Source organism: Tessaracoccus bendigoensis DSM 12906, from assembly GCF_900141915.1.
Classification (GTDB): Bacteria; Actinomycetota; Actinomycetes; order Propionibacteriales; family Propionibacteriaceae; genus Arachnia; species Arachnia bendigoensis.
Genome location: NZ_FQZG01000022.1, coordinates 1 through 55819, shown reverse-complemented (window position 1 = coordinate 55819; position 55819 = coordinate 1). Strand labels below are relative to the sequence as shown.

52 protein-coding genes, 1 tRNA gene and 2 pseudogenes are annotated in these 55819 nt (G+C 65.5%); 32 read left to right on the top strand and 23 right to left on the bottom strand.

Features of this window, described 5'->3' with window-relative positions; all coding sequences use genetic code 11:
- A partial coding sequence (locus BUC15_RS07545) for a hypothetical protein (RefSeq protein ID WP_139280147.1) occupies positions 1–2368 on the bottom strand: 2368 nt, incomplete at its 3' end.
- On the bottom strand, positions 2365–3780 hold the full coding sequence (locus BUC15_RS07540; protein ID WP_073186917.1) for an alpha/beta hydrolase: 1416 nt from the start codon (positions 3778–3780) through the stop codon (positions 2365–2367). The genes BUC15_RS07545 and BUC15_RS07540, both read right to left, overlap by 4 nt.
- 207 nt (positions 3781–3987) lie before the next feature.
- On the opposite strand from BUC15_RS07540, the gene BUC15_RS07535 reads away from it, so the two are divergent.
- The 3 genes from BUC15_RS07535 to BUC15_RS07525 all read left to right on the top strand — a co-directional run bounded on the left by BUC15_RS07535 (position 3988) and on the right by BUC15_RS07525 (position 6798).
- Positions 3988–5388: an AAA family ATPase gene (locus BUC15_RS07535; protein ID WP_084189436.1), complete on the top strand. Its 1401-nt coding sequence runs from the start codon at positions 3988–3990 to the stop codon at positions 5386–5388.
- Positions 5381–5992 carry an RloB family protein gene (locus BUC15_RS07530; protein WP_073186916.1) on the top strand — a complete coding sequence of 204 codons (612 nt, stop codon included), beginning with the start codon at positions 5381–5383 and terminating at the stop codon, positions 5990–5992. The genes BUC15_RS07535 and BUC15_RS07530 overlap by 8 nt, the downstream gene beginning before the upstream one ends.
- A gap of 374 nt (positions 5993–6366) precedes the next feature.
- A complete protein-coding gene (locus BUC15_RS07525; protein ID WP_073186915.1) occupies positions 6367–6798 on the top strand; it encodes a DUF6431 domain-containing protein in 432 nt (143 codons plus the stop codon).
- Between the two features lie 362 nt (positions 6799–7160).
- Here the strand turns inward: BUC15_RS07525 and BUC15_RS07520 are convergent, their stop codons facing one another.
- The gene (locus BUC15_RS07520; RefSeq protein WP_073186914.1) at positions 7161–7352 is read right to left on the bottom strand and encodes a hypothetical protein; all 192 of its coding nucleotides are present in this window, start codon (positions 7350–7352) and stop codon (positions 7161–7163) included.
- 98 nt (positions 7353–7450) lie between these two features.
- Positions 7451–7858 carry a hypothetical protein gene (locus BUC15_RS19875; RefSeq protein ID WP_073186913.1) on the bottom strand — a complete coding sequence of 136 codons (408 nt, stop codon included), beginning with the start codon at positions 7856–7858 and terminating at the stop codon, positions 7451–7453.
- Between the two features lie 636 nt (positions 7859–8494).
- Between BUC15_RS19875 and BUC15_RS07505 the strand changes: the two genes are divergently transcribed.
- From BUC15_RS07505 to BUC15_RS20375, 5 genes are all read left to right on the top strand, one after another.
- The gene (locus tag BUC15_RS07505) at positions 8495–8680 is read left to right on the top strand and encodes a hypothetical protein (protein WP_073186911.1); all 186 of its coding nucleotides are present in this window, start codon (positions 8495–8497) and stop codon (positions 8678–8680) included.
- Positions 8677–8808, top strand: coding sequence for a hypothetical protein (locus BUC15_RS20975; protein WP_281249261.1), 132 nt, complete (start codon positions 8677–8679; stop codon positions 8806–8808). The genes BUC15_RS07505 and BUC15_RS20975 overlap by 4 nt, the downstream gene beginning before the upstream one ends.
- Before the next feature lie 268 nt (positions 8809–9076).
- On the top strand, positions 9077–10087 hold the full coding sequence (locus tag BUC15_RS07500) for a Fic family protein (RefSeq protein WP_073186910.1): 1011 nt from the start codon (positions 9077–9079) through the stop codon (positions 10085–10087).
- A gap of 128 nt (positions 10088–10215) precedes the next feature.
- The gene (locus BUC15_RS20380; protein WP_217652153.1) at positions 10216–11394 is read left to right on the top strand and encodes a hypothetical protein; all 1179 of its coding nucleotides are present in this window, start codon (positions 10216–10218) and stop codon (positions 11392–11394) included.
- On the top strand, positions 11319–11975 hold the full coding sequence (locus BUC15_RS20375) for a hypothetical protein (protein WP_217652152.1): 657 nt from the start codon (positions 11319–11321) through the stop codon (positions 11973–11975). The genes BUC15_RS20380 and BUC15_RS20375 overlap by 76 nt, the downstream gene beginning before the upstream one ends.
- Positions 11976–11980: 5 nt before the next feature.
- On the opposite strand, the gene BUC15_RS20370 is transcribed toward BUC15_RS20375, so the two are convergent.
- Positions 11981–12412 (bottom strand): hypothetical protein, encoded by a 432-nt coding sequence (locus BUC15_RS20370; protein WP_217652151.1) that lies wholly within the window; start codon positions 12410–12412, stop codon positions 11981–11983.
- 104 nt (positions 12413–12516) lie between these two features.
- Between BUC15_RS20370 and BUC15_RS20365 the strand changes: the two genes are divergently transcribed.
- The 6 genes from BUC15_RS20365 to BUC15_RS07470 all read left to right on the top strand — a co-directional run bounded on the left by BUC15_RS20365 (position 12517) and on the right by BUC15_RS07470 (position 19976).
- Complete coding sequence (locus BUC15_RS20365; protein WP_217652150.1) at positions 12517–13872, top strand: helicase-related protein; 1356 nt, start codon at positions 12517–12519, stop codon at positions 13870–13872.
- 1 nt (position 13873) lies between these two features.
- Positions 13874–15889, top strand: coding sequence for a DUF1998 domain-containing protein (gene drmB, locus BUC15_RS07490; protein ID WP_073186909.1), 2016 nt, complete (start codon positions 13874–13876; stop codon positions 15887–15889).
- Positions 15886–16623 (top strand): DISARM system phospholipase D-like protein DrmC, encoded by a 738-nt coding sequence (gene drmC / locus BUC15_RS07485; RefSeq protein WP_073186908.1) that lies wholly within the window; start codon positions 15886–15888, stop codon positions 16621–16623. The genes drmB and drmC overlap by 4 nt, the downstream gene beginning before the upstream one ends.
- A 476-nt stretch (positions 16624–17099) precedes the next feature.
- A complete protein-coding gene (locus tag BUC15_RS19410; protein WP_073186907.1) occupies positions 17100–17561 on the top strand; it encodes a PX domain-containing protein in 462 nt (153 codons plus the stop codon).
- 643 nt (positions 17562–18204) lie between these two features.
- Positions 18205–19203 carry a type IV toxin-antitoxin system AbiEi family antitoxin gene (locus BUC15_RS07475; protein WP_073186906.1) on the top strand — a complete coding sequence of 333 codons (999 nt, stop codon included), beginning with the start codon at positions 18205–18207 and terminating at the stop codon, positions 19201–19203.
- Positions 19200–19976, top strand: coding sequence for a hypothetical protein (locus BUC15_RS07470; RefSeq protein WP_073186905.1), 777 nt, complete (start codon positions 19200–19202; stop codon positions 19974–19976). The genes BUC15_RS07475 and BUC15_RS07470 overlap by 4 nt, the downstream gene beginning before the upstream one ends.
- Before the next feature lie 41 nt (positions 19977–20017).
- Here the strand turns inward: BUC15_RS07470 and BUC15_RS07465 are convergent, their stop codons facing one another.
- The 3 genes and pseudogenes from BUC15_RS07465 to BUC15_RS07455 all read right to left on the bottom strand — a co-directional run bounded on the left by BUC15_RS07465 (position 20018) and on the right by BUC15_RS07455 (position 21734).
- Positions 20018–20212 (bottom strand): hypothetical protein, encoded by a 195-nt coding sequence (locus BUC15_RS07465; RefSeq protein ID WP_073186904.1) that lies wholly within the window; start codon positions 20210–20212, stop codon positions 20018–20020.
- Positions 20213–20471: 259 nt separating this feature from the next.
- A pseudogene (locus tag BUC15_RS07460) lies at positions 20472–20966 on the bottom strand (transposase); the annotation flags it as partial.
- Between the two features lie 453 nt (positions 20967–21419).
- Positions 21420–21734, bottom strand: a complete 315-nt coding sequence (locus BUC15_RS07455; protein WP_139280145.1) for a hypothetical protein — start codon at positions 21732–21734, stop codon at positions 21420–21422.
- A gap of 449 nt (positions 21735–22183) precedes the next feature.
- Here BUC15_RS07455 and BUC15_RS07450 point away from each other — a divergent pair, with 449 nt between their 5' ends.
- Together BUC15_RS07450 and BUC15_RS19865 are read left to right on the top strand one after the other, a co-directional pair.
- Positions 22184–23155: an Abi family protein gene (locus BUC15_RS07450; RefSeq protein WP_073186901.1), complete on the top strand. Its 972-nt coding sequence runs from the start codon at positions 22184–22186 to the stop codon at positions 23153–23155.
- 118 nt (positions 23156–23273) lie between these two features.
- A complete protein-coding gene (locus tag BUC15_RS19865; protein ID WP_175558267.1) occupies positions 23274–23429 on the top strand; it encodes a hypothetical protein in 156 nt (51 codons plus the stop codon).
- Between the two features lie 8 nt (positions 23430–23437).
- Here the strand turns inward: BUC15_RS19865 and BUC15_RS07445 are convergent, their stop codons facing one another.
- From BUC15_RS07445 to BUC15_RS07405, 9 genes and pseudogenes are all read right to left on the bottom strand, one after another.
- A complete protein-coding gene (locus BUC15_RS07445; protein ID WP_073186900.1) occupies positions 23438–23626 on the bottom strand; it encodes a hypothetical protein in 189 nt (62 codons plus the stop codon).
- Positions 23627–23715: 89 nt separating this feature from the next.
- Positions 23716–24753 (bottom strand): ImmA/IrrE family metallo-endopeptidase, encoded by a 1038-nt coding sequence (locus BUC15_RS07440; protein WP_073186899.1) that lies wholly within the window; start codon positions 24751–24753, stop codon positions 23716–23718.
- On the bottom strand, positions 24750–25517 hold the full coding sequence (locus tag BUC15_RS07435) for a hypothetical protein (RefSeq protein ID WP_139280144.1): 768 nt from the start codon (positions 25515–25517) through the stop codon (positions 24750–24752). The genes BUC15_RS07440 and BUC15_RS07435 overlap by 4 nt, the downstream gene beginning before the upstream one ends.
- Before the next feature lie 110 nt (positions 25518–25627).
- Positions 25628–26014 carry a hypothetical protein gene (locus BUC15_RS07430; RefSeq protein WP_073186897.1) on the bottom strand — a complete coding sequence of 129 codons (387 nt, stop codon included), beginning with the start codon at positions 26012–26014 and terminating at the stop codon, positions 25628–25630.
- 46 nt (positions 26015–26060) lie between these two features.
- Positions 26061–29075 carry a type I restriction endonuclease subunit R gene (locus BUC15_RS07425; protein ID WP_073186896.1) on the bottom strand — a complete coding sequence of 1005 codons (3015 nt, stop codon included), beginning with the start codon at positions 29073–29075 and terminating at the stop codon, positions 26061–26063.
- Complete coding sequence (locus BUC15_RS19405; RefSeq protein ID WP_073186895.1) at positions 29075–30262, bottom strand: restriction endonuclease subunit S; 1188 nt, start codon at positions 30260–30262, stop codon at positions 29075–29077. The genes BUC15_RS07425 and BUC15_RS19405 overlap by 1 nt, the downstream gene beginning before the upstream one ends.
- Positions 30255–31747 (bottom strand): annotated as a pseudogene (locus BUC15_RS07415) (type I restriction-modification system subunit M). The gene BUC15_RS19405 and the pseudogene BUC15_RS07415 overlap by 8 nt, the downstream one beginning before the upstream one ends.
- 108 nt (positions 31748–31855) lie before the next feature.
- Positions 31856–32218 (bottom strand): hypothetical protein, encoded by a 363-nt coding sequence (locus BUC15_RS07410; RefSeq protein ID WP_139280141.1) that lies wholly within the window; start codon positions 32216–32218, stop codon positions 31856–31858.
- Positions 32219–32366: 148 nt separating this feature from the next.
- Positions 32367–32690, bottom strand: a complete 324-nt coding sequence (locus BUC15_RS07405; RefSeq protein WP_073186893.1) for a hypothetical protein — start codon at positions 32688–32690, stop codon at positions 32367–32369.
- Between the two features lie 107 nt (positions 32691–32797).
- Between BUC15_RS07405 and BUC15_RS07400 the strand changes: the two genes are divergently transcribed.
- The 3 genes from BUC15_RS07400 to BUC15_RS07390 are packed head-to-tail and all read left to right on the top strand — an operon-like array spanning position 32798 to position 35500.
- Positions 32798–33757 carry a hypothetical protein gene (locus BUC15_RS07400; RefSeq protein ID WP_073186892.1) on the top strand — a complete coding sequence of 320 codons (960 nt, stop codon included), beginning with the start codon at positions 32798–32800 and terminating at the stop codon, positions 33755–33757.
- The gene (locus BUC15_RS07395) at positions 33754–34683 is read left to right on the top strand and encodes a hypothetical protein (protein WP_073186891.1); all 930 of its coding nucleotides are present in this window, start codon (positions 33754–33756) and stop codon (positions 34681–34683) included. Before BUC15_RS07400 ends, BUC15_RS07395 begins: the two co-directional genes overlap by 4 nt.
- Positions 34610–35500 (top strand): hypothetical protein, encoded by an 891-nt coding sequence (locus BUC15_RS07390; RefSeq protein WP_139280140.1) that lies wholly within the window; start codon positions 34610–34612, stop codon positions 35498–35500. Before BUC15_RS07395 ends, BUC15_RS07390 begins: the two co-directional genes overlap by 74 nt.
- Positions 35501–35712: 212 nt before the next feature.
- Here BUC15_RS07390 and BUC15_RS07385 read toward each other — a convergent pair.
- Positions 35713–35785: transfer RNA gene (locus tag BUC15_RS07385), tRNA-Ala, on the bottom strand.
- Between the two features lie 85 nt (positions 35786–35870).
- Between BUC15_RS07385 and BUC15_RS07380 the strand changes: the two genes are divergently transcribed.
- Positions 35871–36452 (top strand): LURP-one-related/scramblase family protein, encoded by a 582-nt coding sequence (locus BUC15_RS07380; protein WP_073186889.1) that lies wholly within the window; start codon positions 35871–35873, stop codon positions 36450–36452.
- Between the two features lie 85 nt (positions 36453–36537).
- Positions 36538–38442, top strand: coding sequence for a hypothetical protein (locus tag BUC15_RS07375; RefSeq protein ID WP_073186888.1), 1905 nt, complete (start codon positions 36538–36540; stop codon positions 38440–38442).
- Positions 38443–38476: 34 nt separating this feature from the next.
- Here the strand turns inward: BUC15_RS07375 and BUC15_RS07370 are convergent, their stop codons facing one another.
- Positions 38477–40195, bottom strand: coding sequence for a glycerol-3-phosphate dehydrogenase/oxidase (locus BUC15_RS07370; RefSeq protein ID WP_073186887.1), 1719 nt, complete (start codon positions 40193–40195; stop codon positions 38477–38479).
- 189 nt (positions 40196–40384) lie between these two features.
- Here BUC15_RS07370 and BUC15_RS07365 point away from each other — a divergent pair, with 189 nt between their 5' ends.
- Both BUC15_RS07365 and BUC15_RS07360 read left to right on the top strand, forming a co-directional pair.
- Complete coding sequence (locus tag BUC15_RS07365; protein WP_245787918.1) at positions 40385–41359, top strand: sugar-binding transcriptional regulator; 975 nt, start codon at positions 40385–40387, stop codon at positions 41357–41359.
- A gap of 45 nt (positions 41360–41404) precedes the next feature.
- Positions 41405–42349 carry an enoyl-CoA hydratase/isomerase family protein gene (locus tag BUC15_RS07360; protein ID WP_073186886.1) on the top strand — a complete coding sequence of 315 codons (945 nt, stop codon included), beginning with the start codon at positions 41405–41407 and terminating at the stop codon, positions 42347–42349.
- Positions 42350–42387: 38 nt separating this feature from the next.
- On the opposite strand, the gene BUC15_RS07355 is transcribed toward BUC15_RS07360, so the two are convergent.
- Together BUC15_RS07355 and hutG are read right to left on the bottom strand one after the other, a co-directional pair.
- A complete protein-coding gene (locus BUC15_RS07355) occupies positions 42388–43032 on the bottom strand; it encodes a hypothetical protein (protein ID WP_073186885.1) in 645 nt (214 codons plus the stop codon).
- 17 nt (positions 43033–43049) lie between these two features.
- Positions 43050–44069, bottom strand: coding sequence for a formimidoylglutamase (gene hutG / locus BUC15_RS07350; protein WP_073186884.1), 1020 nt, complete (start codon positions 44067–44069; stop codon positions 43050–43052).
- Between the two features lie 221 nt (positions 44070–44290).
- Here hutG and BUC15_RS07345 point away from each other — a divergent pair, with 221 nt between their 5' ends.
- Genes BUC15_RS07345 through hutI form a run of 3 tightly spaced genes read left to right on the top strand, consistent with a single transcriptional unit; the run spans position 44291 to position 48565 of the window.
- Positions 44291–45982, top strand: coding sequence for a urocanate hydratase (locus BUC15_RS07345; RefSeq protein ID WP_073186883.1), 1692 nt, complete (start codon positions 44291–44293; stop codon positions 45980–45982).
- A gap of 8 nt (positions 45983–45990) precedes the next feature.
- The gene (locus BUC15_RS07340; protein ID WP_084189433.1) at positions 45991–47352 is read left to right on the top strand and encodes a YjiH family protein; all 1362 of its coding nucleotides are present in this window, start codon (positions 45991–45993) and stop codon (positions 47350–47352) included.
- A gap of 25 nt (positions 47353–47377) precedes the next feature.
- On the top strand, positions 47378–48565 hold the full coding sequence (gene hutI, locus BUC15_RS07335) for an imidazolonepropionase (protein WP_073186882.1): 1188 nt from the start codon (positions 47378–47380) through the stop codon (positions 48563–48565).
- 103 nt (positions 48566–48668) lie between these two features.
- On the opposite strand, the gene BUC15_RS07330 is transcribed toward hutI, so the two are convergent.
- Both BUC15_RS07330 and BUC15_RS07325 read right to left on the bottom strand, forming a co-directional pair.
- Positions 48669–49190 carry a UDP-N-acetylmuramate dehydrogenase gene (locus BUC15_RS07330; protein WP_073186881.1) on the bottom strand — a complete coding sequence of 174 codons (522 nt, stop codon included), beginning with the start codon at positions 49188–49190 and terminating at the stop codon, positions 48669–48671.
- Positions 49191–49297: 107 nt separating this feature from the next.
- On the bottom strand, positions 49298–50122 hold the full coding sequence (locus BUC15_RS07325) for an HAD hydrolase family protein (protein WP_217652147.1): 825 nt from the start codon (positions 50120–50122) through the stop codon (positions 49298–49300).
- Between the two features lie 334 nt (positions 50123–50456).
- Between BUC15_RS07325 and trxB the strand changes: the two genes are divergently transcribed.
- Genes trxB through BUC15_RS07295 form a run of 6 tightly spaced genes read left to right on the top strand, consistent with a single transcriptional unit; the run spans position 50457 to position 55493 of the window.
- Complete coding sequence (trxB, locus tag BUC15_RS07320) at positions 50457–51413, top strand: thioredoxin-disulfide reductase (RefSeq protein WP_073186879.1); 957 nt, start codon at positions 50457–50459, stop codon at positions 51411–51413.
- A 30-nt stretch (positions 51414–51443) separates the two neighbouring features.
- Positions 51444–51761, top strand: coding sequence for a thioredoxin (trxA, locus tag BUC15_RS07315; protein WP_073186878.1), 318 nt, complete (start codon positions 51444–51446; stop codon positions 51759–51761).
- A complete protein-coding gene (locus BUC15_RS07310) occupies positions 51761–52450 on the top strand; it encodes a hypothetical protein (RefSeq protein ID WP_073186877.1) in 690 nt (229 codons plus the stop codon). Before trxA ends, BUC15_RS07310 begins: the two co-directional genes overlap by 1 nt.
- A gap of 54 nt (positions 52451–52504) precedes the next feature.
- Positions 52505–53809 carry an aminotransferase-like domain-containing protein gene (locus BUC15_RS07305; RefSeq protein ID WP_073186876.1) on the top strand — a complete coding sequence of 435 codons (1305 nt, stop codon included), beginning with the start codon at positions 52505–52507 and terminating at the stop codon, positions 53807–53809.
- Positions 53810–53827: 18 nt separating this feature from the next.
- The gene (locus tag BUC15_RS07300; RefSeq protein WP_217652154.1) at positions 53828–54763 is read left to right on the top strand and encodes a D-alanine--D-alanine ligase family protein; all 936 of its coding nucleotides are present in this window, start codon (positions 53828–53830) and stop codon (positions 54761–54763) included.
- Between the two features lies 1 nt (position 54764).
- Positions 54765–55493 (top strand): SURF1 family protein, encoded by a 729-nt coding sequence (locus BUC15_RS07295; protein WP_073186874.1) that lies wholly within the window; start codon positions 54765–54767, stop codon positions 55491–55493.
- Positions 55494–55819 lie beyond the last annotated feature (326 nt).

Below are 55819 nucleotides of genomic sequence, written 5' to 3'. Positions count from 1 at the left end.
CGACAGCCTCCCTGATCGCCTCCAACGCACCAACCCGGTCCCCCACCTCCGAAAGCCGGGCAGCCAAGTTGTTCAACCAGCCCGCCAATGCGGCCCAGTCCGCCTCTCCGGGACGTTCCGGCATCACCGGTTTCGTGGCCTGGGTAGCGACCAGCGCAAGACCTCTCAGCGCTCCATGCCCGGATTGGATACCCGTCAACTCATCCAATGGCAGGGGGGTGTCGGGACGCCTCGCCAGCACCTCCAGCGCGCTTGCGAACACGCCGCCTTGGCGCAGGGCGTGCGAGAGCGATATCGGCCACATCTCAGGCCGCACTGACAGGCACTCCTCGGCCAGGTTGGCTGCCATCTGTCTGTCAAACTGCGCCGCCCGGGAAACCACCTCGGTGGCGCGTTCCCACTGCCGCAGCACACCCTGGAGGTTCCGCTCGAAGGCCTGCTGACGCAACCTCGTCGCGGACTCCCCAGGAGATTCGGGAAGGCGCGGAAGGATCCGGTCCACCAAGGTCGGCTCCCTGCGACATTCGCGGAGCAGCAGATGCTCCCCGATCGGGTCTGGCCGCACAGCGAGTCCGCCGGACGGCTCATCCAGCAGCCGCCCGAGCACCTCGCCAAGGAGCCCCCACGCGGGCTCGCCCTTCTCCGGCTCGCCCAGCCGCCCCAGCACATCCCTGACCTCGTCCGGCGCGGGCGCAACCAGCGTCAGCGTCGCACCCACTACTGCCAGGCGATTTCGAGACACCTGCCACTGATTCCTCAAGTGTCCTTCGATCGCGTCCTCCCAGTAGCGGAACTCGCGGTTCAGGATCTCGTCGTAAAGATCGGCACGCGTCTTCGGTGCCCCCTGATCATGCTCGACATGCGTCGTGGCGGCCAGCCACGCCTGAGCAACCACATCCAGCGTCGTCCAGTTCGTCTGCGTCGCCAGGGCGGAAAATCCCTCACCTGAAGATCGCCCGGCGGGTGCGAACTTCTGGAAGGTTCGCAAATACACAAGTCCCGGATTACCGTGGCGCCGAGCCAACGCGAGTGCCAAATCGCGACGCACTCCCAAGTTGTCGCGTTGCAAGGCGCTATCCAGATCCTGCAACCACTGTCCCTCGGCGCGGGCCGTGAAGACCACCCTCGTCGAATATTCGCGCATTGCCAGTCGTTCCAAGAGCCGCAGCAACTGCTCCGGTGAGCACTCGTCGGCGTAGTCCACCACCGCCAGCACCGGGGACACCACACCGGACAACCAGTCCAGGCCAGCCAACCAATCCGCCTCGTCCACCGACGGCTCCTCGGTCACCCCCCGCTCAGCCTCCGGCGACTTGTCCCCGACCTCCTTTCGTTCCCTCTTCATGGAGACGAACCCGGCATACCAACCCTGCCCGGCTAGCCGACGGCACAGTTCCGCAGCCAAATGGGTCTTCCCACTGCCTCCAACCCCTGTGATGACCCCCAACCCGACCTTTGGCACCACCGCAACGGACGGGGAATCACCCTCAGCCGCCGCGATGGGATCAGACCAGTCGATCAGGGTGTGCAACTCCTCACGCGGCAGGAACGGCACCCGGCCCGAACGGGCCTTGATCTGCGTCAGCGGACTCAACTCATTCACGGGTTCGGTGTATGGGGAGGACAACACCGAGAATGCTGGCTTCGGCCACTCGGGCAGCTCCATACCGTGTCGTGCGCGACGCGCCTCCCCCGCGTCTGCGCCAAGGCTCCACCACCAGGCGCCGTCGGGCTGCGACGTCGCTGTCAGGACGTCATAGCCCCGGCGAACCGACTCGTCCCACGGCTTCGGCGGCGTCTCGCCATGCCGAGCCAGCGCCTCCACGTCCACCGCGACGAAGGCGCCCGAACCGTCCACGCCCGACCTCAGGGCCTCAAGCACTGAAATCCCGGAATCCAGCGCCGGGGGCGACGTGAACAGCTCTTCTCCGAACGGCCCCTCCTCGCCACCGGCGAGCGACCAGCGCCCGCCCAGCCAGAGGACCACGACCGCATGCGCCGGAGCCGCCGACTTGGAATCCACGACGACCACCATCGGCCACAGGCCCGCATCCAGGCAGGCTCCCGCAAACACCAGCGCCAGGTCGATGCAGGTGCCCTGCCTAGTTCGCGCCAGCACCTGATCCGGTGGCCGCAGCGCCTGCCCGCCCCGCGGACTGATCGTCGGCTCGTGTACGTACCTGATCCCGGCTGCAGCCAACACCTCATAGACGCCCTGCGCCTTTTCCTGAGCCGTGCCACCATCACCCGGGCCGGGCAGTCGCTGCGCCAACCCGGCCGGCAACAGCCTGCGGACGACGTCCGGCAGCACGTAGTCAGCAAGCTGCTCCGGTGCGCTCGCACGATCCCACGGCACCCACCCGGTCATGCCTCCACCACCCCGATCAGGCTCGATGTCTCTACCCGGTCCACGCCTGGAACATGGTCCAGTGACACGGTGAACCGATAACTACCCGGCGGCAGCCCCGGGAGGCCCGCCTCCCAGCCACCGTCCGCCGTCTGTGCGACCTCAAGCCTCATGGCGTCCGCGGGACGGTCCCCTCCATCACCTGGTTCAGCCTTGAGGATCACCTGCGGCACCACCCCGTCATCCACCTCGGCCCCGTTCAGCCGGAGGCCGAGCGCAGTCGAGGTCTCCACGCGCACTACGTCGTAGTCCAGACCGATCCAGGCCTCGTCCTCATCGGAACCACCACGCACGTTGCCCTTGCCGTCCTGTTCGAACTGCGCCACGTAAGCGACCGCCCGGTCCGAGTCCGCCATTGCCAGATGATGCTCCGGCGACCAAGTCCGCTCATTGACCGATTCCCGCTCGACCGGGGTTGCGGAGAGGCTGGGCACAGTCCCATCGCCACCCTTCCAACCCTTGGTATCGAACCAATCGGGGTCGTCCTTGCTCACCCGCAGACGTCCATCCCTGTCCACGAACGCGCTCGACAAGGTCCCGTGGCCTGTCGCATAGAAAGCCATGAACGCCGACTGCGGACTCTCCTCCGTGGCGGCCACGCACGCCGTCTCCAACTCCAGGTGCGTCCGGTAGGCAACGCCTGCCCGGTCCCGGAACCAATCTCCCGCACCCTCCCACTCGTGCGGATACAGGATCCCGGCCTCGCTCTTGATCACTCGATAGCGGGGCAGCAGCTCGTACACCGACGGCCAGCCCTGCAGGACCTGTGACGCATCCGTCAACAGATGGCGCGACGCGGCGCCAACCGGCCCCAGCCCGAGGCTGACGCCGTTGACCAACCAATCGAGCGCCTTCGGCGCCCCCCGGTGCGGCGTGCCGACGGTCACCAACCCGTCGCACACCCGGTGCCCGCCCAGCACGCCCCACCACCAGCGGGCCACCAAGCCACCCATCGAATGCCCGACCACGATCACCCTGCGGTTCCCCCGCACACTGTTGATGACTGCCCTGAGCCGCCCGGCGGAGTCGGCCATCGGCTGCCTGAAGTCGTATCCGAACTCCACCAACGACGCCGCCGGGTTCAACACCCCCTGCGGTCCGACTGCGCTCACATCGTCGTTGCTCAACTGAAGGCGGCGCTTCAGCTTCGCGATCAGCCGACCGTAGCTCGCCACCCCCGTCCACGGCAGGGCACCCGAAACCCGGAGCAGCCCGGCGGGCACCAAGGGGTTGTCGATCGCAAGCTCCTCTGCTCGGAATGGCGCCATAGCCAGCGCCCCGAGATCGTGCCCCCAGACCCTGCGTTCCTTACCGTCGACCAGATTGCTGCCCCCGATACCCGGCACCACAACCACCAGATGCTTCAACGACATGGAACCCTCCCCCTTGAGATGCGTCTACCCGCACACTACTGAACAGGATTGGGTGGCTGGGACGATAGGCGACAGCTGGCCATCCTCCGCAGGAGCACAGGGCGGGTGGGCCGCGCTCAACTTCGACGCGTGTCCCGATGCATCGCTCGCTGCTCAGGCCCGCAAGACTGGTCAAGGGTGTGCCGAAGAAGGCATGGGACGGACTTGATGAACCACATCGCCGCCGGAGGTGGCGCCGATTTTGCAAGGATTTTCCCTAGCGCGTTGTCGTTGCGCTACGGTGACCATGTGTTGCTGTACTTCAGAGTGCGGAACTTCCGCTCCTTCGCCAACGAAGCCGAGTTGACGCTGACCTCGCCCAGTCTGCGGACGAACGTGCCCCGCTCGGGGCAGACCTGGGCCGACGTCACGGAGCGAGTCGCAGCGATCTACGGGTCCAACGCCTCCGGCAAGTCCACCCTCCTGGATGCCCTGCACGCGCTCGGGACGGCCATCCGCAGCCCCGGAGTCGGCTCCATCTACCAACCCTCCAGTTCCCGCAAAGAAGAAGACCCGGCCACAGGTTTCGAGATCGGCTTCGTATCCGGGGGTAACCGCTACCACTACGAGGTAGAGGCGGCCGGGTGGGGGATCACACACGAGGCGCTGTACACCTACCCGAAGGCCGCCCGGCGGAAGCTGTTCGTTAGGTCGCAAGACGGAAGCGACGACACACCAACCATCGACAAGGGGGACAGCCTCACGGGGCCGACGGCAGAGGTGGGCAGGATCACCCGCGCCAACACCCTGTTCCTGGCCGTGGCGAATCAATACGGCCACAGCCATCTCGCACCGATCGCCCGCGCATTGATGGACGGGCTTGGGATGGACTACATCACCTTCCGCGACCGCCAAGACGAACAAGTGCTGCGGCGCGTCCTGATGGAGATCATCGCCTCAGATACCCAGGTCGACCTCGTCAAGGCTCTGCTCCAGGCGGCCGACTTGGGGATCGACCACGTCGAGATCCGCAAGGCCAAAATCCCTGAGCACGTTCACAACCGGCTGGTGCGTCTCCTGTCCGCACTGGAGGAGGGGACCGATCCGGGCCAAGTCGACCTGCCAAACCTGACCGACGTGATCGTGTTCTTTCACAAGGGGGAAGAGGGCGACCTCTTCGAGTTGCCGTTGAGTGGCGAAAGCTCCGGGACCCTCACCTGGCTCACCACCGCGTGGCACGTGCTCTCATCCTTGAAACGCGGCAGCCTCCTCCTCGTGGACGAACTCGACGCCAGCCTGCACCCCAAGCTCTCCAGATATCTGGTTCAGCTCTTCATGACACCTCACCTGAATCCATACGGAGCACAACTGGTGTTTTCAACTCACAGCACAGGGCTGCTGGGAAACGCTCCCACCAAGCTGCTTTCGCCACAGAACGTATGGTTCACGGAGAAGGATCCACTGGGCCACTCAGAACTGTTCTCGCTCGCAGACTTCGACAATCGTCCCGGCAACAACAGCGAACGGCGCTACTTGGCGGGACAATTCGGCGCGACACCGGACATCGACGAGCGCCTTATATTGCAACACATCGCCACGCCAGAAGAGGAACCTTCCGTCGATGGTTGAGCGGAGGTCCAGTAGAGGCCACTCCAGGCCGAGCCGAAAGACCAAACGGACCGTTCTCATTGTCACGAACGGCGAACGAACGGAAATGTCCTACCTCTCAGAAGTGAAGTCCCGAGCCCGAAAGGACGAGACCACTATCACCGTGAAGTTCCTGAACGGCTCCCCGGACAGCATCCTGAGAAAGTTGAGCAGCCCCCACGGCGACGTCACGGACTATGACGAGGTTTGGATAGTAGTCGATGAGGATGGCGCGGACCGAACACAATTCCTGCATCAATGTGCGAAGAAGTGCCGGAGGAACCAGACTTGGCAGGCAGTCATCTCACGTCCCTGCTTCGAGGTCTGGCTGATCGCGCATTACACGGCGGTGCGCAACTACGTCGACCAGAACGAGGCGCAGCGTCATTATCGTCAGCTTATCGGAAAGAACGTACCGACCAAGGCCCTCCCGAATACCTTCCCCTTCGACGAGGCACAACAAGCAGTGAGCCGCTCACACCTCCCAAACGATCAGTTGAAAGGGATGGAGGAACTCCCACCATCACCCGGTACGGCTGTTCCATACCTGATGAGGGCGTTGAGACGGGTGGACTTCAAACCATGATTCAAGGAGAAGCGGGTGCCTGGCGGCCTCTCCAGCGTCAGTCTCTCCAGCGTCACTTGGGCAAACAGAAGTAGCTGCCCCTTTCCCTGTTGTTGGCCGTCTCCTGGAATGACGATGATCTGGGGGTCTCGCGTCGTGTGGGGTGGCGACGGGGACTCGAGTGGGTGGGGACGTCGGCGGCGTCATGGTGACGGCCGGTCGAGGCAGCGCTGGCGGACTCGGGTCAGGTTCGTCTCGGTGACTGCGTCCGGGTAGGTCGGCACGGTGACGGCAGCTTGGTCGGGTGCAACACGAGTTGGCCCCTTCCCGGTCTGGGGTGTGGTAGTCAAGAGTGGTTGTCATGATCGTGTGGCAGCAGGACGGAGTCGGACAAGGTGATCGTGGTCGCCTCGCTGCAGCAGGCAGAGACCCTGCTCGATGCCCGGCAGCTGGCGTGCCCGAGCTGCGATGGTGCGCTGACCCCACACGGCCACGGCCGGACCCGCACCGTCCGCGGTGTCGGCACGGACCGGGTCACGGTGACGCCGCGTCGGACCCGCTGCGTCTCCTGCGTGGCGACACACGTGTTGCTGCCCACATATCTGGTGCTGCGTCGAGCCGACACTGTCGAAGTGGTCGGGGCGGCGCTGACGGCGAAAGCACGCGGCGATGGGCACCGCACGATCGCGGCCCGGCTAGGTCGTCCGGTCTCCACAGTGCGCCGCTGGCTGCGACGAGCGCAAGACGGCTCCCACCCCGGGTGGCTGCGTGAGCAAGGCGTGCAACACGCGTATCGCGCCGACCCCGACATCCTCAACTGCCGATAGACATGGCCGACCGACCTGGGCGACGCACTGAACCTGCTCGCCGGGGCTGCAGTGACATACCGGCGGCGATGGAACTCGACATTACCGACGTGGACGTTGATCGGGCTCTTCACCCGCGGCCGACTCCTGCCCCCCGCCGCTGCCGACCTGAGAATCAGGCCCGGCGGCGCTGCCGCGCGCCCTGACCCCGACGTCACCGTGACGACCAGCATGACCTCCGCCGTCACCAGTGACGATCACCAAGTCACCGTGCCGACCACACCCGCGCTCCCATCGTCATCCTGCCTGACTCCGACATCGTCAAATAGCGCGACGGCCAACACCTGCACAAGTTGTCGCATCCAACCAACATAAGGATCGCCTCACAAGAATCCACGGTTGGCGAGAATGCGCCGCAGGCCGGTTTCCGCTGCGTCGCGGCACGGTATGGGCGCCGACACCGGCCTAAGCCGGGCGCCCGCGTCGTTGACCTCAAAGAACTGAGCGAGCATTAGCACCAAATCGACGACGACGACCCGGACCCGCAAACCCGCGTAGCCTTCGTCCACCTCCACGATCCCGCCGATCCGTTCCGCAACGTAGGGTTGGCTCGCCTGCCGACTCCCACGGCTGGTGGTCCGCAGCCGCGGGCGGAACAGGTTTCCCGCCTTGGTCAGGCGCCCGGCTCGGCTCGCCTTGAACGGTAGAGAGTCTTGACCTCAAAAGCCACCAGTTCCCCATCGACGATGGCAACCACGTCCAAGTCCTGTCGCCCCTCGTCGCGGGGCATTCCAGCATCGCCGAGCGCGACAATAATGGCCTCGAAATTCTCCTCAAGCAGTGCTGCGGCGGCCTCCTCACCAAGTGCCCCCAGCTGCGCGTCGGTTGCGCCGTCCAGCTCGGCGTCGAGCCTGCCCTCATCCTCGACGTCGTCGAACCTGTTGCGGAACACCTCGGACTCGCAGCCTTGGGAACCGACGATGGACAACTGCACGAATGCGGGCAGGGTGGATTCGTCGGCGTAGATCGGCAACGCGGCGAACAGCGTGCCATCGGGGGCGGAGAGCGCGCGCGTTTCCATGGCTCGATACCGGCGTCCGGCGCTCGACCAACCGCGGTTGAGGGCTCGGTCCTGTGGGAACAGGTTCGGCCCGTAGCCGCCACCAGCGCTGTACGGCAGGAAGTGGCCGCGATCCAATCGTCGCCCGGCGCAAGTCTCCGGGATTGGGAAACCCCTTTGATAGGTCTCCTCCCGCGCCTGACCGGGACTCGCAGGAGGAGCGACGGCGAGGACAGTGCGGTCGAGCCCGCCCGTCGTATCCACCAGAAACCGGGCACCGTGATACGTGAAATCCCTGAGCAGCGCCCCGGGATGTGCCCCGAGATAGTGGTCGGCGGCGGCGTCGACGACCGCCTCTTGGAGATCACTTCCACCCGTACGAAAACCAGCAAGTTCCCGGCAAAGGTCAACGGTCGACAGGTCACGGTTCACGGGCTCACCACTTGGGCTCAGGGCGCGATGGCGGCCAGCGACGCCTTGCTGGGGCCGCCATCGGCGGCGAGGGTCGGAACGTCGGAGACTCAACACCAATAGAGCTGACCGAGGACCATCGGGGTGTCCATGCCCTGACCGTATCCTCCAAGCCAACGAATGCGGTAGGTCCAGGCCAAGGAATGTTGATGGTCGACGTCGAGGAGGCTGGATACTTCAGCCAGGGTGGCAGACGAACTGGCAGTCGGCGAAACGCCCAGGCAGTACCAGGCAGCGGTCCTGAGGCTGTACCGATCCGAGACCATCAGCGAGGAACGGGCGCTCGACCTCTTGATGGACACTTGGAGCGCGAGCGACTTTCCCGAGCTGCCGTCACCTGACGAGTCCGAAATCTGGCAGTTCATTTCATGACAGCCGTAGGTGGCGACGTAGAACTGGTGTTCGACACCGGGCCGCTCAGCCTCTTGAAGACCGAGTATCGACTCCCTTTCGAGAACGGGGGCTTCGAGCAGTGGGCACGCGCTGAGGGCCTGGTTTGATCCTCGGTTGAGGACATCGCGTCCCAAGATTCCAGCCCTCATTGACCATGGGAGACGCCAACTTCAGCGCTTCCATCGTCTGGGGCGGGAACCGAGGCTCACCCCCGACGCCAAGAAGCCCAGCGCGCGACGCCCCAGACACGGCACCGCCCTTGCCTGATTTGTTTAGTTCAATTTAACTCTCCGAGGGGTGAACCATTTCATCGGCCCGCTAGAGTTTGTTTAGTTCAATTGGGCATCGTTCAGGGTGAACAAGTTAGGAGCGGCCTTGGCCAGGGGACGTCCGTCGAGAGCAACGGTGTACGCGCGGCTCACCGCGCAGCTGGCTGAGTTGCGCGAGCGCTTCGGCGGGTTGCCGTCCCCCGAGGAAGCCACCTACGTCTGGCAGGACATCTGGCACCTGGAGGCCCATCACTCCACGGCGCTGGAGGGGAACACCCTGGTTCTGCGGGAAGTTGAGGCGCTGCTGGACCGCGGCAGGGCCGTCGGCGCCAAACCCTTGCGGGAGTACATGGAGGTCAAGGGCTACGGGGATGCCGCGTCCTGGGTGTACCGGGAGGCCATGGGCGCCGGTGACCGCTCTGCGGCGACGCTGATCACGATCCAAGAGATACGAAACATCCATCACCTCGCCATGACGCCAGTTTGGCAAGTCGACCCGCACCCGGATGCAGCCGACGTGGAGTCACCAGGCAACTACCGTCGTCATGACATCCATCCGTTCGACGAGGGCATGACGCCTCCTTCTTGGCCGCTCGTGCCAGCCGACTTGGATAGATGGGCCAGATTCGTGAACTCGATTCCGGATCGGCTTGAGGCTGGCGCCAACCTCCCGGAACTACTTGCCGAAACCCACAATCACTTCGAACGGATCCACCCGTTCCTGGACGGCAACGGTCGCACCGGCCGGTTGGCACTGAACCTGATCCTCGTACGGATGGGTTTTCCGCCGGTGGTGATCCTGAAGGAGCAACGTGCCAAGTATCTGCGCGCCATGCAGCGGGCCGACGAAGAAGACTACGGCCCACTGGGAGAGATCCTGGCCCGCGGAATGATAGACAACCTCAACCGGTTCATCCTTCCCAGCATTGCCGGTCCCGCGAAGCTCGTCCCTTTGAACGCTCTGGTCGACGCAGACCTCAGCCTCGTCGCCCTCCGGGCGGCGGCCCAACGCGGGCGACTCGATGCCCATCAACGCAGCGACGGACAGTGGCTGAGCACACGGAAGGCCGTCGACACCTACAAGGAGTCGCGTAACAGAAGAGGTCGGAGGAGCTGAGTTGGCCAGGCCTCCTTCCGTGGTGGTGTCGGGACCGCCCTCCGAACATCACCATTGAGCTGGCTAACCGACCCGACGGCCCAACGCCCACAACCACATCTGTCAGTGGGGCACTCTAGGGTGTTGACATGAGCAGTGCTGCCGCCCCCGATGAGCCGTACGACCTTGTCGTGGAGCCAGACGGTACGTCGTGGACCGCGCGGGAGAATCTGACGGAGATCTTGCGTCGGGAGCTGCTCGGGCCGCTCTACGGCGACGACGAGGTGCTGCCGGTCGACCCGAGCACGGCCTACCCACTCGGACGAATCGCGCCGCGTCGGCTGGAGCACGGCCGAGCCGACGATGAGGGGGAGGTGCCAGACGACGAGGACGCCAGCGCGGAGGAGACGCCGGATGGCGAGGACCTCGGCCCCGACGTCGAGGACGGCGACGAGGACGTAGCGCCAAGACGCGGGCTGATGATCCCGGCCTCGATGGGGCTCAGGTTCCAGATCCCGCTCGGCCTGGAGTCGTTCACCGTGCGCGCCTCCTGGGGTAAGTACAACCCGCGTGCCACCGAGAAGGAAGACGATTCCGGTCCCCAGCGGCCCGAATACGTCCGGACCCCGATGGACGTGGCCGTCCGCGTTCGAGTGGCCGACCTGACCGAGGGCACCACTCTCGACTACCCGCTCCTGGACTCCGCGTTGCTACGGATCGACGTCTACTCGGATACCGATCGCCATCTGGTGGAACTGGCGCTGGGCAACGACGCCGAGTACACCAGCCGCATCCCCGTGCATGCCTGGCTGTTCCAGGCCCAGGTACACGTCGAGGCCGACGACCAGGCCGTCTTCCTGCCCGTGCAGGACCCCCTCCAGGACACCGACCTTGACCACGGCGACGACGAGCTGGCCCGGCTGAGCCTGCAGTATCGGGACCGGCTGGAGTTCGCGATCGGGCGCACTTGCTCGGTTTCCTGGCATGAGGTGGCGGGAACCCGACGCGCGGACAGACTCTGGACCACGTGGCTACCCCTGTCCGAGACGCCGCAGACGCAGGCCGCGAGGAACGACGCGGTCTTGACCGACATGTCCCGGCTTGCTGAGGCCTCAGCAGACGAGCTGCGCGCCGGGCTGGAGCCCATCGTCGACGGGTATCGCGTTTGGCTGGACTCACAAGACGAACAGGCGAAGGCGCTGCCGGACCACTTGCGGGAAATGGCGGTGGAGGCCGTCGCGGAGGCCAGGCAGTGGCCAAACGGCTCGCCGACGGCATCGAGTTCCTGCTGGGCGACGAGGAGGCGCTGCGCTGCTTCCGGTTCATGAACAAGGTCATGGCCGCCCAGCGTGTGCGCTCCGAGATCGTGCTGCGCCGCAGTCGCGACCAGGACATCGACGTCAACGCCGCCATCGCCGCGGTGGCCGGGGAGGGTGCGGGCGCACACAGCTGGCGCATGTTCCAGCTCGCGTTCGTGCTCATGCAGCTCCCGGCGCTGTGCGACCCGGCACACAAATACCGCTCCGGGGCAGACCTGGCGCGCGTCGAGCTGCTGTTCTTCCCCACCGGCGGCGGCAAGACTGAGGCCTACCTCGGGCTCGCGGCGTTCGCGTTCGCGATCCGGCGGCGGCAGGGCGTCGTCGACTCGGCCGACGGCCCGCTCGACGGCCGCTTCGGCCTGACGGTCCTGATGCGCTACACGCTTCGCCTGCTCACTGCCCAGCAGTTCCAGCGCGCCTCGACCATGGTGTGCGCCGCCGAGCTGGAGCGCCTGGCGGACCCGGAGACGTGGGGCGACGAGCCGTTTCGGATCGGGCTGTGGGTGGGCACCAAGGTCTCCCCAAACGGGTCGCGGAGGCCGCCGAGCAGCTCACGGCCGCGCTCGACAGCCACTACGACCACGGCCTGACCGTCCTACAGGTCAAGCGCTGTCCCTGGTGCGGCACGCCGATCGGCAAAGAACAGGTGCGGGTCGACCAGACCATCGGCCGCGTGTTCGTCCGCTGCGCCGACCCGTTCGCCGAGTGCCCGTTCTCCGAGGGCGGCGCCGTCGCCGAGGGGCTGCCCATCCTCACCGTCGACGAGGAGATCTATCGTCTGGCCCCCGCCTTCGTGATCGCGACGGTGGACAAGTTCGCCCGCCTGGCCCGCGAGGGCGAGGCGGCGTCGTTGTTCGGGTACGTCTCCCGCAAGTGCGACCGCCACGGCTTCGTCCACCCCGACTACGCCGGTTGCCAGATCAAGGACGGCTCCAAGCACCCCGCCAAGGATGGCCATCCTGCCGCGGCGGTCCGCCCCTGTGGCAGGCTCCGCCCGCCCGATCTGATCATCCAGGACGAACTGCACCTCATCACGGGAGCGCTCGGGACGACGGTGGGGCTGTTCGGTCCGCCATCGACACCCTCACCTCCTGGACCACCACGGACGACCGGCCGGTCGGGGCGCTGGTGGTGGCGTCGTCGGCCACCGTCCGCAACGCCGCCGAGCAGGTCCGCTGCCTCTACGGCAGGCGGGCGGCCATCTTCCCGCCGCAGGTGCTCGACGCCGGCAGCACCTGGTTCTCCAGCGAACTGCCCATCTCGGCCGAGCATCCGGGGCGCCGCTACGTCGGCGTCTGCGCGTCGGGTGTGAGGATGACCGCGGCAGAGATCCGACTCTCCGAAGTGCTGCTCGCCGCCGGCCAACTCCTCCTCGACGTCGACCCGGCATCAGCGGACCCGTATCTGACGTTGGTCGCCTACTTCAACGCCACCCGCGAGCTGGCGGGAATGTCCCGGTTCTTGCAGGACGATGTGCAGACCGCCTTGTGGTCCCGCCGCCCCTGGTCCAGGCTGCCCGGGCGTCGCGGCACCGACTACGGGAACCAGTCGATCGCCGAGTTGACCTCGCGTGCCTCCAGCACCGCCATCACCACCCGACTCGACCAGATGGCCACCCCCTTCGACCCGGACTTCGACACCACGGCTGCTCGGGCTGCGCGGATCGCGGCCCTGGAGGCCCACAAGCCGCTGCCGGACCGGGAGCAGACCCCGTTCGACGTGGTGCTGGCGACCTCCATGCTGCAGGTCGGCGTCGACGTGCCGCGGCTGGGGCTGATGCTGATCGTCGGGCAGCCGAAGAACACCGCCGAGTACATCCAGGCGTCCTCGCGCGTCGGCCGCTCCGCCTCCGGACCCGGATTGGTGGTGACGCTCGGCAACTGGGCCCGGCCGAGGGATCTGGCCCACTTCGAGCAGTTCCGCCACTACCACGAGACGTTCTACGCACAGGTCGAGGCGCTGTCGGTCACGCCGTACTCCATCACCTCCATCGAGCGCGGCCTCGACGGCGTCCTCGTCAGCGCCGCCCGGGTGCTTGCCGCGTCCAAGGGCGCGGACTCCCTCTCGCCGGAGGACGGCGCCGAACGGGTGGAGGCCGAAGCCGCACTGCTGGACGGCCTGGTGGCCCGGCTCGCCCGACGGGCCCAGGCCGCGGCCGACGACAAGGCCACGGCCACGCTGGTGGAGCAGCGGCTGGCCAACCGCGTCGACCAGTGGCGCAAGCGTCGCATCGCCCTGCACCAGCAGGGCCTAAAACTGGTCTACGAACGCGTTCGGCGGGGTGCATCGCAGGGGGCGCTGATGCAAAGCGCCGAGGCCGGTGCCGACCTCGACCCCCTCGATCGCCCGCCGTTCACCGTCGCCAACTCCATGCGGGAGGTGCAGCCGGAAATCAACCTGCTGGTCTCCCCAGACTCCAATCGGCTGGCCATCCGCCCACCCGACAACCAGCCAGTCTGGGCATTCCCCGCTACCCAGGAGGACTGAAATGGCAGATTTCTCGCCCGGCCCCAATCAGCTAGATCCGCTGGGCGACGCCGAACGCCTCGGCGAGGCGGGCACCAAGAAGAACTTCGCAAAGGTCGGCTCTGCCAGGCCGTCGTCGCTGATGTTCACCTACGGACCGGGCGCGATCGTGGAGCTGCCGCACTTCACCGTCATGCCCAGCGGCCTCGACGCCTGGGAGCGCATCTGGGCGCGCCGCGACGGCATCCCCCACGTCCATGCCCCCAAGTTGCTGGACGCGGTGCGCCGCCAGCTCGGGCAGCAGGTGCTGGAGCTGCGCCCGTTCCCGCACCAACCCACCACGTCGCCGTTCGACGACGAGGGCCGCGACCTCGGCATCCCAGCCCGGGTCTTCCCGCAGTGGCTGCGCTGCACCGGCTGTGACCGGCTGGCCGGGATCAGCACGTTCGAGTACAAGAACACGCACCCCTACCGGCCGGACGAGGCCAAGTTCGAGCACGTCGGCTGCCCCGGCCGCGGCAAGGGCCGCAAGGGCGGCGGCAGGAGGCGTTCGTTGGCGCTGCCCGCCCGCTACCTGCTCACCTGCACCAACGGCCACCTCGACGAGTTCCCCTACGAACTGTGGGTGCACCACGGCCAGCCATGCCCCACCGCGGCGGTCCCCGCGCTGAGGATGACGGAAAGCACGCTCGCCCGTGGCGCGTCGTCGACCATCAGGTGCAACTCCTGCGGCGCCAGCCGCACCATGAGCGAGGCGCAGGGCGCCGCCGGGCAGGCCAAACTGCCCGCCTGCCGGGGACGTCACCCCCACCTCGACGCCTACGCCACCGGCGGCTGCAACGCCGTCACCCACCTGATCCTGATCGGCGCCTCGAACCTGTGGTTCCCCATCCTGCAACGCGTGATCGTGCTGCCGATGGACGCCGGTGAGCACACCGGCAGCCTGGCGGATCGGCTGCGGGTCCTGGTCGGCGAGGACTTGACCGACTACGTCGGGAACCTCGGGTTCCTGCGCAAGCTGCTGAAGGACAAGCTCGACATCACCAAGGTCTCCGACGAGGCGCTGGCCGAGGCGCTCGACGCCGCCATCGCGACGCCCGACCCGTCGGAGGAGGCCAAGGCAACGGCCGAGTGGTCGCCGCTCGACCTGATCGCACCCGAGTGGATGTACCTGACGCGGGGCGTCGGCGGGCAGCACCACGAGGATGAGGCGAGCGGTCTGACACTCAGCCAACGCCCCATTGCCCCCGGCCTACCGAGCGCGATCACGCGGGTACTGGCGGTCGAGCGGCTGCGGGAGGCATCCGCGCTGCTCGGATTCACCCGCCTGGACGCTCTGGACCGCATCGACGACGAACCCGCCCGCCGCGCGCAGCTCTCCCTGACAGCACCCCGCTGGGCGGTGGCCACGCTGAACCGGGGCGAGGGCATCTTCCTGGAGTTCGACGAGCAGGCCATCTCCGATTGGGAGGCGAGGGTCGAGGCGTCCACGCTGTGGGGCGCACACGTCGAGGCCCACCGACGCAACTTCGCCAACCGCCTCTCCAGCACCGCCACCAACGTGGACCCGGACAGTCGCCTGCGTCCGCCTCGGTACTGGCTGCTTCACACGTTCGCGCACGTGCTGCTGCGTGAGATGGCTATGTCGTCGGGCTACGGCGCCGCCAGCATCTCCGAGCGCCTCTACGCCTGGCAGGCCGACGGCCAGCACCCCGCCGCGGCCGGCCTCCTGCTGCTGACCACCTCCTCCGACAGCGACGGCACGCTGGGCGGACTGGTCCAGCTGAGCGAGCCGGAGCGGCTGCGTCGGATCGTCGACGCCGCCCTTGGCCGGGCGCGCCGCTGCTCGTCGGACCCGATCTGCGCGCATCGCACCCCGAAGGACCCCGAGGACTTCCTGCACGGCGCGGCCTGCCACAACTGCACCATGGCGTCGGAAACCTCCTGCGAGACGGCCAACCGGTTCCTGGACCGTCGCTTCCTGATCGGGCTCCCCGGCGAATACACCGGCCTCGGCTTCTTCGAGGTGTCGTCGTGAGCGACGCCACCGCCCGGCTTGGTGGGCTGCTGAGCGGGGGCGAGGCAGGTCGGCTCGCCGCCCGGTTGGCCGACGGCGACACTCTCGCGCAGGCGCTGCAGTCACTGGCGCAGTCAAGGCGCTCAGAGATTCGCGCCGCGCTGGAGGACGCGGGACTGTCGGCGTCGAACCTGTCGGTCACCCTGCCGGTGCTGCGTGCCATCCAGGGGGCTGCCGAGGCCAACACCACCGAGGTCTCGCCAATCTGGACCCTGCCCGGAAACCTGGCCGACTACGGTTCGCTGACGACGTCGATCCGCGCCTTGGTGCTCAGCGCTAGGACGTCGGTGACGTGCTCGACGTTCAACTTCCAGAAGTCGTCGACACTGTGGAACGCCCTAAGGGAGGTGGCAGAGCACGGCACCGTCGACGTGCGCGTCTACCTGGACACCCAAGCTGCCGACCAGAACGAATGGTCGGGCGCCACCACCAGCGGGGAGGTCGCGGCCCAGCTCACGGCAGCCACGGTGTTCCGCACCAGAAGCACAGACGGTAAGACGTTCCGCAACCACGCCAAATTCATAGCGGTGGACCACAGATTTCTGGTGGTGACAAGTGCCAACTTCAGCGTCAGCGCTGAACACCACAACGTGGAGCTGGGGCTTCGGATTGACTCCCGCAGCCTTACAGAGACCGTGGAGAAGCAACTGCAAGACGTGGCATCCACCCTCTATGAACGCGTCGAGGGTAGTTGACCGTCACTTCCCCCAGCCGCTGCGGCACGACGATGCGCCGATGCGAGCAGCGTCTCACTCATCACCTTCCCGGTCCGCTTCGCAGGAAACAACAGATCGTCGGGGCCGGAGCAGTGTTCCGCCGCCCACGGCCCCAGACCGTCGAGCACCGCAGTCGCCAGGTGGATGACACGCTTCCCCACCAGGGGTTTCGTATCGGTGTAGTGGCGCGGGTAGCGCAACACCAGCGGTATACCGCTGGTGACGAGCCCTTCCACAGGTAACGACGACATATCCACCACGCCGACGGTTCCATGTTGATTTGGCTGAGTACCCCTGAACCTGTTCGGCATGGATACAGCGGCGATCGACGGGCTGATGACTCGGCCCGCGTCACTGAAGCCAGAGAATGCCCAAGAGCCCCTTCGATAGCATTGAACTATGGTTGACAACCTGCTCTGGCACGTGTCTCGTGACGATTCCCAGGATCTCTCGGGTTGGCTCTGTCGTGCCTCGCGGCCGGCGCGGTCACCCTGGATGAGTTCAAGGGCTGGATCTATCTGGTTCTTGAGCAGTCCGACGAGTTTCCCGACTTCCTCATCGATCTGATTGACGTCACGCACAAGCACGAACTCCTCTCTGGCTGGCGCAACCTGATCGGCTTCTGGCCAACATCAGCACTCTCACCTCAAGAGAAGAATGCGGTTGTTGGGATCGCCTACGCCCGGTTCGAGGCATTCCGCCACGACACGATCCGCCGTGGCGCGGCCATCAGCGCGCTTCGCGAATCTGAGGCACTCCGGACGCGCTTTGCGCGCAGCTTTCCGGCGATCAGCATTCCCGATGAAGACCGAGCCGCAGGTGCGGGGGCGCAGGATCGGCGGGTGTCGGCCTGGTGGCTGTCTGGCATGAGGACGAGTACCCCGACCGCGACACGGTGCCGATCCCGACCGCACTGAAGCTCATTGGGCACATCCTCGCTCACGGCTCCCCACCGCCACACGGCTGGCAGATCGATTTCCCGAACTGAACTCCCAGCTTCTGTCCTGGGCACGTATCGCAACTCTGCTGCCGCTGCGAGCATCAGTCGGAAAGCCTGGTTCAGGGACACGTTTGTGCAACTTCGCTTCAACCGTTTCCGTAGTTTTGGCCGAGCCATCCTGTTGGCGCCTCGGAGAGCCTCTTCGTCGCGGAGCAAAGCGGCGTTGTAGAAGCCAGATAGGGGGTCTTCGTCCAAAGGAGACGACTAGATCCTGCAGCTCCGGGCTTCGCCCTGCGCGCAGGAAGACGGGGGCAACCTTCGCTTCGATGGGCCCAGCAACCAGGAACAGCGATGTCGCGTGCTCCCGTAAGACACCTTGGGTGGAGCATAGGGGACTCGAACCCCTGTTCAAGTGCCTTCTGACAAGGTGTTGAACCGCGTTCTGGGAAGCTGAAGCCCAGTGAAAGCCCAGCGATTTTGAGCAGCCAGCGTACGAACGTCGTCCGGCAGGCTTTTGGCCCGGAGCGCTCGGTCGAGTTGAAGCACTGCGCCTCTACCTCATTAACTGGCCGAGCGTCCCGTTTGGCCAATTTGGCCGTTCGGTCAGTAGTATTGACCGTATGGACATTTTATCCGACGAGATCTCGAACGTACTTCGGGAGCTTGGAGTCGAATCGCAGCGTGGTGACGGCAGGGACGAAGGGCCCGATGACTTCATCGTCACGATTCCGGTCCGAACCGGCACGATGGAGGCCGTCGTCGACGCCAAATGGCGGTCTCAGCCGCTCGGCCCCGCTGAAGCAGTGCGTTGGCGCGAGAGCCGGGGTGGGAACGCGATACTGGCGTTGCCGTCGATCCCGAAGCAGCGGGGTGATCAGTATCGGGCTCTGGGGATCAACTACGTCGACAGCGGCGGGAACGCCTTCCTCAACTTCCCGGGCTTTCACGTCCATGTCGAAGGCAGGAAGCCGCGACTGCGAGCAAACCGGGGGACTTCGGCGCAGCCCGCCTCCACCAATCCGGCGGGACTGAAAGTCGCGTTCGTCCTCTTGGTGGCTCCGGAGTCAATCGGACTCAGTCACGAGCGACTAGCGGCTCTTGCGCAGGTGTCGAAGGGCACGGTCACAAATACGCTGATCGACCTTCGCGATCGTGGTCACGTGTTTGGGGAACGTGGGAGTCGCACCTTGATTGACTGGGATCGACTGGCTCAGGACTGGGTCGACGGCTACGTCCGCGACCTTAGACCCCGCTTGAAGGAGTTGGAGCTAACAGGGCCCCAGCCTGACTGGTGGACCCGCGACTGGGTTGACATTGCCGCCGGCACTATCGGCGGTGGTTCCGCCCTCGCGCACTTCGGTGCCGAGCTGGTTCCGGACCGAACAGTCCTCTACAGCGACCCGCCGTGGCGGGAGATCCGACGTGACGCCCGGCTGACACGGGATGGCCAGGCGCAAGTCATCCTCCGGGAACGATTCTGGTCAGCTGGCCTCCTGCATGACGACAGATTCGTGCCCCCCCTCCTCGCCTATGCGGATGCCCTGGCTGGTGGTGACCCGCGGGAAGCGTCCGCAGCGCAGAAACTGGCAAACCTTCAGCAGTGGGCGTTTGCGCGATGACCGAGGCATTTTCTGCGTTGCCGGCGGGACTCCTGCATTCCCTTTCACAAATGATCCCCGAGTACACGCTCGTGGGCGCATTTGCACGCGACTATCGGGTACACAACGTCGCAGGGCTACCGCTGGTCGCACGGACCCTCGACGTCGACATTTCGATCCTGGTCACCTCTCTCGCCGATTACCATGAGCGATTGAAGCAACTCGATGGCCCACACGGGGTTGGCATTCGTTTCGTGGTCGACGGCGTGCAGGTGGATGTGATCCCCTACGGACCCGAAGTGGCTCCCGGGGGGATCGTGCAGACAGCAGATGGAATCACGCTCGATGTGACCGGCATGGCTGAAGCAGCCGAAAGCGCAGACATCGTGGAAGCTGGACATGCGACAGTCAGGATTCCCACTCTCAGCTCCATGATCGGGTTGAAGGTCATTGCCTGGAACTATCGCGTTGCCAGCACACGAAGCGACTCCCGGGACCTTGGGCCTCTCCTGAAGGCCACGTACCACGGACCGGATGGGGATGCCCTCTGGTCAGACGGCGAGGCTGGCGGCAAGTGGGATTACGACAACATGTTGGTCGGTCCGTACAGAGCCGGCAAGCAACTCAGTGGCTCTTGGAAGGAGGAGTCCTTGCACCGCCTCAGGTCTATTCTGGATACCAAATTGCCGACTCTGGCAACGCAAGTAGCCCAGCACGACAGACCCTCCGTGGACCTCGTCGTTGACCAGCTCAAAGCTCTACGAGAGGGCTTGGACGTGCGACCGAATGCTTGAAGAAGCAACTCACATGACTCCTCAAGTCGCCAGAGCGCAAGTCAGCGGCGTTCACCCCGTAGAAGTGCGTCGACCTCATCCAGGTCGACGAGGACGCGGAAGCCGTTCTTGTAGCGGGTGAGCTTGCCCTCAGAGATGCGGCGCTCCAGTGAGCGTCGAGAGCTTCTGCAGTACTCTGCGGATTGGGGCAGCGTTGCATAGCGTGGATGCGTTCTGGTGAACGTTCGGCTGGTCATGTGGGGGCCTTTCGCGAGTCCTCTGGGTTGACCACGCTGTCGCTCCTGCACGTCCTCCAAAACCTACCCCAAAGCCACTCCGACGGACCTACCCCCAGTACAGAAGTACGTGCTGGCAAGGGGAAAGGAACATACCCTCGAAAGTTTGTGGACAGGTGTTTAGTTAGCAGAGGGGTTTGGTAGCGGTTGTGCGCGTATCTGGTAGCACAGGTGTGGGGTTCCGGAGCGGTTCTCCACACCTGTGCTTCGGTGTGTCAGGTTAGCCTCGATGATTCACTGGGGTGTGCTGGGTCTGATCGCCGGGCTGGCTGACCCAAGGAAGGCCGGATCCGTGTGGTGGGCGTGTTCGTCTGGTCCGGGTGCCCGGGTGGCTACCGCTTCCACTTGCGGCGGGGTCTGCATGTCCTTTCGTTGGTCGGGGGGTGTCGGGTTGGAGGGACCAGATTCGGTTCCGGGCGGTGACCAGATCCTTGGCCCAGGCCCAGTCGTCGGGGATCTTCAGGATCCGGGACCGGGCATGGCGGGCGATCCGGGCCGGGACAGCAAACAGCCTGAATCGGAGAGTCTTGGGTTCTGCGATGGCCAGTTCGCCGTCGAGGGCGAGGTGTCGTAGCCACGCGGTCAAGGTGACCGCGAGTGCGGCCAGTTGCAGCCAGGCCGCGTTACGGTCCTTGTCGGCGGTGGGCAATTTCTGGGCACCCATGGCCTTGAGTACCTTGACCTTGTCCTCGGCATGGGCCTGGGTACGGTGTCTGGTGTCGAGCCACTGGAGCTGGCCGGTGGCAGTGCTCGATCACCTCATGGGAGGCGCCGGCCCCGTCGATCGTCACCAACAAGTCCCTGCGATGCTCGGCAGGGACCTGTTCCAAGGCGGCATCCAACACCTTCACGTGGTCAGAAGCGATCAACGAGCCCGCATTACCGGGACGTTGCATCACGGCCAGATGGTCACCGGTGTTGCTGCACCACGGGCGTCAACGGATGCCAGCCGATCCCGTGTTTGTAATGCCCGGCCACCGACGCTTCCTTGATCACCGGCTGCCTCGATGATCGTGGCATCGACGCGGATCACCGTGACCGGCTCACCCGTCCCGGACCTCGTCAGGGGCCGTCCGGCTACCTGCACCGCAGGCAACAGGGCCTGGTTCCCTGCAATGATCGCTGCCCAAGCAGCAGCACGGACCTCCGCCAGCATGCGTGCGTAGCGTCAGTCGGGAAGACCATGAGCCACGATCCGGCAGGCCAACTCGTCCAACGCACGCAGCACCGTCGTGTCCGATGCCGCGCCGCCGGAACCGAACAACGCTTCCTGCCGGGTCAACGCTTCCACATCCAACAGATACGACGCGCCAGCAGTCAACGCTGCGACCGCATCTGTCAACAATCGGCCACGATCGCGGCGCGGCGTGAAGTCACGTCGGGCGACCACCGCACGTAACCCCACGGTCAGCCCGATCCGATCTGCCAGCAGCCGCGGCAACACCACACCGGCATGAGCAACCACGCCCCAGACCCGCAACACGGGCCGCACCCCTGTGAATACCCCAGGTTTAAGCCCAATCTGAGCCCATTTTGAGCCCAATCCTTGACATCCGATGGCGGACTCTGGCGTGGTTTGACGAAGCTCGAAACGCCTCCGACTAGGTGTTTCAGTGGTGATTTGGCTCGTCGTAGCCAGGTTTCAGGTTGTGGGTATCCCAGACAATGCGCTGACAGGGGGCTACGTGGCCTAGCCGGTGGGAGGACGTACGCGGTAGATTCCGGAAACCGTACAGGCTGCGTCCTGCCTGCCCGACCACGGACGCGCCGCTCGTGGGGACGGCACAGAATAATAAGAGACCTGTGCGGGGTCTTGACGCGATGTCGGTCCTGGCGGCTACCATGGGTGCATAAACACCGGCCCCTCTCTCGGCAACCGGCCTCGCGCCACCTGTCGTGCATGGGCCGGTTTTCCTTTGGCACCATAGGGTGATGCGCTACGCCAAGCCCCACCTGCCTTACGACCAGCAGGTTCGCCTCCTGTCCTCTCGGGGGCTGTACGTTGGCCGTGAAGGCGACGCGGTACGGGCCCTGAAGCGGATCGGCTACTACCGTCTATCGGCTTACACCTACCCGATGCGGGCGTTCACAACCGACGACGCTGGCACGGTGCACCGTTCGGACGACTTCGTGGGGGGCGCTTGCCTGTCGGATGCCGTGGCGTTGCATGACTTCGACCACCGGCTTCGGCGCACGCTGCTGCCTGCAATCCAGTCACTGGAGATCGCGCTGCGCACCAAGGTGGGCTACCACCTGGGGAAGCACGGACCCCTTGCCCACCTGGACCGCAGCGGCCTCGACCCCCAGCGATGCAATGCAGTATCGCGCGGACCCGACCATGCGGGGACGAAGTACGACACCTGGCGCAGCGAGTACGACTCCTTGCAGCGCAAGGCAGACCGTGAGGATTACGTGGTCCACTTCGTCACCAAGTACGACGGTGATGTGCCTGTGTGGGCCGCAACCGAGTTCATGACGATGGGTTGCCTGATCGGGCTCTACCGGATGATGCAACCCAAGGATGCGCGGCGCATCGCGGAGGAGGTCGGCGTCAAGAATCCGCAGGTGTTGTTCGGCTGGCTGAAGGCGTTGAACGTGCTCCGCAACCACTGCGCTCACAACGCGCGCATCTGGAACAGGAGCACCGTGTACCCCCCGGACAAGATCAACAGGCGCATGGTGGAACAGGAACTGCACCACCTCGTATCTGCCGACACCAACAAGGTCTACTTCCTGACGGCAGTCCTGGCCTACTTGCTACGGCATGTCGATCCTGACTCGCGCTTCGCCAGCGATCTGCGGACGACCATGGGCAAGTTCCCCTCGGTGCTCGGATGGACGCCTAAGAGCACGATGGGCTTCGTTGATGGTTGGTTGACCGAGGCATTGTGGAGCATCCACTGACCCCCTCCACAAGTCCGCTTGCGCTCGACCGTTGTCTATACGCCATCGTCGCTCCAACCAAGATCGGACTGCACACAGGGATTGGCGAAGTGGGCCAGCCTGGCTACAGTCCTGGCGCATGAGAGCGACCAACCAGCAGACCCTGATCTCCACCGTCTTCGAGGCAGCCGAGCGCGCTGCGAATGACCTCACCCATCTCGTCTCCGACCTCGACCGCTGCGAGTACGCGCTTGCGTCGGTGCTCCTAGAGGAGGCATGGGTCAGCGGTTTCTGAGCCCGACCTCAGTCGCGAGGAGCCACTCCGCCGTCCGCGAAGCCTTCGAAGGCCCGGATGTCCCGCTTCGGTTCTGGGAGTCCGTCACGACGGCGCTGGGCCTCGGCGCGGCGATCTTCTCGGTCCTCGGCCTCGAAGACCTCGTTGAGCGCCTCCAGGTCGGCCTGGAGGGAGTCCTTGGGGTTGTGCTGGGTCATGACGGTCCCTCCGAGATCGGGCTTGTGTGACTGAGTGCTATCGAGCGTAGATGCACAGGTGTTCGAGGAGATGGACCTAACCTTCTGGATCATTCACACTCTTCGTGCACCGCCATCCCCTTGGACACCTCAGCCGTGGGAAGCGCCAAGAAGCATCTGCGGCAGTAGACCGCCTTGCTCGCAGTGCACTGACAGCCCCGACAATCGGGACACTTCCAGTCTCCACAGGTCGTGCACTGGCCGCTGGAAGCACTGACCGCGAACTCGGCACCGCATGCTTCACACACTTCGTGCCAGCCAGTGGAGACGCTACCGCGCAGAGAAGGGCGCGTCGACGTTACGACGGCAATGACCAACCCGTCGTGCAGCAGAACGTCCAAACAAACATCCGTGTCCGCCCAACCCTTGGAGTACCGGATGCCGTCGCCGCCCATCAAGCGGTACTTCCCCGACTCACGGGCCCGCTCAATAGCGGAAATGAGGGCGGGCTGAGCCACCCGCTTGCCGGGGTTATAGGGGGTGCCATTGGAGTCTGCGTACCAGATGTGGCCATCCTCGGATGCGAGGATCACGAGCCTCTGGCCCGGCTGGTTGAGTGCGCGGATGCAGCATGTGGTGGCCGATGCCTGGGTGCCTTGGATGAGCGCTTGGATGCCCTCAGGGCTCACTCCATCACCAAGATGAAGCGCAACGGCCTCCTCAGGCACCAAGATGCTGGCGGCGAAGTCATTGACGATCTTCTCTTCAATCAGCCGCGCTTTGTCACGAAGTTCCGGAAGAATCTGGAACTGCCACGCCTCGTCGTTCCAGAAGATGTGATGACCGACCTCATGAAGCGCGGTGAAGAGGTTGCGCTTGCGGTTGTGGGACTCGCGGATGATGATTCGTGCCGGTTCGACATCGCCGTCGTAGACACCGCCCAGTTCACAACTGCCTCTGGGTGGCGTGCTGGCCCACTCCACAACAACGTCGGGGATCAAGGCCAGTGCCTCAATGGCGTCAACACTCGCTACTTCAGCAGCATCGGGATACAGACGCGCGAACTCTTCACGAAGGTGGCGACTAGCCAGAGCCACCAGCCCTTGACCAGTCCACTCCGCGACGCTGCGTCCCTGCGGGAGCGTCATGTCCAGCCCATGAGTTCTTCAAGTGCGTAGTTCACCCTCGCGCGAGCGGCCTCCAACGGTGCTGTATGGGCAACCTGACGGGCTGCACGGGAACACGCCTGCTCCCACACCATGGTGCGGGCGCGGCGCTCGGGGAGGGTGCGCTCGGTGGACAACAGTCGCACTCTTGACTTGTATTCGGGCAGGCTGAGGACGACGGCATCTGCACCGTCAACCGGCTCCAGAATGTCTCCGGCAACGGTCCCTGCGGGGAACAACGACAGGATCGTCGCAACCTCCTCCGGCGTGGGGACCTTGACTCCTCGGGCCAGTGCGGAGGCGCGTCCAGGTTTCACGCCGAGCGCCTGCGCCAACTGCGCGATTTCCACCCCGGCATCGGAGAGAGCGTCCTGCGACAGCGCCGCTTCGCCAATCGTGTTGTCGGGCCAAGCCCAGTCCCCCAGTGCCCATGCCTGTGAGCAGACGGCCTCAAAAGCGGCTACCGCCTCAGCGGTATTGACAGCGGGGCAGGTGGACACGTCGTCCACCGGCTCGTCCTCGGTGACGGCCCAACGGATCGTGCGGATCGTCCTGTCATCGAGAACGTGGGCCAACCTGCGATCCAGCGCAGCCAAGGCCAACCCGAACTCCGCATCCGGCCACGCAACGAAGTCGCCCATGTCAGGCACCGTGATGAGGAAAGAGGGGGCGGCGGCGGCCCTGGTGGGGAGAGTCACCGGCCAAGCCAGCACGTGGAGGTCGCGCACCGCGCTAATCATCACCACGCCGCGATCCTGCCCGTCGGCGCTGACAACCCAAAGGTCGCCAACGGCTGGCTGCCCCACTTCCCCCTCAGTTGGCAGCGTCAGGGGTGCACCGAGCGCATCTTGTAGCATCACAGGTTCGTCCGTCCTAGCATCTTGGACATCTGCCAGAACTCCGCCAACTGTGTCGACTCCGGCTCGGGCAGCCTTCCAAGATACTCGACCCGATCAGGGTCTGCCAACCAGGACCGGGACAGAGGCCGTTGGTTGACGTCTGTCCACCAAGCAGCCTTAGTGAGCCCCATCTGCTTGTTCTTCGCAGACTCCAGTTTCCTCGCATGCTTCTCAGGACGTGTCGTCCTCGTGAGCGTGAGCACAGACCTGCGGGTGAGTTCGACAACGCCACAGATTCTCTTGTTCTCCCCATGCACATCCCCGGATGCAGATGTGTCCGGACTGGTGCGATAAACATCGCCTTCAACGGGGTCGGTGTTCGTCTTCGGGGGCATGATCCTCATTACATCAGTGAGAAGTGACAATCTTGGTTGAGTCTCCGTCTGCGGCTCAGTAGTTCTCTCGAATGTAGGCGTAGGCTCGGTCGAACAGGTCGCCCGTAAGGGGCAGGCGGTACTTCTTCAGCACCTGCCGCAGTTCCTTTCGGACCGTGCGGTCACCGCCTTGATCCTGGGTCCAGCCCGAGTACGAGACCTGCTTGACGATGGTGTCGATGTCACGTACCACGTCATCCACGATCACCGGGGTGTCGGCGGGCTTGTACTCGTTGACGATCTGGGTGAGTGCACCGATGTTGGGGTCGAGAAGGGTGACCGCTGCGTCCAGGTCTCCGTCTTCCTCCAACCTTTCGGCTTGGACTGCGGTCTTGGCCACGTCGAGGGCCTTCTTCAGGAACTCAATGGTGTCGCTGGCGGATTGGGCAGCCTGCTTGCGAAGTCGCTCGATCTTCTCGGCCAGTGTCTTGTAGACCTCGTGCCCACCCGACTCCTTCAGGCGGCGCTGCACCCGGGCGTCGATAGTGTCGAAGACCTCTTCGAGGGTCACGGGGTCCTTCAGCAGGTCTCGCTCGGGGTCGATGTCGAGTTCCCCCTGCTCGGCCAACTTGCGGAGCCGCTCGATGCTGTCGGGATCAACGATGACCTCTTCAAGTCCCGTGCCCGTGACCTTGATGTTGGACATGTGGCCGTGCACGAGCGCCAGCGTCTTGGCCCCCAGTCGCTCCCACAGGATGTCTTCAGAAGCCTTGCCGGGCTTTGACGCCTCGTAGACCTGCGCCAGCCACTTGTAGAGGGGTTCGTGCTCGTCCAGTTCATCCCGAGGCGCGAGCAACTCCCACAGGGTCTGCACACCCGTGAAGTCCCGCCAGAACCGCGCCTTCTCCTCCTGCCCCTTGATGCGCTCCATCGCGGCCATGAGCGCCTCGTAGGAGGAGTCCACCAGGTCGATGCCCTCGAATCGCTGAAAGGTCTGGGCGAGCCGGGCTAGGAACTCGGGGATCAGTTCGGCCACGTCCACCGGGCGCTTGCCCCCCGCTTCGGGGTCCGCTGCCTTCAGCGCGGCTGCGATGGCCGGTCCCAGCCCGATGTAGTCGACCACCAGTCCGTTGTGCTTCTCCTGTCCCGTCACGGGGTTGGTGAAGCGCCGGTTGGTGCGCGTGATCGCCTGGAACAGCGTGTGCCGGGTCAGGGGACGATCCAGGTACATCACCTGCTCGATGGGCGCGTCGAAGCCCGTGAGCAACTTCGCCGTGACCACAAGGAACGTCGGAGGTTGGCCCACCTTGTTGAACTCACGCTTGACCACCGCCTCTTGGGCGCGCGTGAGTTCGTAGGTCTTCCACTCCTGCTTGTCGTCCTTGCCGCCGACCGTCATGACGACCTGAGTTGTCAGGTCCAGGCCGCGCTCTGCGATGAGCCGGTTCAGTTCCTGCTCGTACAGGACCACGAGGTCACGGTCGTAGGCCACCACTTGGGCCTTCATCCCCAGCGGTGCCACCTTTGCCGTGAAGTGATCGAGGATGTCCGTGCAAACGGCTGTGATGCGGTCCGGGTTGAGCAGGACGGTCTTCACGGTTCCGCCCTTGCGGACCAGAACGTCGCGCTCCTCTTCGGTGAGGTCTTCCTCCTGGGCCAGAGCGTCGAACTCGGCCTCCATCGCCTCCTTGTCCAGGTGCCACTCGACCAGCCTGGTCTCGACGTGGACAGGTACCGAAGCCCCGTCAGCGATGGAACGCTCCATCGAGTAGGTGTTCAGCACGTAGCCCGGGTCCGTGTCCGAGCCGAACAACTTGAAGGTGTTCTTGTCCTTGTGGGAGATGGGCGTGCCCGTCAGCCCGAAGAACCGTGCGTTCGGCAGCGCGGTCCGCATGCGCTCACCGAGTGACCCCTCCTGGGTGCGGTGGGCCTCGTCCACCATGACGATGATGTTCTGGCGGTCGTTGAGGACGCCCGCGTCCTCGAACCGGAAGATCGTGGTGACGACGATCCCTCGGTGATCGTCGCGCAACATCTGGGACAACTGGGCCGTCGTCTCCGCCACCTTCAGCATCGGCAGGCCCGTGGTCTTGAACTGACGGGCCACCTGCTCGACAAGATCGAGCCGGTCAAGGACCACCAGGACGGTTGGGTCGCCCACCTCGGGATCGTGAAGAAGACGCACTGCCGCGAAGCCCATCAGGAGGGTCTTGCCCGTCCCCTGGTAGTGCCAGATGAGGCCCCGGTCCCCGCCGCTGATCACGCGCTCATGGATCGCTTCAACCGCCTCCACCTGTGGGTAGCGAGGGATCAACTTGCGCTTGCCCGACTCGGCGTCCTCGAAGAGGGTGAAGTCCCGAAGGATCGACAGGATGCTCTGTGGAGTCAACAGCAGGTCTACCGAGCGCTCCACGCGCGGCAGGCCATCGAGGTCGTAGGGGTCCTGCGTCGACCCCCACATCAGCCACTCCGTCGCGGGCTGACCGATGGCTCCGTAGTGGAACTCTTTGCCGTCCGTGGAGGCACACAACACGTTGGGGGCGAAGAACGACGGACCTTCAGGCGCATACACGTCTGCGATGTCCTTCGCGCCTTTCAGCCATGTCACCGATGACTTCACCGGGGTCTTGGCCTCAATCACCACGACCGGCAAGCCGTTGATGAACAGCACCACGTCATACCGGCGCTCGTCCCCGGGCGGGCCGAAGACAACCTCGTCGGAGACGACGTAGGTGTTGTTGGCGAGATCATCGACGTCGACAAGCCGTAGGGGCACGTCATGAGGGGTCCCGATGTACCTGTGGTTCACGTCCCCACGCATGAAGGTCACCAGGCGCTCGTTCGCTACCACGAGCCCGTCCGTACTGGCAGCCGTCACAGCCCCCCGGATGCGCGGAAGCGCCTCATCCAGACGCTCCTCGTCCGCGCCGATGGCGGGGTTCAGGACGACCAGCGCCTCCATCAGGTCTTCTTCGATGAGCACGTCCGTGTTGGAGCGCTGGAGGTGGGTGGCCGGCTCGTAGGTCCAACCCAACCCGACGAGTCGCTTCACAAGCCAGTCCTGCACGGTGTGCTTCTCATCGAACGCCATCACGCCGCCCCTTCATCGCGGATGAACTCATCGTAGGAGGAAGGAATCTCGTGATCCCCCGTGAGCAAAGAACCGAGCAATGCGGCGCGTTGCCGATCAAGCGCGTCTCGTTCCTTCCCCAACCCCACTCTCAGTGCGTCGAGAGCGTCGAGTACCACAGCCTGCTCTTCGCGCGCACCATCAGCGATGTCCGGAACCATCAGCCCCATGAGGGCTGGCTGATTGATCTTCGGCATCTTTGTGCGCCCTGACTGGGAAACGGCCAACGTCGTGAACTCTGTTGTCAGTAGCAACTGTTGCAGCCATCGGCGAGGTACGCCCGGGGCGGGCAGCAGAGGATACGCGTCCGCACTACACAACCCGGAGAACGTAGGCATGGCGACCTTCATCAGATTGGGTCGAATCTTGGAGTAGACAACGTGCCGCTCGGAGAACTCGAACTTCCCACTCGTTACGCCGTCCTCGCTGACACTCTGAACGCCGATGAGATCGCCTGTCCCGGAGGCGATCCTGTCGGTTCCCACGTGCGGACGATCACGCTGGCCCTCTCCTGTGGGGTCGACCAATCCGCCATCGACACGGCAGTATCGCGACAGCGGTACGCGCTGCGGAACGTCCCATATGCTGTCACGGAAGGCGCAAAGCGCAGAGAAGAGACGGGCGGCCTCTTCGGAGAGCGCCGCTCTCAGGGAATCCACGTGGCTCATCAGGTCTACGATGCGTCGCTGCTCTTGGACGGGGGGAAGGGCGAACTCCAGCGCTCCTACGGCACGTTTGCTCAGTTCGGGAAAGGTCGACCCCGGAGCCCGCGAGCGCAGATATTCGGTTGATCCGCTGAGAAGGTAGTACCAGTATTCGGGAAGTTGGCCGTCCGCCAGCACAAGGCTCTTGAAGCCCTGGTTTGTAGTGAGCGGGCGCGCTGCGATGGTGACGTAGCCGATTGGCGCACGCGTGGAAAGCAGGACTGTCCCCGCTGGCAGCCACTGTGCACCACTGCCCTTTACACCAGCCTCAGTAATGGAGCGCGACCCCTCCGCCGTGTAGAGGGCGGGCCTGTCTGAAAGGTCCTTCGGCGTGATCCAAGGAATGCCCCCGTCCCAGTAAGGGCCGTGGAAGGTCTTGGGCGTTCCCCCACCAATGACCTGAGCCACATCAGAGACGCGAACCTTGCGCCATCCCTCACGCATCGAAGCCAGCCGCCCTCAGTCGCTCGACCATGGCCTCCTCGGCAGCGAGACGCTCTGCCCGGGCTTCCTGCCATGCGGCCAAGGCTTCGGTCACGTCGACCGCTTCGGATTCTGCGCCCGCGACGTACCTCCCGATGTTGAGGTCGTGTCCGTTCGCTTCGATCTCGGACAGGTCGACCAGTCGGAGGTTCACTCCGCCGTCACCATCAAGGTCGACTCCCTCGTGGAATGCCTTCAGGATGGCGTCCACGTCATCGTCGCCCAGTTCGTTCTGCGCTCGCCCAGTCTTCACACGCTCCGTGGCGTCGATGAAGAGCACCTTGTTCTTGCGCTCCTCGACCTTCTCCTTGCGGAAGATCATCAGGCAGACCGGGATGGAGGCCCCGTAGAAGAGGTTCGGGCCAAGCCCGATGACGGCCTCCAGCAGGTCCTTCTCCACAAGGCACGCGCGGATGGAGCCTTCGGCCCCGGCTCGGAACAGCGCGCCGAGCGGCATCACCACGCCGACGCGACCCCGCTCCTCATCCATCGAGGCGATCATGTGCTGGATGAAGGCGTAGTCACCCTTGTCCTTGGGTGGCACCCCGCAGAACGCCCGAGGGTCGGACTCCCAAGTGTCTCGTCCCCAGTTCTTCAGCGAGAACGGCGGATTGGCGATCACCACGTCGAACTTCTGGAGCGTCCCATTGGGGTTCCGCAGCCCTGGGGCTCGGAGCGTGTCCCCACGGACGATCTTGAAGTCCTCGATCTCGTGCAGGTAGAGGTTCATCCGCGCGATGGCGGAGGTGGTGAGGTTGACCTCTTGACCGTAGAGGCGAAGGGTGCGGTGGTCCTCTCCGCGCGCCCGGATGGTGTTGATGGTCTCCATCAGCATCCCTCCCGAGCCGCAGGTGGGATCGTAGATGGTCTCCTCCGGTTGGGGATCGAGGAGGCGCACCAGCAACCTGACCACCTGACGGGGGTGAAGAACTCACCGGCCTTCTGGCCTGCCCCTTCCGCGAAGTATTTGAGCAGGTACTCGTATGCCTGCCCCAGCATGTCGTGGGACACCTCGTCGGGGTTGAGGTTGAGCCCGTCGAAGGATGAGATGAGGTTGCGGAGGTGCTCCTCGGGGAGGCGTTCCTTGTTGCCCCACGCTGCGTCACCGAAGATGCCAGCCAACTTCTCGGCGTTGGCTTGGGCGATCTTGTCCAGTGCCCTCTGGATGCGTGCCCCGAGGTTCGGCAGCGTGCTGCGGGCCACGTCATTCCAGTGCGTGCCCCCCGGGAGATCGAAGCGGTGGTAGTCCGCCTCGATCTCGTCGTTGAGGGCATCTCCGAAGTCCGCGACCGCCTGCTCGTGCTCCCACGTCCAGGTATCACTGATCCACTTCCAGAACAGCATCGGGAACATGTAGGTCATGAAGTCGGCGTGGGCCACGGGGCCGCGAAGCGCATTCGCGGCTGACCACAGGCGCGACTCCAGGTGCTGCTGGGAAATGGTCACAGATGCTTCCTTGTGGATGGTCTGACGACGGGCCTTACAGGACCCATGAGTGAAGACTACAAGCCCGGCGGCGCTCGGGGCGGAGGCTTGGCCGCATGGTGTCCACCTTCATCGCCGCAGGGTGAACTGGTCGCCCACAAAGTCCTCTGGCCTGAACGGAATCGCGATGTCCAGCACGATCCCAACCTTGCCGATGTCGGACAACCGCATCGGTAGGTGGCCGTTCAGAAGTCGCCCCAGCCGCGTGTAGTCCATCCCCGTCTGCTCGGCCAACCACTTCCTGTTGTGCCCGTGCCGCTGGAGGGTGCCCCGGACGACGATGGCGAAGCGGTGCTGCATGAGGCTGGCATAGGCCAACCCTCGTCGTTCGTCGCCGTCTGGGTGGCGAACAAACTTCACGGTCGGGTTGCGCCCGAACAACTCCGGCAACTGGCAGAAGTCCCGGGGTGAGTAGGCGGGCGGGGAGGGCACCACCCCAGCCTGCCTCACCCAACTCTTCCCCCCGGGCGCCCACGCGGAGTCAGGGGAAATCTGCGCCTTAGGCGCAACTATCGAACGCCCCTGGCGCCCAGATCACGAATCGGAGGCGGGTTCGCCTGCGTCTACCATGATCAACAACTCACTCCCGCCCATCCGTGGCGTGCATCTCCCGCCCCGGCCACAGGTCAGCCTCCAGCCACTGCTCCAAGCGGGCAAGGGCTCCGAAGTCCGGCAGCACCTCACCTGCGAGCACCCGCTCGATGGTTCGCCTGCTCACCTTGGCCTCCCGCTCGATGCTACGCATCGACGGATTGCCCTTGGCCTCCAGCGCCTTCAGCAGCCGGTTCACGAACTCCTGCGCGTAGACCGCGCTGGCGGGAGCGTCCTTGCGGAGCCTGCCCGTGGGCCACTGACCACGCGCGACGTACTCACGCGGGGCGGCGTCTCCTCCGGACCTGGGCATGTCCTCAGCCTAGAGCCAGCCGCTCTCGATTCCAGGATTGTCGGGGTTCCTTACTATAGTTGTGCCGATGGGTCTTATAGGACCCATCGACACAACGGAGGTAGGCCGTGCCCAAGCATCGCGTCATCGGAGGCGTCGTCGTGACGACCCCCGAAGGCGTGTTCGCCAACTATCGCCCGGCTGCGCACCTTATGCCTGCCGAGGTCTGGGAGATCGTGCGCCCGGTCGCGATCACGGCCTCCAGGGCGGCTGACTACGTATCGGTGGCCTCGGCTCACCACTGTCTGGGCACTGTGGCCCACTTCCTGGCGTGGGCTCACCGCGAGGGGCTCTCTCTCGACCTGGAGAGCATCTTCGTGCCCGACTACGTTGAGCGATACTGCGCGACGGCGCTGAGGCACCTGGCCACCGAGACCCAATCGACGCGCCGTGGCTATCTCCGTCGTGTCGGTGCGGCTTGCACCAAGAGGGCCCCTTGGCCTCCGCCGCCCAAGCCGTTCGCCACCAACCACACGATCCAGCCGCCCTACGGTGCCGAGGAGGTGGAGGCGCTCTGGGCCGCAGCGAAGTCTCAGGCCACGGACAACCGCGAGCGCGTGGCCACGGCGATGCTGACGCTGGGCCTGGGTGTGGGTGTGAAGCCCGGCGAGATGCTGGCTGTTACCGCCGGGACGGTCAAGGCGCATCCCCAGGACCCACGACTGGTCGTGATCCTCCTGGAGGACCGAGTGGTGCCCGTACGCAGCCAGTACGTCGAGCACCTGCTCGACCTGTGCGACCGCTACCCGGAGGAGCCCTTGGTCGGGGTGCACAAGGAGACGGCCAAGGACCCGCTGGGGGCACTGCGCCAGAACGTGCAGTGGCCCGAGTGGCTGGCCTTCCGCCCTGCGCGGCTCCGGACGACCTGGATGGCAGACGTTCTCGCCCAGAACCTGCGGATCAGTGAGTTCATGACCATCGCGGGCACCGTGTCCTCCAAGTCGTTGGAAGTCATCGCTCCCTATGTGGCACAGCGCATCGAGCACGACGAATACCTGTTCGCGGCTGCCGGGCTGGCGCGTCGATGAGGTGGCGTACCGGACCCGTCGACACCTCGACGTTCAATCGCGCGCTGGCCATCGTGCGCGCCTCGCGGGCGACCGAGCAGTGCCAACAGGACATGACCGCTCACCGAGGACGCAAGCGGTCCTACACCTATGAGGCCCTCTTCACCGTGCTCCAGATCGCGGCCCTCGAAGGTTTCGGGGAACTCCTCCTCTCTGATGTCGCGCAGGTGGTCGTTCGACTCACCCCGGCTCAACGGGAGGTGCTCGGGATCGAACGATTGTGGTCCTACGCCCTCATCGAGCAGGCGGTTACCGAACTGAGCACTGCCATGAAGGAACGCATCGACGAGGGGACGGGCGAAGTCACCGACGCCCGCTTGGGGATGGGTCTGGCGGAGTTCATGACCTCCCTGGCCAGCGACTTCATCCCGCCCCAGATCGCCCAGACTGACGCTCAGGCTGTGGACTCCACCGACTACGAGGCCCATGCCCGGAGACGCTCGTGGAAGCACCTCATGAAGGCCGACATCCCCGAAGACTCCCTTCCCGAGTTGGACGCGCTGGAAGGCGACGCACCCAAGAACGAGCCAGGCTGGCCCCTTCAAGGTGCTGACGGGCGGCACCAGCACACCGTCGACCCCGACGCCCGTGACGGCTATCGGGCAGGGAAGAACCGGAACCGCAAGGGTGTCTTCTGCGGGTGGGACCTGCACCTCTCGGTGGATGTTCCCGAGGTCGGCGGGCAGGCCCGACCGGGACTGATCCGGGGCGCATCCCTCTTCCCTGCTGGCACCTACAAGGCGGAGGGTGGGCTGGCGCTCATCGACGCCATGATCGCTGCCGACCGCAGACCCACCACGGTCCTGGTCGACCGTGGATACACCTACCCTCGACACCGAGCAGTGGGCACGCAAGGTGTGGTCCCGGGGCGTCGAGCAGGTCCTTGATCTCCACAGGAACCAGCGCACCCGGAGGCCAGGCCCCATTCCCGGCACGGTCTTCGTGGACGGCGGCCTGTTCAAGGACACCCTGCCCGCTGACCTGCGGACCTTGGGCGGCTATGCACTCGGCATGAGCGCCGAAGCCAAGGCACTCTTGGCCGAGCAGTACGACCGGCGCAAGTACCACGCCTTCACTCCCATGGGAGCGCCGAACTACGAGCGGGGCACGCAGCGTTACCGAGACCCCGTGCTCTCAGGCACGATGCGTTGCGCCAACCACCCCAAGTCGATGCGTCTCGATCCCTCCCGCTATCCGACGACGCAATGCGTCAAGGGGACCTCCTGTTCGTGCGGCACGACGGTGACACTTGGTCCCGACGACCTGATCAACCTCCGTCAGCGGCTGCTCTACGGCACCACGAAGTGGAAGGCATCCTATGGTCGCCGCTCCGCCGTGGAGTCGACCAACGCCTGCGTCAAGACGCACCACGCCCGACTGATGCGACACTCGACCCGAGTACGGGGGACTGAGCGCAACGGCATCCTGCTGTCGTTCATCCTCGCTGCGGTCAACGCCTCCTTGCTGATGACGCGCTATGGCTACGACGTGGGCACTCCACCCCAGACCGCAGATGACGCCGTGATCGAGCCCCTGCCTCAGGCACGGCCCACCAAGGCGCTGCACCGCCAACGCAAGTTCACCAGGCCGCGACGCGCTCAGGCACCACCCGGTTCTGAGCGCACCGGGCCCACGACGACGCCCTGGGTCACGGTGAAGCGGACAGCCAAGTCCCCCGGCAAGAGAAGCGTCAAGACGAAGTAGCACACACGGCGATGGCCCCTGCCCGGAAACACCCGGGCAGGGGCCATTTTGCGTCTTCGAGCGGCGAAGGGCCCTCGAAACAGGCCGCGCTGAGGCCCAGCCCGGCTGCCGAGGGAGAAAAGTAGTGAGATAGGTCTGGCCAGAGGCCCCGATGGACCTCTGGCCAGCCATTTACTGCTTCGATGGGGCCACATTCTTTGTGACACCCGGTGTGGAGCATAGGGGACTCGAACCCCTAACTTCCACCTTGCAAAGGTGGCACTCTACCAATTGAGTTAATGCCCCGAGACTCCGACGAGTATAGGGCAGGACCGGGTGGAATCGGCAACCGCACGGCGGCCCGACCCCGGCGCCCGCCATACTGGCCCCCATGGACACACAGCCACCGCGGGGTGGGCTCCTGACCCACGACGTCGTCGTCATGCAGCAGATCACCTCCTTCCTCGCCAACGATTTCGACATCCTCGACACCGACGGCGCGGTGATCGGCAGGTTCTCCGGTCAGGACTCGGTCGGCAAGCGGTTCTTCACCGGGCCGCGTGAGTTCACCCTCTTCGACAGCGACGGCACCCCGCTGCTCGACGTGCACGACGTCCCCAACTTCGGGTTCGACACCTTCGAGTTGACGGCACCGGGCGGGGCGCCCGTCGCCACCGTCAAGAAGAAGCTCTCCTTCATCCGACGCGTGATCGACGTCACAGCCGGAGACGGCACACGCCTCGAACTCCGTGGCGGGTTCTGGGACTTCAACTACGAGATCCTCGGAGGCGGTTCCCCGGTCGCACAAGTGTCGCGCCAGTGGGCCGGTATGGCGCACGGGTTCTTCGGTCGCAGTCGCTATGCGGTGTCACTCTCCCCTGCCCTCGGGCCGCATCACCGCCTCATGATCCTTGGCACCGTCGTCGCCCTCGATCTGATCCGCATGAAGGACGAGCGCAACAGCTCATCCTGACACCGACCCCGGCGGCACCCGGCAACTCGCGGCGCACGAGCGGCCCGTGCCGCCTCTGAGGACCGCCGAACCGTAGACTCGGGCCATGACGGATCCATTTTCCGACCCAGAGATCACAGCAATGCTCCGCTCGCGAGGCATCCAGCACCGCCCCGGACTCGCCGCTGAACTGATGACGGAGTTGGCACCGCTGCTCGCCGCAGACGGCATCGACCTCGACGACCCGAACCTTGACGTGAAGGAACTACAGCTTGCCCTGAACAGGGCCACGGAGTGGCACAATCTGCAGCTCTTCACCCCGGTCGGCCGTGACCGTGAGCGTGCGCTCGCCGTACTCAAGAGATTCTCCCTGGCCCTGAACGATGGGCGGCAGAGCGACGCGCAAGCCGAACTCAGCGCCATCGGCCCAGAAGCGACGAAGCACGTCCCGTCGGCCGCGCACGTCATCGGCGCTGGCCTCGGGCTGATCGACAGCTTCTTCGCCTCGCACCCATCCGAGCGGGTGTGGCTGCTGCCGGCGGCGGGCAACGGCCGACCAGCAGCCCGCGACATCCTCAAGCGGACCCGCTCGGGTCGGGCGTTCGACGCGCTGAATGATCTGATCATCGGGCATGCAGGGCAGGCGGTGCTCGACGGTGTGGCCTTGGTGATCGCTTCATGCGCGGCTACCCTCGCCGAGAGCGCCGATCTGTCGGTGGACGAGGCCGTGGCCGAGGTGTTCGCAAGCAGCCCAGAACCGGTGAGCCGCCGAGCACCGGTCAACCAACCCACACCGACGGGGCCAGTCCAACCTACGAGGCGTGACCGACGCACGCTGCGCGACATCAGACGGTGGTACGAGAAGGAGGGCTCCCTCAACGGGGAGTCATTGGACGACCAGATGTCCGATCTCGAAATACTGCTCTCCTGCTTCCGCTCAGTTGGCTTCGACCCCGATCGCCCCACCGATGCGGTCGCAATGCTCGAGCCCCTCGCCGACGAGATTGGCGAGGACGAGTTCGGCTTCATCTTGGATAGACTCCACGACTACCTCCATTTCCGAATCGAGACCTCCAGCAGCGCCCAAGCGTGGCAGGCCGTCCACGACCAGATCGTCGGCGAGGACGACGAACCGGAGCCGGACCTCTTCACCGAGGTTGCATGGGCGGTCATAGATTCCGCCGATGCCATCGACACGGAGGAGCGACGCGCAGCATTGGCGTCTACCCCCTTGATCGCGAAAATCCCCGAGCTTCTCAGCTGGATCGGCAAGGGACGCAAGATCACCCAGTCGGGGCTTCTTCGGCGGGCGGACATTGCGACCGTCGGGGCCATTTACGGCGTCACGGCCGTAGGGGTTGACCGGTTCCCGACCGAGACCGATGCGGTGCCCGGCACCATCTATGCGCGCAGCATGGCAGACGTCCGCCCGCTCATGACCTGGTGGGATGCCCTCAAATCGGTCGACGTGATCGAAGTATCCAGCCTCCAGGTCCGCCCTGGTCCCAACGCGCGCCTGTTCACCGACGCCGCAACTCCTGAGGAACGCGCAGAGACAATCCCCTTAGCTGAGCGGATGAACGCGTTCCCGCTGGTGTCGGCCCTCATCCAAGGTTTCCGGTTGAGCGCCTACCTCGACCTGGCGCCGGTTGAGCGTCTCATGGACCTGCTCCTCCTGGCGATGGCACCGAGCATTCCGGGATGGGCCTCGACCGAGCTTGCTCAGATCGACGCGATCACGTTCGACCCTGACATCTGGCTCGAAGAGTACGGCAGCGACCTCACGAGGGAAGACGCGCTCCGGGAAAGCGTGGACGAGTCGCTGCTGGCCATGCTCGATCACTTCGAGGAGCTCGGGCTCTTGACCCATGACGGGGCGGAGATCCACATACCTCCGGCCCTTCAAAGCATGATGGCGCGAGCCTTGTTGACGACGTGGCAGGTCCTGGACTCCTTCGAAGACGACTTCGATGAGTTCGATGAGGAACGGGGTTTTTCAGAGGAGGAGTAGATGGGCGGGTGGTTCGCTCCGCTCGCAGCCCGGCTCAACCAACGATGTCGGCGACCTCCATCCGCACGGCCGACGCCGACGCGTCGCTCCCCTCTTCCTCGGCCGCCAACTCGGCCGCGATCCGCGCCCGGTAGTTCGCCTTCTCCGCTTCCTTCCTCACGTCATCCCAACCCAGGGCCGAGGCGGCGATCTCTGCGACCTCGTCGACGGCCGCTCCCCCGCGGTCCCGGGCCTCCGAGTTCAGTCTGACCCTGGAGACAAGCACGTCCTCAAGGTGCAGCGCACCCTCGACGGCGCACGCCCGGTACACCTCTGCGCGGATGAACTGCGGTGCGGCCGCCAGCGGCTCCGCCAACGCCGGGTCCGCGTCGATCGTCGCCAACAGGTCGTCCAACTCCGAGCCGTACCGACGCAGCAGGTGCTGCATCCGGTCGGCGTCGAAACCGTACCGTCGACCGATCCGCTCCCCCTGGTTCGACATCGCCTCGAAGCCCTCCGCCCCGACCAGCGGCAGATGACCCGTCGGTGACGGCTTGGCCTCCGCCAACTCCTTACCCAACGCGAAGTCGACGGCGTCCTCGGCCATCACGCGATAGGTGGTCAACTTGCCGCCGGCGATCGCGACCATCCCCGGGACGACCTCGGTGACGGTGTGCTCCCGCGAGACCTTCGTCGACTTCGACTCGTCGAGCACCCTCGGCTGCAGCAGCGGGCGCAGCCCGGCATAGGTGCCGATGATGTCGTCGCGCGTCAACTCATCGGCCAGCACCTCGTTGGCTTGCGCGAGCACGTAGTCGATGTCGGCCGACGTGGGCACCGGGTGTTCGAGTTGCTCGTGCCAAGCGGTGTCCGTGGTGCCGATAACCCAGTAGTGCTGCCACGGGATGATGAAAAGCACCGACTTCTCGGTGCGCAGGAACAGCCCCGTCTGAGCCTTCAGCCGGTCGCGCGGGATGACGATGTGGATGCCCTTCGATGCCAGCACCTTCAGCCCGCCGGTGCCGCCCGCCATGTCCTGGGTCTGCTCAGTCCAGATGCCGGTGGCGTTGATTAGGCGCTTGGCGCGGATGGTCAGCGACTCCCCCGTCTCCAGGTCCACCGCCTCGACCCCGCAGGCGTGCCCACCGGTGTCCTTGAGGACCGACTTGACCTTCACGCGGCTCGCGGCCTGCGCGCCGTACTTGAGCGCGGTGCGCACGAGCGTGATCACCAGGCGCGCGTCGTCGACCCGGGCGTCGTAGAACTCGATCGCACCGCACAACGCCGACGGCTTGATCTCCGGGAACAGCTCCAGCGCGCCCTTCTTCGTGACGTGATGCTGTAGAGGGACGGTCTTGTGCCCGCCCGCGCCGATGACGGCGAGCGCGTCATACATGCCGACGCCCACAGCCGAGTAGATCCGCTCGATGGCGGGGGTCTTCAGGGGCCAGAGGAACGGCTGGGCCTCGACCAGGTGCGGCGCGATGAGCGTGAGCAGCCGACCTCGCTCCTTGAGGGCTTCGGCGACCAACTTGAAATCCAGGTTGTAGAGGTACCGCAGACCGCCGTGAACCAGGCGGGACGAGCGCGACGACGTGCCCGACGCCCAGTCCTGGGCCTCCACGATCGCGGTGCTGAGCCCCCGTGAAGCCGCGTCCAGCGCGATCCCGGCGCCCGTCACACCGCCGCCGATCACCAGCACGTCAACGATCTCTGTTGTCATGGTCTGCAACGCCATGCGCCGCTGCTCAGGGGTGAGAACTGGGTTTGTCATGGTTGGCTCCTCTGCTCGGGATGCCCACCATTCCCCGTCTGCACGTTTGTAGCAAGCCCCTTGCACGTTCGTGCAGAGGTGTCGACCGCACACTTCTATGCGTTGCAACCACCGCGTCGAGATCGTCTGCCTGAGGTGGACTTTCCGAGCTTGGCTGCCCCCCCTAGGATGGCGAATTGAGGAGGGAATGTGGCCGACAAGAGCAGTGAGTCCCTGCTTCCAGTTGCGCGAATGTACTACGTGCAGGGCGAGACGATGGATGCCATCGCCCACCACCTGAACGTCTCCCGCTCGACGGTGTCCCGGCTGCTCAAGGAGGCCCGCGACCGGGGTCTTGTGCGGGTCACGATCGTCGATCCCGAGCGACCACTCGGCAGGATGGCCGACCTCTTCCAGCGCTACTTCAATGTCACCGCCCACATCGTGCAGGTCCGCCCGGGGGCGAGCAGCGTGTTCCGCCTGGATCAGGTCTCCCGCACAGCCGCGGACCTTCTCGCCTCCACCGTGCAGGACAGCGACACCCTCGGTGTCGCGTGGGGCACCACCACATCCGCGATCGCCGCACACCTTCGCCCCCGCGACCTCCACGGCGTGACGGTGATTGGGCTCAACGGGGGCGCGAATCATCAGACGACCGGCCTGCCCTACGTCGGCAGCATCCTGCACCGCTTCGCCGAGGCGTTCAACGGGCAGGAGCAACTCCTCGCGCTGCCCGCCTTCTTCGACGACCCGGCGACCCGGGAGGCGATGTGGCGGGAGCAGAGCACCCAACACATCCTGGGTGTCCGTGGCAACTGCCGCGTCGCCCTGTTCGGCGTCGGCGGCCTCCACTCGGAGTTGCAGTCGCACGTCTACGCGTCGAACTACCTGAGCGAGGACGACCTGCGTGAGCTGCGCGACCTCAGGGTCGTCGGCGACGTGTGCACCGTCATGATCCGCGAGGACGGTTCCTTCCGCGACATTCCGCTCAACGACCGGGCGACGGGGATGACCCCTCGGGAACTCCAATCGATCCCACGCCGCATCTGCGTCGTCACCGGCCTCTCGAAGGCTTCCCCGATCCTCGGCGCGCTGCGGGCCGGCGTGGCAACCGACCTCGTCATCGACCAGGAGACGGCGCGAAGCGTGCTCACCCGGATGAAGCCTGGCATCCGCCTGATTTGAGCCCGACTTACAACTATCTATTTCCGCTGCCGTAGGGTGGAGGCCATGTCTGACTATGTTCTGACCGATGTGACTGACGGCATCGCCCGCATCACCCTGAATCGGCCAAAGGCGATCAATGCCTTGGATGCCTCCATGATCGACACCATGTATGAGGCCCTCACCGGCTGGAGCAGGGACGACGGTGTGACGGCGGTCGAGATCGTCGCGAACGGTGAGCGGGGGTTCTGCTCCGGGGCCGATGTCCGCGCCCTGGCGAAGGTCCTCGCGGACGGGGGACCCTGGCTGCACTTCCTCGAAGCCGAGTACGCGCTCGACATCGTGGTCGCCAACTATCCCAAACCGGTCACGAGCCACATGCGTGGCATCACGATGGGCGGCGGCATCGGCCTCGGTGGCCATGCCGACCGACGCATCGTCTACGCCGACACGGTGATGGCCATGCCTGAGACCAAGATCGGGTTCTTCCCCGATGTCGGTGTCATGTACCAGTTGTCGCGCGCGGGTGCGATCGGTCGCCACGTCGCTCTGACCTCGGCGACCTTCACCGGTGGCGATGCGCTGCTGCTGAACCTCGCCGACGAGTCGGCCGACGGCCCGCTGCCCTCTCCGCTGTTCGACGGCTCCAACACCTGGATCGAGGAGTGTTACGCCTCCGATGATCCTGTCGAGATAGCGCTGGCGCTCGAATCCCACCCCGATGAGGCTGCGCGCCAGGCGGGGCGCGACCTTAGGGCCCGCTCCCCGTTCGCGGTGCATGTCGCCCTGCGGGCGCTGATCCGCGCGGAGAAGTTGCAGTTGAGCGAGGTCCTCGACCAGGATCTCCGCCTCGCCGAGGGCATGCTTCCGATGGGCGATTTCGCCGAGGGCGTGCGTGCGGTGTTGATCGACAAGGACAACAACCCCACTTGGCGCTACCGCACCTTGGAAGAGGTGCCCCGCGAGGAGGTCGACGCGGTTTTCGCCTACCGCTCCAGTTGGCAGCGCTGACTTGGGGTTCAGTTGGTTGAGCCGGGCCGTGAGACGGCTCAACCACCCCGCCGGTTGAGCCGCGCCGACTCACCGTAGGCCGCCCGCAGGTTCGCGGTGGAGCGTCTGCTCAACTGCGTCAGAATCCCTGCGACCAACAACACGAAGTAGGCCACGTTCAGCCACCAGTTCTCCCCGAGGACCAGCGCCAACTCGTCGCTCGTCGCACCGGAAGGCGGGATCATCCCCGTCACCATCAACACACCCATGATGATCGCCGACGCACCACCCGCGGCCGCGACCAGCACCAGCAGGATCTCGGGCATGTTCGTCACGATGGCCACCGTGATGAGCACCGCGGCACCGAGCAGTGCGAATGTGAGTTGCAGCCAGCCGGGCGCGTCGAACAACCCCGCCAGCGCGGTGCCGAGCCCGAAGCCGACCGATCCCACCGCGAGGATGACCGCCGCAGCGTAGAACGCATAGGCCAAACCGCCGATGAGCAGAGCACCGACGAAGGCCGAAATCCAGCCGAGCACCCCGGAGAGGATCTGCTCCCCCGATAGCGCGGCGGCCAGGCCTGCGCCGAGGCTGAAGCCCACGAATGCGCCCCAGATCCCGATCACGGTGCGCATCGCGAGATAGCCGCGGAAACAGAACACGAGCCCGGCGACGATGGCCAGGATCCCCCAGAAGATGTGCATGGTCTCGGCTCCTTCTACTATGCCCTCCCCCGGGTCGCCGATTCGGGTGCGCGGGCACCGAAGGAGACCCGCACTGTCTCGTCGATCAGCCGGGCCGCACTCTTCGCGGTGCGGGAGTCGACGTCGAGGGAAGGGTTCAGTTCAACGATATCGAGGAGCGCCAACTTCCCGGACGCGGCAGCGGCGACGGCCGCGGCGGCAATGATCGGTGTGGCGACACCCATCGCGGCTGGAGCCGACACCCCGGGAGCGACCGCGGCCGGCAGCACGTCCAGATCCACCGTCAGATACAGGACGTCCAGGTCGGCCGCGAAGTCCTCCACGAACCGGCGGACGCCGGGGATGCCCGCCTCCTCGCACTCCAGGTCGGTCATCCAGCGCACCCCCAGCCTCCGGGCCTCCTGGAACAGGACCCCGGTGTTCGACGGCTCGGCGATGCCGACCACCGCATAGTTCAAAGCGGCGCCAACTGCTGCCTCGGCGTCGGCCATCTGCAGGAACGCGGTGCCAGACGTTGGGCGCGGTTCCCGACGAAGGTCAAAGTGCGCGTCGAGGTTCAGCACCCCCCAGCGGGGACGAGAACCGTCCGGACGAGGTCCCATGACCTTTGATCCCATCAACCCCCGATACGAAGCCCAGGCGGTCTCATGCCCGCCGCCGAGCACCACCGTCAGCCGACAATCCTCTGCATCCAGGGCCGCGGTGATCAGCGCGGCGGCCCGGTCCTGCCCGGATTCGAGGTCCTCGCCCTCGGTGACGGCGTCTCCGCGGTCCACTATCGCGATGCGTCCGTCTGCGAGGGCACCGTGCAGGGCTAGAGGCGCCAGTGCGCGACGAAGTGCGGCCGGGCCTTCGGCCGCGCCGACCCGGCCGGAGTTCCTCCTGACCCCTTCGTCGCTCCGGAATCCGAGCACGGCGAGGTGATCACCGGGGCTCCCACCCTCAGGCAACGCAACCACTTCGTGCCAGCGGGCATGTTCGGGCCCTTCGCCGTCGTGGCGGCCGGTCCAGGTATTGAAAGCGGATTCGGTGGGCATCAGCGGCTCCTCGCATCTTCTGGCGGGCGTCAAACCAGCTGCCCGCGGTACCCCGGCGGGCAGTGACCGATCTGGGGAATTTATCACTGACAAGGGTTGTCTGTGGCTGAGATCAAGGTTTCAATGGTCCGATCACCGCCTCACCGAAAGAGGGATGTCCACCCCTCCCAGATCGATCAAACACCGCGTGCCACAGGTCACCAGATGAAAGGACTCCCGTCATGCCTCAGCCCTTCACCCAGCACGACCCCACCCGCAAGATCCGCGCCCCACGCGGCACCGAACTGTCCGCGAAGAGCTGGCAGACCGAGGCTCCGATGCGCATGCTCATGAACAACCTAGATCCGGAGGTTGCCGAGCGTCCCGAAGACCTCGTGGTCTACGGCGGCACCGGCCGCGCGGCGCGCAGCTGGGAGGCCTTCGACGCCATCGTCGCGACCCTGAAGGACCTGGAGGACGACGAGACCCTGCTGGTCCAGTCCGGCAAACCTGTGGGGGTCCTGAAGACCAACATCTGGGCACCGCGCGTACTGATCGCCAACTCGAACCTCGTCGGGGACTGGGCGACCTGGCCGGAGTTCCGGAAGCTGGAGGCCGAGGGCCTCATGATGTACGGCCAGATGACGGCCGGCTCCTGGATCTACATCGCCACGCAGGGCATCCTGCAGGGCACGTACGAAACCTTCGCCGCCGTGGGCCAGAAGCGCTTCGACGACACCCTCGCCGGCACGCTGACCTTGACCGGCGGCTGTGGCGGCATGGGTGGGGCACAACCGTTGGCAGTGACCCTCAACCAGGGCGCGGTGCTGATCGTCGACGTCTCCGAAGAGCGCCTGCGCCGACGCCAGTCGAAGCGTTACCTCGACGAATTGGAAACCGATATCGACGTGGCCCTTGCGAAGGTCGTCGCAGCGAAGCATGAGCAACGCCCCCTCTCGGTTGGCCTGGTCGGCAACGCGGCGGAGGTCTTCCCCGAGCTGCTGCGGCGCCACCTGGCCGGTGAGATCGAGGTCGACATCGTCACCGACCAGACCTCGGCGCACGATCCGCTGTCGTACCTACCCGTCGAGTTCACCGTCGAGGAATGGGACCGTGAAGCCAAGGCCGACCCAGAGGGCTTCACGAAGAAGGCCCAGCGCTCGATGGCGCTCCAGGTCCAGGCCATGGTCGAGTTCCAGGACGCAGGAGCCGAGGTGTTCGACTACGGCAACTCCATCCGCGACGAGGCCCGCACCGCTGGCTACGACCGGGCCTTCGAGTTTCCCGGATTTGTGCCCGCCTACATCCGTCCCCTGTTCTGCGAGGGCCTCGGCCCGTTCCGCTGGGTCGCACTGTCAGGCGACCCGGAGGACATCCGCGTCACCGACGAGGCCATCAAGGAGCTGTTCCCCGACAACGAGCACCTGCACACGTGGATCGACGCCGCCCAGGAGTTCTTCGAGTTCGAGGGTCTTCCCGCCCGGATCTGCTGGCTCGGCTACGGCGAACGTCACCGGGCCGGGTTGCTGTTCAATCAGCTCGTCGCCGAAGGCAAGGTTTCGGCACCCATCGTGATCGGCCGCGACCACCTCGACTCCGGGTCCGTGGCCTCCCCCTACCGGGAGACCGAGGCCATGCTCGACGGCTCGGACGCCATCGCCGACTGGCCGTTACTGAACGCTCTGGTCTCGACGTCATCCGGAGCAAGCTGGGTATCGATCCACCATGGCGGCGGCGTCGGGATCGGCCGATCCATCCACGCCGGCCAGGTGGGGCTGGCCGACGGCACCGAGTTGGCCGCGGCCAAACTCACGGCGCTGCTGACCAACGACCCGGCGATGGGCGTGATCCGCCACGTCGACGCGGGCTATCCCAGGGCAATCGAGGTCGCCGCCGAGCGTGGTGTCCGCGTGCCGATGCTGCCAAGAGACTGACCACGTCCATGACCGACGCAGCCGGCTCCTACTCCGAGGTGGAGCCGACCGAGGTTATCTCGGACACACCCAAGCCTCGCGGGGCATGGAGATTCTTCGCCTACTCCGGGATCGGGATCTTCGTCTTCTTCGTCCCCGTGACGATCGCAGGCGACAACACCATCCTGCTCGACCACGTCGTCAACGGCCTGAGGGCGCTCCTCGGACCGGCCACCCCCTACGTCATCCTGGCGATCATCCTGTTCGGCACGATCTACCCGTTCGCGACGGGGCGGTGGCGGATCAGCACGACCAAGTCGGTCTTCGCGGTGCTCAACATCGTCGGCCTGGTCGCGGCCTCGATGATGGTGTTCGACTTCGGCCCAAGGTTCCTCCACGACGAGTCGCTCGGCCCGTTCCTCTTCCAGCGGCTGGTGATCCCTGTCGGGCTGATCGTGCCGATCGGGGCCATCTTCCTGGCGCTTCTGGTGGGCTACGGCCTGATGGAGTACATCGGGGTGCTGGTCAGGCCCGTGATGCGGCCGGTTTGGAGGACTCCAGGACGATCGGCCGTCGACGCGGTCGCCTCGTTCGTCGGCAGCTACGCGGTCGGGTTGCTGATCACGAACCGGCAGTACCGGACGGGCGGATATACCGCGCGGGAGGCGGCGATCATCGCCACCGGGTTCTCTACGGTGTCGGTGACGTTCATGGTCATCGTGGCCAGAACTCTCGACATCATGCACCTGTGGCTCTGGTACTTCTTCCTGGCGCTCGTGGTCACGTTCGTGGTGACGGCGGTGACGGCCCGGCTCCCACCGTTGAGCATCATCCCCGATACGACCTTCCCCGGTGTCGAGCCCAATCCGGAGCCGCAGATCACCGGCAGCAAGTGGAAGGCCGCCTGGGCCGATGCCATGCGTCAGCTCGCGCTGGCACCGAAGCTGCCGATCAACCTGTGGCAGAACTTCCGCGACGGCGTCCTGATGGTCTCGCAGATCCTGCCGTCGATCATGTCGGTCGGCCTGATCGCGCTGGTCATCGAGAAACACACCCCGCTATTCGAATGGTTGGGCTACATCTTCTATCCGATCGTCTGGCTGCTGCGGCTCCCGGATCCGGAGCTGGCCTCGACGGCGTTCGCCGTCGGCATCGCCGAGATGTTCCTGCCAGCGACGCTGGCCGCGGGTGCGACGTCGGAGTTGTTGCGCCTGGTCATCGCGGTCACCTGTGTTTCGCAGATCATCTTCTTCTCGGCGATCGTTCCGGCACTGATGGCCACGGACATCCCCATGAAGGTCTGGCACCTCGTGGTGATCTGGGTCGAGCGGGTCATGCTCAGCATCCTGTTCGCGGTGCCACTCGCCCACCTGATCTTGATGGTGGCCTGACAAGGGAAGGAAGGGTGGGTTCGTCATGGCCGAGCTGATCACGAACATTGGGGAACTGACCACGGTCGACGCCGAAGCGCGTGTGCTGCACGACGCGGCCGTCGTCATCGAGGACGGGAGGATCGCCTGGCTGGGGTCGGCTTCGGCCGCCCCACCGGCCGACACCATGGTCGACGCGGATGGCGCCGCCATGCTGCCCGGCTGGGTGGACTCCCACACGCACCTGGTGTTCGCGGGCGACCGGAGCGCCGAGTTCGAGGCCCGGATGGCGGGTGAGTCCTACTCCGCAGGGGGGATCGGCGTCACCACGGGTGCCACCCGGGCCGCGGACGACGACAACCTCTCACGCCTCATCCGGGGCCGGGTCGCGGAGGCGTTCGCAGGGGGCACCACCTATCTCGAAACCAAGACCGGCTACGGCCTTGAGATCGAGGAGGAGGCCCGCCACGCCCGGCTCGCGGCGACCCAGGTCGACACCGTCACCTTCCTCGGCGCCCACCTGGTGCCCGAAGGGGTGGACGCGGACGAGTATGTGGACATCGTCTGCGGCCCGATGCTGGAGGCAGTGCGCCCGTTCGTGCAGTGGGCAGACGTGTTCTGCGAGCGCGGCGCCTTCGATGAGGCGCAGTCCAGGAAGGTGCTGCTGACATGCGCGGACGCCGGGCTCGGGTTGCGGGTACACGGCAACCAACTCGGCGAGGGGCCGGGCGTCCGCCTGGCGGTGGAGGTCGGGGCGGCCAGCGTCGACCACGTCAATCACCTGAGCAACGACGACATCGAGGCCCTCGCGGGCACCTGGAGCGGGTGGGACAAGGCGACCTCCACCGGCTCGCCTGGCACCGTCGCGACCTGTCTGCCGGCCTGTGATCTGTCCACCCGTCAGCCGTTGGCCCCAGGACGTCGGCTGCTGGACGCGGGGGTCGAGATCGCGCTGGCCTCGAACTGCAACCCCGGCACCAGCTACACCACGGCGATGAACTTCAACGTCGGTACGGCCGTGCTGCAGATGGGGCTGACCCTCGCCGAGGCGCTGCGGGCGGCGACCTTCGGGGGCGCGTTGGCGGTGCGGGCGCAGGACGAGGTGGGTTCCATCGAGGTCGGCAAACGTGCCGACCTCCATCTCTTGAACGCTCCCGCGGCGATTCACCTCGCCTACCGCCCTGGCATGCCGCTGACCCGCTCGGTGTGGCGCCAGGGGCTGCGGATCAGGTGAGTCGATCCCCCGGCGTCGGCTCCCCGGAAAATCGACCAGTGGCCGATTCTGACCCGTCCTGCCGCGAGGATCGACCACTGCCTACCCCGTGGTCACGCCGCCGTCAGCTCCGCACCGCCCGCGAGACCACCTCGAGCGCGACCCGCACACCTTCGTCGACGCCGAGTCGCTCGGCAAGGCCCGCGTCGTGGATGGGAGAGGTGAGGTCGCCCTGCCGGAACAGGAAGGTCGCCTCAAGGAGTTCGTAGCGCAAACCGCCGTCTCCCAGAGGCTCAAGGAGGCGCGAAGAGCCATTTCCCAAACCCAACTCTGAGACCGGGAAGCTCTTCTGGGTGTCCGCCGCCCGGTCCCAGGTGCGTACGGACGCGAGGGTGTCGGCCACCGACTGGCCATAGGCCGTGGCGGCCGTGGAGACGGCGTCGGCGACGGTTCCCGGGACGGCGGCGAGGGCCTCGATCCCGACCCAGTCGGAGTCGACGGCCCGCTCGACGAACCCTGCCCACGAGTCGCTCGCGGGCACCGTCACCTGGATCCCGCCACAGAAGGCGAGGTCGTCAGTCTCGCAGGCGGATTCGTCGACGACGATGCCGGTGATCGGGGTGCGCAACTGTTCGAAGGACCTCATGGGTCCATTCCACGTCGACCTGGGCCGGAACTCAAGCAGCCATATCCAGATGTGGGGGTGGCAGATCGCCCGATCTGATGCACCGCAGCGAGGAATTAATCAGTGGTTCAGACGAGCCCGAGTTCCTCGAACGCGGCGACCAGGCCGTCGTTCTCCGGCCCTTCTGCGAACCGGTCCGCCGCGGCCAGGACGAGGGGGTCTGAGCCCTTGATCGCGACGCCGATACCGGCCTCCTCCAGCATCTCCACGTCGTTGACCCCGTCGCCGAAAGCGACGACGTCCTCGGGCGCCACGCCCAGGTAGGCGGCGGCGACCCGCATCCCGATCCCCTTGTGGACATCGGCGAGGTGGATCTCACCTGCCGAACCGCCCAGCCCCGAAATCGAGCTGGGTAGCAGCGCGACCTCTGGGCCGATCTGTTCGATGAGCAACTCACCCGAAACGGGCGAGTCGAAGAAGGAGATCTTGCTGAACGAGGTGTGCAGGAGATCCTCCGACATCTCGAGCCGTTCGAGGACGTCGCGGGGGCCACCGCCGTCGCCCTCCTCGTGCGCGAGCCGACCCGCACCGAGCCTCGCAGCCATGACGGCGTCGATACCCGGTAGGCCGTACAGGGCATCCGGCGCCTCGAGGAGGAATGCGACGCGGTGCCTGGTCAGCGTCCGGACGGCTCGGGTCGCCACCGCGGCCGGGAATCGACGGTCGGACAGCACCTCACCGGCGACCTCGACGTAGCCACCGCCCGATGCCACGATCCCGTCGAACCCGGCCACGAGCCGTCGCGCCGGCAGCATCGACTTGGGTCGCCCGGTGCAGAGCATGACGGCGTTGCCCGCGGCCCTCGCGGCCCGGACGACCTCGACGTGCGCCGGCGGCACCTCCCCGAGGTGGGCGAGGGTGCCGTCGAAGTCGAGAAAGATGGCCCTCTTCACGCTGCGCACCGCTCGCGGGGTGAGTCGACGGCGGGCGTGGGCTGTTGTCCGGTCATGGGACCATTCCACGCCACCAGCCACGCGAACTCAAACCCGGGACGAGTTCAGGCGGGCGGGACGGCACCACATCCAGGCAGGCAGTGGCCCATCCTCGTCACCAGACAGATCAGAATCGACCACTGGCCGATTTTCGCGGGTCGGTCAGGCTGGGAGGAGGGGGCAGCGCTTATCCTTCCAAACGACCACCCACGTGACGCCTCCGACGCGGGCCGCGGGCCCTGAGACGCCGACACCGCGGTAGCACCTACTATTGGTGCGTCACCGAGAGGAACCCATGACCCAGATCCACGACGTCATCATCATCGGCTCCGGCCCGGCCGGGTACACCGCCGCCATCTACGCCGCCCGCGCGAACCTGAAGCCCCTCATCTTCGAGGGCGCGCTCGAATCGGGTGGCGCGCTGATGAACACCACCGAGGTGGAGAACTACCCTGGCTTCCCGGAAGGCATCGACGGCCCCGACCTCATGGCGAACATGCGGGCGCAAGCCGAGCGGTTCGGTGCCGAACTGATCACCGACGACGTCACCGCCGTCGATCTCACCGGAGAGATCAAGATCGTCAAGGATTCCGACGATGTCGAGTACCGGGCGAAGGCCGTCATCCTCGCGATGGGATCCGGTTACCGGCGGCTGGGTCTGCCCGACGAAGAGCGGCTCTCCGGCCGAGGCGTTTCCTGGTGCGCTACCTGTGACGGCGCCTTCTTCCGCGACAAGCCCATCGCTGTCATCGGAGGTGGCGACTCGGCTGTCGAGGAGGCGACCTTCCTGTCCCGATTCGGCTCGAAGGTGGTCCTCGTGCACCGCCGCGACCAACTGCGCGCATCCAAGATCATGGCCGATCGCGCCGAGCGTGACCCCAAGATCGAATTCGCCTGGAACTCCACGATCGAATCCATCAACGGCGCCAACTCGGTCGAGTCGATCACGCTTCGCAGCACCCTTGACGGCAGCCTGCGCGACATCGAGATCAACGGCCTGTTCATCGCCATCGGGCACGATCCCCGCTCGGAGTTGGTCCAGGGCCAGGTCGACCTGGACGCCGCCGGCTACGTCCTGGTCCAGGGCCGCACCACGGAGACGAACCTGCCCGGCGTGTTCGCGTGCGGCGACCTCGTCGACCACACCTACCGTCAGGCCGTCACGGCTGCGGGCACCGGCTGTTCTGCGGCGCTGGACGCCGAACGCTACCTTCAGGACTTCGAAGACGGGGTCCGTAGCCCAGCCGTCTAGAATGGGTGCTTCGAAAGAAGGAGAAGAGTCGTGGCAGTGACCGATGTGACCGAAAAGTCGTTCGCAGACGAAGTTCTGATGGCCGATGGCCTTGTGGTCGTTGATTACTGGGCCGACTGGTGCGCACCGTGCAAGCAGCTCTCGCCCATCGTCGAGGAGCTCTCACGGGAGTACGCCGACGTCAAGTTCGTGAAGGTCGACACCAACGACAACCCGAACCTGGCGGCCGAGCAGGGCATCATGTCGCTGCCCACGCTGCAGTTCTTCCAAGGAGGCCGAGTGGCGAAGTCCCTTTCCGGTGGAAAGACGAAGAACGCGCTCAAGAAGGCCCTCGAAGAGTTTCGCTGATGACTGAGCAGTCGCCGCACTCGGCCGACGAGGAGACCACGAATTCCGACTGGAAAGCCGTGGGGCATCAGGACGCCGACCCGGCGCACCATCCCCCGCTACCCAAGGCGGTCAAGGTCGGAGGGCTCGCGCTGCTGGTCGTCGTCATGGTGGCGGCGGTGCTTGTCGGCCTGCGTTTGGGTGGGGCTTTGGAGCCGGAGCCCGAGCCGAGCCCGACACCCAAGCTGACGATGGAGCCCCCGGTCCAGCTTGGGTCATACGTGCGCGGCGCTCTGAACACCTCCGATGACGGCAACCTGGTGAGCGCGGATTACACCGATGGCACCGCCTCGATCGTGCTCCTCCTGCAGTGGCCACAAGACGACCTCGGGGCTTTCATGCTTGATGCCGGGTTCCGGGATTCCGCCCCGTCCTCAAGCGCGACTCCCTCCGTCACCGGCACCCCTTCCGCCATGCTCACCCCCTCCGTAAGCGGCAGCCCCTCAGCCAGCGGCAGCCCCTCCCCCAGCGGCACGGAAGCCACCGGTGTAGCCCTGTGCGGATACTCCCCGGAGTTCTCCGACGAAGAGACCATCGGCTGCGCCACCGTGACTCAGGACACGGGCCTGATGGTGGTCGGTCTGTCGAACCAGGCCGAGGAGGAGATCCGCGGGTTGCTGGAGGACTTTGAGCAGGCCGTTACGCCCTGACGGCAGGGGCTATGGTGACGCTGTCGGGGCAGAGACAACGATTGGCAAGGAACAGTGAGCGAGCAGGAACGACACGACACCCGGCTTGACCGGTTCGTCGACAGCTATTCACAGCGCACAAACGGGATGCGGGTCTCCGCCGTCCGGGCACTGTTCGCGGTTGCCAACCGGCCCGAGATCGTCTCCCTGGCTGGCGGCATGCCGAACATCGCCGACCTCCCCCTTCACGGGATCGCACAATCCATCGCCGCGATGATCGAGCACAACGGTGCCCAGGTGATGCAGTACGGCTCCGGCCAGGGCGAGCTCGGGCTGCGGGAGCAGATCCTCGAGGTCGTGGCCCTCGAGGGGATCACCGCCCATCCCGACGACATCGTCATCACCGCCGGTTCTCAGCAGGGGCTCGACCTCGTCACCCGGATCTTCTGCGACCCCGGCGACGTGATCCTGGCCGAATCACCGTCGTACGTCGGGGCGATCGGCACCTTCCTCAGTTACCAGACCGAGGTGGTTCACATCCCTGGCGACGACGGCGGCATCGACCCCGTCGCGCTGCTGGAGACGACGCGGCGGCTGCGGGCCGAGGGCAAACGTGTGAAGTTCCTCTACACGATCCCCAACTACAACAACCCGTCCGGCACGACCCAGTCGATGGAGCGGCGCCGCGAGGTGCTCAGCGTATGCGAGTCCCAAGGGGTCATAGTCGTCGAAGACAACCCTTACGGGCTCCTCTCGCTCGACGCCGACCCGATCCCGGCGATGCGCTCGATCGACCCGAACGTCATCTACCTCGGCTCGTTCTCGAAGACATTTGCGCCCGGCTTCAGGGTCGGTTGGACGCTGGCCCCACACGGGGTGCGGGAGAAGCTCGTCCTCGCGCAGGAATCGGCGACGCTGTGTCCGCCGGTATTCAGCCAGTTCGCCATCTCCACCTACCTGAGCACGCAGGACTGGCAGGGCCAGATCGGTGTCTTCAAGGACATGTACCGGCAAAGGCGCGACGCGATGCTCACGGGGCTCGAGGAGCACATGCCAGAGGGGTCCACCTGGACACACCCAGCGGGCGGTTTCTTCGTCTGGGCGACACTTCCGGAAGGTGTCGACTCTCAAGCCATGCTGCCGCGGGCCGTCGACGCCCGGGTCGCCTACGTGCCCGGTCCCGCGTTCTACGCAGACGGGGATGGCGCCCGCAATGTTCGCCTGTCCTACTGCTTCCCCACACCGGAACGAATTCGGGTCGGCGTACAGCGCTTCGCCGATGTGATCCGCAATGAACTCGAAGTCATGAGCACGTTCGGCATCAGGGTTTCCCCGACCCGCCTACGCCGGGCCCCCGGACCGAGCCCCGACCTGACCTGAGCGAACGAGGAGAGTGGAATCCACATGACCGTCATCGTGATCGACGGAGGCCTTAGCCACGAGAGGGATGTATCCCTACGATCCGGGCGTCGGGTCGCACAGGCGCTGCGTGAGGTCGGGATGGAGGTGATCGAGGCCGACGTCTCGGGTGAGCTCGTCCAGTTGCTACGCGCCACCCCCGACCCGATCGTCGTGCCCATGCTTCACGGGGGCCTCGGTGAGGACGGTGCGCTCCGCGAGGTGCTCGACCTACTCGATGTCCGCTACGTCGGTGCATCTGGCGCAGCCTCGAGATTGACCTTCGACAAATCCATCGCCACCTCCGTCATCCGTGCCGCCGGCCTGGCCACACCGAAGCAGATCGCGCTGCCCCACGACATCTTCCGCGAGCTCGGTGCCCCTGCCTTGATGGAAGGCATCGGGGAGCAGCTCGGCTACCCGCTCATGGTGAAGCCGTCCCGCAGCGGCTCTGCCCTCGGGGTCACCAAGGTCAACGATGCGACAGAGCTTCCCAGCGCACTGGTCGCTGCTTACGCCTACGGCCCTGTCGCCGTCATCGAGTCATACCTCGACGGCATCGAGATCGCTGTGACGGTCCTCGACGAAGGCGACGGCCCGGTTGCGTTGCCTCCGGTTGAGATCCTCCCCGAATCGGGCATCTACGACTATGAGTCGCGCTACACCGCCGGGGCAACACGCTTCATCACTCCGGCCGAGTTGCCGACAGGAGTCCTTGAGCAGGTGGCGGAGCTGGCCGTGGCAGCTCACCGAACCCTCGGGCTGCGCCACATCTCCCGAATGGACATGATCGTGACAGAGGGTCGACCGGTGTTTTTCGAGGGGAACGTGGCTCCTGGCATGACGGAGACATCCCTTGCCCCCTTGGCCATCGAGGCGGCTGGGCGCGAGGTCGGGGAGGTGTTCGCCAAGCTCGTCGCCCTCGTGGGCCGCTGAGATGAAGCTTCGCACGAAGCAGGTGCTCGCCATTGTGGCCGGATGCGTCGTCGCCATCGCAATGATGCTTCTCGGGCTGTGGCAGATGGATTCGTATGAGGAGTCGACGCGGGACGTCTCTGCCGAACGGGCCGCGGAGGAGCCGGTGTCGTTGGCCGCGAGCGTCGCCGAGGACGGCGCCATCGATGACATCTACGGGCACCGGGTGACTCTCTCTGGACAGTTTGTGCCCGCGTACCAGGTTCTTGTCGGCGAGTCCGATCCTCTCCGTGTAGCCACAGCCTTCCGGCTGGACGACGAGCGCTATGTGGTGGTCGTCAGGGGAACGGTTTCACCCGGCGTCGAGCCGACCGCTCCCCCGGCCGGCGAGCAGGCCCTGGAGGGGATCTTCCTGGCACCGGATAAGCCAGGCGAAGGTTCGGCATCAGTGTCGGCCGACCTTCCGACGCTTCGGGTCCAGCAGTTGGCCCAGGAATGGCCCTCGCCGCTCATCGGCGGATACGTCACGTTGTCCGCAGACGACTCAGCGGCCCAAGGTCTCGGCACGGCGCCACTTGAACTCCCCGAGCGTGAAGGATCGGCGACCCACCGCGGCTACGCGCTTCAATGGTGGGTGTTTGCGGCCGGAGCTGTCGCTTTCGGAGCCTACGCGGCAAGGGGCTTCGCCAAGGACGAGGCCAAGAAGTTGGCGAAGAACCAGAAGGCGGAGGATACCGACCTGGCGGTCTGAGTGTTCGTGTGGGTTCGGTCGGTCCATCACTCGGCTGGAGAGCGACCCGCGGATGGTCGCCACCGGCCCAGTCCAGCGCCGACACGACACCAGCGGGAAGGCTCGACACCAGCGATCCACCGCCGTCACCAGGGATATGCCGTCGACACCAGCCTTCTGACGTCGACACCTGCGGAAGGGCTCGTCACCAGCGATCCGGCGCCGATACCTGCGGAAAGGCTCGTCACCAGCGGTAAACAGCTGGTGTCCAGCGATACCGCTGGTATCGGCCACAAACCGTGTGTCCACGACCATCACCACCACCTGGCAGCACGACGGACGAGCAC

What these genes read in the sequence shown, in the direction of transcription:
- BUC15_RS07445 (WP_073186900.1), bottom strand. Translation starts at nt 23,626, where the DNA reads ATGACCCAGCACAACCCCAAGGACTCCCTCCAGGCCGACCTGGAGGCG.
- BUC15_RS07425 (WP_073186896.1), bottom strand. Translation starts at nt 29,075, where the DNA reads ATGGCGTTCGATGAGAAGCACACCGTGCAGGACTGGCTTGTGAAGCGA.
- BUC15_RS07310 (WP_073186877.1), top strand. Translation starts at nt 51,761, where the DNA reads ATGACTGAGCAGTCGCCGCACTCGGCCGACGAGGAGACCACGAATTCC.
- BUC15_RS07355 (WP_073186885.1), bottom strand. Translation starts at nt 43,032, where the DNA reads ATGCACATCTTCTGGGGGATCCTGGCCATCGTCGCCGGGCTCGTGTTC.
- BUC15_RS07345 (WP_073186883.1), top strand. Translation starts at nt 44,291, where the DNA reads ATGCCTCAGCCCTTCACCCAGCACGACCCCACCCGCAAGATCCGCGCC.
- drmB (WP_073186909.1), top strand. Translation starts at nt 13,874, where the DNA reads ATGGCAGATTTCTCGCCCGGCCCCAATCAGCTAGATCCGCTGGGCGAC.
- BUC15_RS07340 (WP_084189433.1), top strand. Translation starts at nt 45,991, where the DNA reads ATGACCGACGCAGCCGGCTCCTACTCCGAGGTGGAGCCGACCGAGGTT.
- BUC15_RS07475 (WP_073186906.1), top strand. Translation starts at nt 18,205, where the DNA reads ATGGACATTTTATCCGACGAGATCTCGAACGTACTTCGGGAGCTTGGA.
- BUC15_RS07330 (WP_073186881.1), bottom strand. Translation starts at nt 49,190, where the DNA reads ATGAGGTCCTTCGAACAGTTGCGCACCCCGATCACCGGCATCGTCGTC.
- BUC15_RS19405 (WP_073186895.1), bottom strand. Translation starts at nt 30,262, where the DNA reads ATGCGTGAGGGATGGCGCAAGGTTCGCGTCTCTGATGTGGCTCAGGTC.
- BUC15_RS07395 (WP_073186891.1), top strand. Translation starts at nt 33,754, where the DNA reads ATGAGGTGGCGTACCGGACCCGTCGACACCTCGACGTTCAATCGCGCG.
- BUC15_RS07530 (WP_073186916.1), top strand. Translation starts at nt 5,381, where the DNA reads ATGGTTGAGCGGAGGTCCAGTAGAGGCCACTCCAGGCCGAGCCGAAAG.
- trxB (WP_073186879.1), top strand. Translation starts at nt 50,457, where the DNA reads ATGACCCAGATCCACGACGTCATCATCATCGGCTCCGGCCCGGCCGGG.
- BUC15_RS07450 (WP_073186901.1), top strand. Translation starts at nt 22,184, where the DNA reads ATGCGCTACGCCAAGCCCCACCTGCCTTACGACCAGCAGGTTCGCCTC.
- BUC15_RS19875 (WP_073186913.1), bottom strand. Translation starts at nt 7,858, where the DNA reads ATGGAAACGCGCGCGCTCTCCGCCCCCGATGGCACGCTGTTCGCCGCG.
- BUC15_RS07375 (WP_073186888.1), top strand. Translation starts at nt 36,538, where the DNA reads ATGACGGATCCATTTTCCGACCCAGAGATCACAGCAATGCTCCGCTCG.
- BUC15_RS07405 (WP_073186893.1), bottom strand. Translation starts at nt 32,690, where the DNA reads ATGCCCAGGTCCGGAGGAGACGCCGCCCCGCGTGAGTACGTCGCGCGT.
- BUC15_RS07540 (WP_073186917.1), bottom strand. Translation starts at nt 3,780, where the DNA reads ATGTCGTTGAAGCATCTGGTGGTTGTGGTGCCGGGTATCGGGGGCAGC.
- BUC15_RS07535 (WP_084189436.1), top strand. Translation starts at nt 3,988, where the DNA reads ATGAACCACATCGCCGCCGGAGGTGGCGCCGATTTTGCAAGGATTTTC.
- hutG (WP_073186884.1), bottom strand. Translation starts at nt 44,069, where the DNA reads ATGCCCACCGAATCCGCTTTCAATACCTGGACCGGCCGCCACGACGGC.
- BUC15_RS07295 (WP_073186874.1), top strand. Translation starts at nt 54,765, where the DNA reads ATGAAGCTTCGCACGAAGCAGGTGCTCGCCATTGTGGCCGGATGCGTC.
- BUC15_RS07380 (WP_073186889.1), top strand. Translation starts at nt 35,871, where the DNA reads ATGGACACACAGCCACCGCGGGGTGGGCTCCTGACCCACGACGTCGTC.
- BUC15_RS07360 (WP_073186886.1), top strand. Translation starts at nt 41,405, where the DNA reads ATGTCTGACTATGTTCTGACCGATGTGACTGACGGCATCGCCCGCATC.
- BUC15_RS07430 (WP_073186897.1), bottom strand. Translation starts at nt 26,014, where the DNA reads ATGAGGATCATGCCCCCGAAGACGAACACCGACCCCGTTGAAGGCGAT.
- BUC15_RS07370 (WP_073186887.1), bottom strand. Translation starts at nt 40,195, where the DNA reads ATGACAAACCCAGTTCTCACCCCTGAGCAGCGGCGCATGGCGTTGCAG.
- BUC15_RS20975 (WP_281249261.1), top strand. Translation starts at nt 8,677, where the DNA reads ATGACAGCCGTAGGTGGCGACGTAGAACTGGTGTTCGACACCGGGCCG.
- BUC15_RS07465 (WP_073186904.1), bottom strand. Translation starts at nt 20,212, where the DNA reads ATGACCAGCCGAACGTTCACCAGAACGCATCCACGCTATGCAACGCTG.
- BUC15_RS07440 (WP_073186899.1), bottom strand. Translation starts at nt 24,753, where the DNA reads ATGACGCTCCCGCAGGGACGCAGCGTCGCGGAGTGGACTGGTCAAGGG.
- BUC15_RS19865 (WP_175558267.1), top strand. Translation starts at nt 23,274, where the DNA reads ATGAGAGCGACCAACCAGCAGACCCTGATCTCCACCGTCTTCGAGGCA.
- BUC15_RS07470 (WP_073186905.1), top strand. Translation starts at nt 19,200, where the DNA reads ATGACCGAGGCATTTTCTGCGTTGCCGGCGGGACTCCTGCATTCCCTT.
- hutI (WP_073186882.1), top strand. Translation starts at nt 47,378, where the DNA reads ATGGCCGAGCTGATCACGAACATTGGGGAACTGACCACGGTCGACGCC.
- BUC15_RS20380 (WP_217652153.1), top strand. Translation starts at nt 10,216, where the DNA reads ATGAGCAGTGCTGCCGCCCCCGATGAGCCGTACGACCTTGTCGTGGAG.